Annotated in this window: 49 protein-coding genes and 1 tRNA gene (2 of these 50 only partly in view); 15 read left to right on the forward strand and 35 right to left on the reverse strand. The window is 65.4% G+C overall.

The features are described 5' to 3' along the window. Both ACVWWJ_RS06580 and ACVWWJ_RS06585 read left to right on the forward strand, forming a co-directional pair. Window positions 1-142 carry the final stretch of an NAD kinase gene (locus tag ACVWWJ_RS06580; protein ID WP_159896697.1) on the forward strand. The gene continues 617 nt to the left of window position 1, outside the view, so 142 of the gene's 759 nt are visible here — the last part of the coding sequence; its start codon lies beyond the left edge, outside the window; the stop codon is at window positions 140-142. 60 nt (window positions 143-202) lie between these two features. Then, window positions 203-1,141, forward strand: coding sequence for a 5'-nucleotidase (locus ACVWWJ_RS06585; RefSeq protein ID WP_159896989.1), 939 nt, complete (start codon window positions 203-205; stop codon window positions 1,139-1,141). Between the two features lie 100 nt (window positions 1,142-1,241). On the opposite strand, the gene ACVWWJ_RS06590 is transcribed toward ACVWWJ_RS06585, so the two are convergent. Then, a complete protein-coding gene (locus tag ACVWWJ_RS06590; protein WP_159896991.1) occupies window positions 1,242-2,117 on the reverse strand; it encodes a DMT family transporter in 876 nt (291 codons plus the stop codon). A gap of 107 nt (window positions 2,118-2,224) precedes the next feature. Between ACVWWJ_RS06590 and ACVWWJ_RS06595 the strand changes: the two genes are divergently transcribed. The 5 genes from ACVWWJ_RS06595 (at window position 2,225) to ACVWWJ_RS06615 (ending at window position 9,282) form a co-directional block, all read left to right on the forward strand. Next, window positions 2,225-4,348 (forward strand): TonB-dependent receptor, encoded by a 2,124-nt coding sequence (locus ACVWWJ_RS06595; protein WP_456967158.1) that lies wholly within the window; start codon window positions 2,225-2,227, stop codon window positions 4,346-4,348. After that, window positions 4,345-5,172 (forward strand): molybdate ABC transporter substrate-binding protein, encoded by an 828-nt coding sequence (gene modA / locus ACVWWJ_RS06600; RefSeq protein WP_159896995.1) that lies wholly within the window; start codon window positions 4,345-4,347, stop codon window positions 5,170-5,172. Before ACVWWJ_RS06595 ends, modA begins: the two co-directional genes overlap by 4 nt. Window positions 5,173-5,252: 80 nt before the next feature. Continuing rightward, window positions 5,253-6,422 (forward strand): acyl-CoA dehydrogenase family protein, encoded by a 1,170-nt coding sequence (locus ACVWWJ_RS06605; protein ID WP_456967159.1) that lies wholly within the window; start codon window positions 5,253-5,255, stop codon window positions 6,420-6,422. A 10-nt stretch (window positions 6,423-6,432) separates the two neighbouring features. After that, entirely contained in the window at window positions 6,433-6,960 is a 528-nt protein-coding gene (locus ACVWWJ_RS06610) for a cupin domain-containing protein (RefSeq protein ID WP_456967160.1), read from the forward strand. A 51-nt stretch (window positions 6,961-7,011) separates the two neighbouring features. Next, window positions 7,012-9,282: a thiamine pyrophosphate-dependent enzyme gene (locus tag ACVWWJ_RS06615; protein WP_456967161.1), complete on the forward strand. Its 2,271-nt coding sequence runs from the start codon at window positions 7,012-7,014 to the stop codon at window positions 9,280-9,282. A gap of 122 nt (window positions 9,283-9,404) precedes the next feature. Here the strand turns inward: ACVWWJ_RS06615 and ACVWWJ_RS06620 are convergent, their stop codons facing one another. From ACVWWJ_RS06620 to amaB, 6 genes are all read right to left on the reverse strand, one after another. Continuing rightward, a complete protein-coding gene (locus tag ACVWWJ_RS06620) occupies window positions 9,405-11,135 on the reverse strand; it encodes a sensor domain-containing diguanylate cyclase (RefSeq protein WP_456967162.1) in 1,731 nt (576 codons plus the stop codon). Between the two features lie 127 nt (window positions 11,136-11,262). After that, the gene (ppk1, locus tag ACVWWJ_RS06625; protein WP_159893113.1) at window positions 11,263-13,428 is read right to left on the reverse strand and encodes a polyphosphate kinase 1; all 2,166 of its coding nucleotides are present in this window, start codon (window positions 13,426-13,428) and stop codon (window positions 11,263-11,265) included. A gap of 228 nt (window positions 13,429-13,656) precedes the next feature. After that, entirely contained in the window at window positions 13,657-14,676 is a 1,020-nt protein-coding gene (gene murB / locus ACVWWJ_RS06630; protein ID WP_456969672.1) for a UDP-N-acetylmuramate dehydrogenase, read from the reverse strand. Window positions 14,677-14,696: 20 nt separating this feature from the next. Beyond that, the gene (locus ACVWWJ_RS06635) at window positions 14,697-15,725 is read right to left on the reverse strand and encodes a quinone-dependent dihydroorotate dehydrogenase (protein WP_456967163.1); all 1,029 of its coding nucleotides are present in this window, start codon (window positions 15,723-15,725) and stop codon (window positions 14,697-14,699) included. 11 nt (window positions 15,726-15,736) lie between these two features. Beyond that, the gene (locus ACVWWJ_RS06640) at window positions 15,737-16,504 is read right to left on the reverse strand and encodes a class I SAM-dependent methyltransferase (protein ID WP_456967164.1); all 768 of its coding nucleotides are present in this window, start codon (window positions 16,502-16,504) and stop codon (window positions 15,737-15,739) included. 15 nt (window positions 16,505-16,519) lie between these two features. After that, window positions 16,520-18,055, reverse strand: coding sequence for an L-piperidine-6-carboxylate dehydrogenase (gene amaB, locus ACVWWJ_RS06645; protein ID WP_456967166.1), 1,536 nt, complete (start codon window positions 18,053-18,055; stop codon window positions 16,520-16,522). Between the two features lie 488 nt (window positions 18,056-18,543). On the opposite strand from amaB, the gene ACVWWJ_RS06650 reads away from it, so the two are divergent. From ACVWWJ_RS06650 to ACVWWJ_RS06660, 3 genes are all read left to right on the forward strand, one after another. Next, window positions 18,544-18,975, forward strand: coding sequence for a GFA family protein (locus ACVWWJ_RS06650; RefSeq protein ID WP_456967167.1), 432 nt, complete (start codon window positions 18,544-18,546; stop codon window positions 18,973-18,975). A 59-nt stretch (window positions 18,976-19,034) separates the two neighbouring features. Continuing rightward, window positions 19,035-19,111, forward strand: a tRNA-Arg gene (locus tag ACVWWJ_RS06655). Window positions 19,112-19,205: 94 nt separating this feature from the next. Next, window positions 19,206-20,582, forward strand: a complete 1,377-nt coding sequence (locus ACVWWJ_RS06660; RefSeq protein ID WP_456967168.1) for an FAD-containing oxidoreductase — start codon at window positions 19,206-19,208, stop codon at window positions 20,580-20,582. Between the two features lie 70 nt (window positions 20,583-20,652). Here ACVWWJ_RS06660 and ACVWWJ_RS06665 read toward each other — a convergent pair whose 3' ends face one another. The 6 genes from ACVWWJ_RS06665 to ACVWWJ_RS06690 all read right to left on the reverse strand — a co-directional run bounded on the left by ACVWWJ_RS06665 (window position 20,653) and on the right by ACVWWJ_RS06690 (window position 28,642). Beyond that, on the reverse strand, window positions 20,653-22,083 hold the full coding sequence (locus ACVWWJ_RS06665; RefSeq protein WP_456967169.1) for an esterase/lipase family protein: 1,431 nt from the start codon (window positions 22,081-22,083) through the stop codon (window positions 20,653-20,655). 61 nt (window positions 22,084-22,144) lie between these two features. Continuing rightward, window positions 22,145-23,575, reverse strand: a complete 1,431-nt coding sequence (locus ACVWWJ_RS06670; protein ID WP_456967170.1) for an aldehyde dehydrogenase family protein — start codon at window positions 23,573-23,575, stop codon at window positions 22,145-22,147. Window positions 23,576-23,657: 82 nt separating this feature from the next. Continuing rightward, the gene (gene xseA, locus ACVWWJ_RS06675) at window positions 23,658-25,004 is read right to left on the reverse strand and encodes an exodeoxyribonuclease VII large subunit (RefSeq protein ID WP_456967171.1); all 1,347 of its coding nucleotides are present in this window, start codon (window positions 25,002-25,004) and stop codon (window positions 23,658-23,660) included. A gap of 74 nt (window positions 25,005-25,078) precedes the next feature. Next, on the reverse strand, window positions 25,079-26,686 hold the full coding sequence (locus ACVWWJ_RS06680) for a carboxyl transferase domain-containing protein (protein WP_159893095.1): 1,608 nt from the start codon (window positions 26,684-26,686) through the stop codon (window positions 25,079-25,081). Between the two features lie 225 nt (window positions 26,687-26,911). Then, a complete protein-coding gene (locus tag ACVWWJ_RS06685) occupies window positions 26,912-27,301 on the reverse strand; it encodes a hypothetical protein (protein ID WP_159893093.1) in 390 nt (129 codons plus the stop codon). 165 nt (window positions 27,302-27,466) lie between these two features. Further along, window positions 27,467-28,642, reverse strand: coding sequence for an acetyl-CoA C-acyltransferase (locus tag ACVWWJ_RS06690; RefSeq protein ID WP_159893091.1), 1,176 nt, complete (start codon window positions 28,640-28,642; stop codon window positions 27,467-27,469). Window positions 28,643-28,853: 211 nt separating this feature from the next. On the opposite strand from ACVWWJ_RS06690, the gene ACVWWJ_RS06695 reads away from it, so the two are divergent. Continuing rightward, entirely contained in the window at window positions 28,854-31,664 is a 2,811-nt protein-coding gene (locus ACVWWJ_RS06695; protein ID WP_456967172.1) for a S8 family serine peptidase, read from the forward strand. Window positions 31,665-31,733: 69 nt separating this feature from the next. Here the strand turns inward: ACVWWJ_RS06695 and ACVWWJ_RS06700 are convergent, their stop codons facing one another. The 20 genes from ACVWWJ_RS06700 to ACVWWJ_RS06795 all read right to left on the reverse strand — a co-directional run bounded on the left by ACVWWJ_RS06700 (window position 31,734) and on the right by ACVWWJ_RS06795 (window position 50,741). After that, window positions 31,734-32,891 (reverse strand): isovaleryl-CoA dehydrogenase, encoded by a 1,158-nt coding sequence (locus ACVWWJ_RS06700; RefSeq protein WP_046966292.1) that lies wholly within the window; start codon window positions 32,889-32,891, stop codon window positions 31,734-31,736. Between the two features lie 82 nt (window positions 32,892-32,973). Further along, window positions 32,974-35,085, reverse strand: a complete 2,112-nt coding sequence (gene yccS / locus ACVWWJ_RS06705) for a YccS family putative transporter (RefSeq protein WP_456967173.1) — start codon at window positions 35,083-35,085, stop codon at window positions 32,974-32,976. Window positions 35,086-35,123: 38 nt separating this feature from the next. Then, window positions 35,124-35,852, reverse strand: a complete 729-nt coding sequence (fabG, locus tag ACVWWJ_RS06710) for a 3-oxoacyl-ACP reductase FabG (RefSeq protein ID WP_159893083.1) — start codon at window positions 35,850-35,852, stop codon at window positions 35,124-35,126. Then, complete coding sequence (locus ACVWWJ_RS06715; RefSeq protein WP_456967174.1) at window positions 35,849-36,322, reverse strand: ApeP family dehydratase; 474 nt, start codon at window positions 36,320-36,322, stop codon at window positions 35,849-35,851. Before ACVWWJ_RS06715 ends, fabG begins: the two co-directional genes overlap by 4 nt. Continuing rightward, complete coding sequence (locus ACVWWJ_RS06720) at window positions 36,319-37,497, reverse strand: beta-ketoacyl-ACP synthase (RefSeq protein WP_456967175.1); 1,179 nt, start codon at window positions 37,495-37,497, stop codon at window positions 36,319-36,321. The genes ACVWWJ_RS06715 and ACVWWJ_RS06720 overlap by 4 nt, the downstream gene beginning before the upstream one ends. Before the next feature lie 4 nt (window positions 37,498-37,501). Further along, window positions 37,502-38,215: a class I SAM-dependent methyltransferase gene (locus ACVWWJ_RS06725; RefSeq protein ID WP_456967176.1), complete on the reverse strand. Its 714-nt coding sequence runs from the start codon at window positions 38,213-38,215 to the stop codon at window positions 37,502-37,504. Between the two features lie 21 nt (window positions 38,216-38,236). Further along, on the reverse strand, window positions 38,237-38,677 hold the full coding sequence (locus tag ACVWWJ_RS06730) for an acyl-CoA thioesterase (RefSeq protein WP_456967177.1): 441 nt from the start codon (window positions 38,675-38,677) through the stop codon (window positions 38,237-38,239). Continuing rightward, on the reverse strand, window positions 38,667-39,623 hold the full coding sequence (locus ACVWWJ_RS06735; RefSeq protein WP_456967178.1) for an LpxL/LpxP family acyltransferase: 957 nt from the start codon (window positions 39,621-39,623) through the stop codon (window positions 38,667-38,669). Before ACVWWJ_RS06735 ends, ACVWWJ_RS06730 begins: the two co-directional genes overlap by 11 nt. Then, a complete protein-coding gene (locus tag ACVWWJ_RS06740; RefSeq protein ID WP_456967179.1) occupies window positions 39,616-40,788 on the reverse strand; it encodes an ApeI family dehydratase in 1,173 nt (390 codons plus the stop codon). Before ACVWWJ_RS06740 ends, ACVWWJ_RS06735 begins: the two co-directional genes overlap by 8 nt. Then, window positions 40,776-41,045 carry a phosphopantetheine-binding protein gene (locus tag ACVWWJ_RS06745; RefSeq protein WP_159893073.1) on the reverse strand — a complete coding sequence of 90 codons (270 nt, stop codon included), beginning with the start codon at window positions 41,043-41,045 and terminating at the stop codon, window positions 40,776-40,778. The genes ACVWWJ_RS06740 and ACVWWJ_RS06745 overlap by 13 nt, the downstream gene beginning before the upstream one ends. Then, window positions 41,042-41,830 (reverse strand): lysophospholipid acyltransferase family protein, encoded by a 789-nt coding sequence (locus ACVWWJ_RS06750; RefSeq protein WP_159893119.1) that lies wholly within the window; start codon window positions 41,828-41,830, stop codon window positions 41,042-41,044. Before ACVWWJ_RS06750 ends, ACVWWJ_RS06745 begins: the two co-directional genes overlap by 4 nt. Beyond that, entirely contained in the window at window positions 41,806-42,540 is a 735-nt protein-coding gene (locus tag ACVWWJ_RS06755) for a beta-ketoacyl synthase chain length factor (protein ID WP_456967180.1), read from the reverse strand. Before ACVWWJ_RS06755 ends, ACVWWJ_RS06750 begins: the two co-directional genes overlap by 25 nt. After that, entirely contained in the window at window positions 42,537-43,763 is a 1,227-nt protein-coding gene (locus ACVWWJ_RS06760; RefSeq protein ID WP_456967181.1) for a beta-ketoacyl-[acyl-carrier-protein] synthase family protein, read from the reverse strand. The genes ACVWWJ_RS06755 and ACVWWJ_RS06760 overlap by 4 nt, the downstream gene beginning before the upstream one ends. Continuing rightward, complete coding sequence (locus ACVWWJ_RS06765) at window positions 43,763-44,989, reverse strand: beta-ketoacyl-ACP synthase (RefSeq protein ID WP_159893117.1); 1,227 nt, start codon at window positions 44,987-44,989, stop codon at window positions 43,763-43,765. Before ACVWWJ_RS06765 ends, ACVWWJ_RS06760 begins: the two co-directional genes overlap by 1 nt. Window positions 44,990-45,021: 32 nt before the next feature. Further along, on the reverse strand, window positions 45,022-47,376 hold the full coding sequence (locus ACVWWJ_RS06770) for an MMPL family transporter (RefSeq protein ID WP_456967182.1): 2,355 nt from the start codon (window positions 47,374-47,376) through the stop codon (window positions 45,022-45,024). Continuing rightward, on the reverse strand, window positions 47,373-47,981 hold the full coding sequence (locus tag ACVWWJ_RS06775) for a LolA family protein (protein ID WP_456967183.1): 609 nt from the start codon (window positions 47,979-47,981) through the stop codon (window positions 47,373-47,375). The genes ACVWWJ_RS06770 and ACVWWJ_RS06775 overlap by 4 nt, the downstream gene beginning before the upstream one ends. Beyond that, window positions 47,981-48,766, reverse strand: coding sequence for a glycosyltransferase family 2 protein (locus ACVWWJ_RS06780; RefSeq protein ID WP_159893063.1), 786 nt, complete (start codon window positions 48,764-48,766; stop codon window positions 47,981-47,983). Before ACVWWJ_RS06780 ends, ACVWWJ_RS06775 begins: the two co-directional genes overlap by 1 nt. Before the next feature lie 8 nt (window positions 48,767-48,774). Continuing rightward, window positions 48,775-49,044, reverse strand: coding sequence for an acyl carrier protein (locus ACVWWJ_RS06785; RefSeq protein WP_063572332.1), 270 nt, complete (start codon window positions 49,042-49,044; stop codon window positions 48,775-48,777). A 280-nt stretch (window positions 49,045-49,324) separates the two neighbouring features. Beyond that, window positions 49,325-50,197: a class I SAM-dependent methyltransferase gene (locus tag ACVWWJ_RS06790; protein ID WP_456967184.1), complete on the reverse strand. Its 873-nt coding sequence runs from the start codon at window positions 50,195-50,197 to the stop codon at window positions 49,325-49,327. Between the two features lie 328 nt (window positions 50,198-50,525). Beyond that, window positions 50,526-50,741: a cold-shock protein gene (locus ACVWWJ_RS06795; RefSeq protein WP_159893059.1), complete on the reverse strand. Its 216-nt coding sequence runs from the start codon at window positions 50,739-50,741 to the stop codon at window positions 50,526-50,528. Between the two features lie 424 nt (window positions 50,742-51,165). On the opposite strand from ACVWWJ_RS06795, the gene ACVWWJ_RS06800 reads away from it, so the two are divergent. Then, window positions 51,166-51,297, forward strand: a complete 132-nt coding sequence (locus ACVWWJ_RS06800) for a hypothetical protein (protein ID WP_456967185.1) — start codon at window positions 51,166-51,168, stop codon at window positions 51,295-51,297. A 747-nt stretch (window positions 51,298-52,044) separates the two neighbouring features. Here ACVWWJ_RS06800 and ACVWWJ_RS06805 read toward each other — a convergent pair. Both ACVWWJ_RS06805 and ACVWWJ_RS06810 read right to left on the reverse strand, forming a co-directional pair. Next, window positions 52,045-53,148 (reverse strand): Glu/Leu/Phe/Val dehydrogenase dimerization domain-containing protein, encoded by a 1,104-nt coding sequence (locus ACVWWJ_RS06805; protein WP_159897151.1) that lies wholly within the window; start codon window positions 53,146-53,148, stop codon window positions 52,045-52,047. 192 nt (window positions 53,149-53,340) lie between these two features. Next, a complete protein-coding gene (locus ACVWWJ_RS06810; protein WP_456967187.1) occupies window positions 53,341-53,685 on the reverse strand; it encodes a YXWGXW repeat-containing protein in 345 nt (114 codons plus the stop codon). Window positions 53,686-53,828: 143 nt separating this feature from the next. Between ACVWWJ_RS06810 and ACVWWJ_RS06815 the strand changes: the two genes are divergently transcribed. The 3 genes from ACVWWJ_RS06815 to ACVWWJ_RS06825 form a co-directional block, all read left to right on the forward strand. Beyond that, the gene (locus tag ACVWWJ_RS06815; RefSeq protein WP_456967188.1) at window positions 53,829-54,707 is read left to right on the forward strand and encodes an alpha/beta hydrolase; all 879 of its coding nucleotides are present in this window, start codon (window positions 53,829-53,831) and stop codon (window positions 54,705-54,707) included. Window positions 54,708-54,741: 34 nt separating this feature from the next. Then, window positions 54,742-55,233 carry a DUF2199 domain-containing protein gene (locus ACVWWJ_RS06820; protein ID WP_159895282.1) on the forward strand — a complete coding sequence of 164 codons (492 nt, stop codon included), beginning with the start codon at window positions 54,742-54,744 and terminating at the stop codon, window positions 55,231-55,233. Window positions 55,234-55,338: 105 nt separating this feature from the next. Further along, window positions 55,339-57,190: the 5' portion of a methylmalonyl-CoA mutase family protein gene (locus ACVWWJ_RS06825; protein WP_159895280.1), read on the forward strand. The gene runs 1,601 nt beyond the window's last position; only the first 1,852 of its 3,453 coding nucleotides appear in the window; its start codon is at window positions 55,339-55,341; its stop codon lies off the right edge, out of view.

The raw sequence follows: 57,190 nt of genomic DNA on the forward strand, positions 1-57,190 counted from the left end.
CAGCGCGACAGCCGACTTCCACGAAGTCCGTGACGTACGCAAGGTCGAGGTCAAACAGTCGCGCCGCAACGCCGTTCGCCTCCTCTTCGACCCCGAACACAACCTGCAGCAGCGCATCCTCGACGAGCAGTTCGCCCTGTAAAAAAAGAAAAGCGGCTGCGTGCATTAGGATGGTGTCCAGACCGCATCACGGACATCCCCGATGAACGCCCCCGACGAAGACACCCAGACTGCCCACTCCGACGCTTCCGTGCACGACAACCGTCTGGTCGTGGCCATCTCGTCGCGGGCACTGTTCAACATGGAAGACGGCCACGAACTGTTCGAGCGTGACGGCCTGGACGCGTATCGCACGTACCAGATCGAGCGCGAGAACGAGCTCCTGACCCCAGGCGTCGCCTTCCCCCTGGTGCAGAAGCTACTCGGCCTCAACACGCTGTCGGGCGACGTGCCGCCGGTGGAGGTGATCCTGCTGTCGCGCAATTCGGGCGATACGGGTCTGCGTATCTTCAATGCCATCCAGCACTACAAGCTCAACATCTCGCGTGCGGCGTTCACCAGCGGTGCGCCGACGTCCGATTACATCGCGCCGTTCCGGGCGGACTTGTTTCTTTCTGCCAATGCGGAAGACGTGGGTCGCGCGTTGAGGGCGGGCGTCGCTGCCGCCACCATCTTGCCCTCCACGGCGCCGCAGCGCTCCAGCGAGCAATTGCGAATCGCCTTCGACGGCGACGCGGTGATCTTCGGTGACGAGGGTGAGCGCGTGTCGAAAGAGCAGGGACTCGACGCTTTCCATCGCAGTGAGTCCGAACTGTGGGCGGAGCCTCTGTCGGGTGGGCCGTTCCGCGGATTCCTGTCGGCGTTGCATCGTCTGCAGGCGGCGTTCCCGGCAGAGACCTCGCCGATCCGTACGGCGCTGGTCACGGCTCGCTCTGCTCCGGCTCACAAGCGCGTCATTCTTACGCTTCGCCGCTGGGGCGTCCGCATCGACGAAGCGCTGTTCCTCGGCGGCCGTGACAAGGGGCCTTTCCTCGATGCCTTCGGCGCCGACATCTTCTTCGATGATTCCCCGGCGAATGTGGAGTCTGCGAGGCGGCATGTGGCAACGGGCCATGTGCCGCACGGGGTTTCCAACAACTAGCCGGCTGCCGCCGGATCGCCGATGAATCGGCTCCCACAACTGCCGCTTTCTGTGGGAGCCGATTCATCGGCGAAATCCCGTTCGCCTGGACCCGCCCGCTTCAGACAATATTCGTCCACCTCCACCAATCAGTCTTCTTCTCCTCGCGCACGAAGGTGAACAAGCCAGCGCCCAGAATGAGCACGATGCCAATCAGCATCGGCCAGTCCAGATGGTCGTGGAAGATCAGGTAGCCGAACAGGATCGCCCATAGCATCTGGCTGTACTGCGTAGGCGCCACGCGAGCGGCAGGTGCGTTCTGGGTCGCAAGCATGAGTAGTACTGCTCCAGCGGCAGCCAGCAGGCCGTAGCCAAGCACCAGGAACCACTGGTGCGCGTTTGGCCAGACAAAATGCGGCAGCATCATGATGAATCCGGCGAGCATCGGCCCCACGACGCCAGCGCCGTACAGCGTGATGCGCTTTTCCGTGGCCCCCGCCATGCGTAGCGCGATGATCGAAAGGGCGCCCGTGATGCCGCAGATGATGGCGGCGACATGGCCCGTGCCGAGATGACGAAAGCCGGGCCGTAGCACCACGAGCACACCGAGAAAGCCGACGAGCACGGCCGACCAGCGCCGCCAGCCCACATGCTCGCGCAGGAATACCACCGAGAGGATAGTGACGAAGATCGGCAGAAGGAAAATCAGCGAGAACGCCTCCGCCATGGGCAGGGCCGTGAAGGCCATCACGGCCGTGATATTGCCGATCGCGCCGGCCATGGCGCGCAGCAGCCACAGGCCTGGCAACTTCGACATCACGATCTCGCTCCAGCGGTCGCCGGGCTTTTTCAGGAACGGGAAGGCGGCCATGGCCAGGACGGCGCCGAAAAAGACTGCCTCGTAGGGTGGCAGGGATCCTTCGAGGGATTTTACGAAGGCGTCGCTCCACGCGTAGGCGGCGTAGCAGGCAAAACCGAGAAGGACGCCTTTGAACATGCGGGGATCCAGGGGGCGAGGGCAGCCCCATTATGCAAACGTTTGCATATCGCTGCCCAACGAGCACGTTATATAGTTCACTATATTCCGCTTTCAGGGGGCTTCACATGCGTTTTCCACCACGCCGCCTGTGGGTGCTTGCACCGCTTGGACTGCTCGGCCTTCCGGCTGCATCCGTTCTCGCCCAGGACGCCACGCAGAAAACGGACCTCGAGGGCTATACCGTCGAGGCCGGTCAGGCGTCCTATCGGACCGACAAAGTCGGCATGGGCCCGCTGGGCGACCGCTCGCCCCTCGATACGCCCTATTCGGTGCAGGCCGTGAATAACGACCTTGCCCGGAACCAGCAACTGCAGAGCGTGCGCGAAGCCTTTCGCTTCCTGCCGACGGTGCAGGGCGAGAACATCCGGCCACAGAGCCGTGGCCTCCAGGCTGGCGTGGTGCAGAACACCCGGATCGACGGCTTGAATATCGCCGCCACGACGGATTACCCGATCGAGCAGTTCGAGCAGATCGAGGTGCTGAACGGCCTCGCCGGCGCGCTCTACGGACCGGCCAGCCCGGCGGGGACCTTCAACTACATCTTCAAGCGACCCACCGATGCGCCTCTGCGCGAGTTCGACGTGCGCTACAACTCGCGCGGGTCGGCCCTGGCTCATGCTGATTTGGGCGGCCGTTTCGGCATGGACGACCGTTTCGGTTACCGGGTGAACGTACTGGACCAGAACGGTCCGGGCTACGTGGATGGCAGCCGACTCGCCCGCCGCCTCGGCAGCGTGGGTTTCGACGCGCGACTGGGCGAAAACACCGTGCTCGAGAACGACGCGAGCTACTACCACTACACGTCGACCGGCTTCCCGGGGACGTTTTCACTCGGTAAGGGTGTCGTCCTGCCCTCCGCGCCGGATCCGACGCGCAAGGGATACGGACAGACCTGGGGCGGTGACGACAACATCACCCGCATGGTCAGTTCGCGATTGCGCACCGCGTTCAACGACAACTGGACGTTCCGCGCCGGTGTGTTGAAGGAGAGTAACGACCGTCGCTCGACGGTGCCGACCAATACCCTGACCGACAACGCCGGCGACTACACGACGACCGCGGCAACAACGACGTACAGCTACGACATGATTGTCAGCAATATGCTGGCCCTTAACGGTCGTTTCGACACGGGCCCGCTCACTCACGACCTCGTCGTCGCGAACAACGGTTTCTACTGGAGTCGCTACACACCGCTCACGACAGGTCCGGTGACGGTCGGGCGCGCGAGTCTCGCCGACCCGGTTTCCTTCGCGAAGCCGCCGTTGCCGGACTTCTCGCAGCGCTACAAGTCGATGAACACGAAGCAGCAATCGGTGACGCTCGGTGACACCGTCGGCTTCGACGAGCAATGGTCGGCGCTCGTGGCTGCCAGCGACAGCTGGTTGTACGTTCGCAATTACAACCGGCAGGGCGCGACGACGAGTTCATACGACGCCCATGGCATCAGCCCCACCGGCAGCGTCATGTTCAAGCCGGTGCCCACGCAGATGGCGTACGTCACGTATGCGGACAGCCTGCAGCAAGGCGATATCGCGCCTGCCGGCACGGCTAACGTGAACCAGAGCCTGTCGCCGTATCGCAGCCGGCAATGGGAAGCGGGTTACAAGGCGCGTGTGGGCGTCATCGATCTCGGCGCGGCGCTCTACCGCATCGAACGCCCTTACGCTTACGTCGGCGCCGACAACGTGTTTGCGCAGCAGGGCAGGCAGGTGAACCGTGGTATCGAACTCACGGCGAACGGCGATATCGGGCGCGACGTGACCGTCTTCACGGGTGTCTCGTTGCTGGACCCACGGCTGTATCGCACGGGCTCGACGACTACCAGCGACAAGCAGATCCTCGGCCTGGCGCGCGTGGTCTACAACTCGCTTATCGAATATCGGATGCCGTGGGTGTCCGGCCTCACGCTGACCCTCAACGTGAATCACGCCGGCCGGCGCGCCGGCGATTATGCCAACAGCTACTTCGTCAAGGGATATACCGTGGCCGACATCGGTGGACGCTTCCAGACGCGCATTCATACCTACCCCGTGACGTTCCGTCTCGCGCTGGATAACGCGACCGACCGGCGTTACTGGGCCAACGTCACGCCCGCAGGGCAGAACGGCTACAACGCCGCCGGCAGCGCGACGGCGACGCTGGGCGCGCCACGGACCGTGCGCGCTTCGGTGCAGGTGGACCTGCTATGAAGACGACGGCATGGATCCTGGTTGGCGCGCTGGCGGTGTTCCCTGCGATCGCGACCAGCGCGACCGCGGCGACAACGATCACGGTCTACGCGGCGGGCAGTCTGACGGGGGCCCTCGCGGACATCGCAAAGCAGTACACCGCGGCGACGGGTGAGCCCGTGCGCATCGTCAACGGTCCCGCTGGCCTCCTGCGCGAGCGCATCGAGAAGGGCGAGCCGGCTGATGTCTACATCTCCGCCAACATGGCTCACCCCGAAAAGCTCGCGGCCGAAGGCAAGGCGACGTCGCCGGTGGTATTCGCCCGTAATGCGCTTTGCGTCCAGACGTTGCCGGATGCCGGGATCACCAGCGCGAACCTGCTCGATCGCCTGCTGGCGCCGGGTATGCGCATCGGCACGTCGACCCCGGGAGCAGATCCCGGTGGCGACTACGCATGGAAGTTCTTCGCCCGTGCGGAGACCGTGCACCCCGGCGCGCGCGCCAACCTCGAAGCCAAGGCGAAGAAGCTGGTCGGCGGTCCGGTCGCGCCGACGATCCCGGGCAACGTCGGTGCGGCGAAGTATTTCCTCCAGCACCACGATGTCGACGTCTTTTTCGGCTACTGCAGCTCGCACGATGCCACGCCCGATCCCGACCTGGCCAGGGTCGAGGTTCCCGCCAACCTGTCATTACCCGTCGATTACGGGATGAGCGTGGTCCTGCGCGGCGGGGATCCCGCACAGCGGGCGGCGGCGTACCGGTTCGCGCTGTACGCCATGTCGCCCGGCGCGCAGGAACGCCTCCCGGTCTATGGGTTCCGCGCCGTGGCAGCCCCCGAACACTGAATGTTGCGGCCCGGCATGACCGGGGAGGGGGGCGGGGCTACAATCGAAGGCTTCCCCGTAGCCGACTTACGAGTACCCGCATGGCTCAGCGTCTCGACCCCCTCGATCTGTACGACGTCCGTTCGCTGCTCACCGACGAAGAGCGCATGGTCCAGGACACGGTCGGCCGTTTCGTCGACGAAAAGGTCCTGCCGATGATCGGCGACGCCTTCGACCAGGCGCGTTTCCCGGCTGAACTGGTGCCCGAGATCGCCGCGCTGGGCCTGCTGGGCGCCACGCTGCCCGAAGAATACGGTTGCGCCGGCATGAACGCGGTCAGCTACGGCCTGATCTGCCAGGAGCTGGAGCGCGGCGATTCCGGCCTGCGCAGCTTCGCCTCCGTGCAGAGTTCGCTGTGCATGTACCCGATCTACGCCTACGGCTCGGAAGAGCAGAAGCGCGAATACCTGCCGCGCATGGCCGCCGGTGAAGTCATCGGCTGCTTCGGCCTGACCGAACCCCACGGTGGATCCGATCCGGCCAACATGAAGACGGTGGCGCGCAAGGATGGCGGTGACTGGGTCATCAATGGTGCCAAGATGTGGATCACCAACGGCAACCTCGCGCACATCGCGATCGTCTGGGCGCAGACGGACGACGGTATCCAGGGCTTTGTCGTGCCGACCGATACCAAGGGCTTCGCCGCACAGGTCGTCCACAAGAAGATGAGTTTGCGTGCCTCCGTCACGTCGGGCTTGTTCTTCGACGAAGTCCGCGTGCCGGATAGCGCCCGCCTGCCGAACGTGAAGGGTCTCAAGGGTCCGCTCGGTTGCCTCAACCAGGCCCGCTACGGCATCACCTGGGGCCCGATCGGTGCGGCGCAGGCCTGCCTGAAGGAAGTGCTCGACTATTCGGAGCAGCGCATCCTGTTCGGGCGTCCGCTGGCGGCGAACCAGGCCGTGCAGATTCGTCTGGCCGACATGGCTCGCCGTATCACCACGGCTCAGTTGCTCTCGCTCCAGCTCGGTCGCCTGAAGGATGCCGGCCGCCTGCAGCCAACCCAGGTCTCGCTGGCCAAGTGGAACAACGTGCGCATGGCGCTGGACATCGCGCGCGACTGCCGCGACATCCTCGGCGGCGCAGGCATTACCACCGAACACTCGGCGATCCGCCACGCGCTGAACCTGGAATCGGTTATCACGTACGAAGGTACCGAGACCGTGCATCAGCTGGTGGTCGGGCGCGAACTGACGGGTATCAACGCGTTCTGAGGAGCGTCGTATGTCACCGATCCTGCGAGGCGAGCCGTTTTTGGAATGGTTCTCCGATGACGGCAGATTTCCGAATCATCCGGACTTTCCCGTCCTCCACTACGTTGCCGTCATAACTGACGGTGACGTGGATGCTCTTCTGGTCGAGGCCATCTTCGACGCCTGTGAATGGGTCCCGCTGTGGACAGGTAGCGTTTTCGCATACCACCACTACCATTCCAACGCCCACGAGGCACTCGGCGTAGCAGCGGGCTCCGCGAAACTAATGCTTGGCGGGCCTGGCGGCAGCGAAGTTCAAGTATTTCAAGGAGATGTCCTCGTATTGCCCGCCGGCACCGCTCATTGCTGTCTCGAGGCGAGTGACGATTTTCTTGTCGTGGGCGCCTACCCACCGGGCCAGGAAAATTACGACATTCTTCGGGGTGAACCGGATGAGCGGCCGGCTGCATTGGAGCGCATCGCCGGGCTGCCCACACCCATCACCGATCCGATCGGTGGTGACGACGGCCATCTTCCGGCGATCTGGGTCAGGCTGTAGCAGGCCGATCCTTGACCCACGAATGCTTTTTCTTTCTCTTTGAGTCTCCCCATGTCTGTCCCGCATCCCATCCCCGCCCGCCACAAGGGCTTCAATCGCGCTGAAATCGTCGACCAGAACTTCGTCGAGTTCGTCCAGTTCTGGGACGGCGACGTAGCCCCGGCACCGCGCGACGACGAGCCTGTCCTGCCGGGTAGCGCGCTCGATGCGCGCGGCTTCCGCGAACTCCTCGAATCGCAGCTGATCAGCCGCCATCTCGACCTGATGGCGCGCGTGCTGCGCGTGCAGAACAAGGTGTTCTACACGATCGGTTCGTCGGGGCATGAAGGCAACGCGATGGTGGCACGGCTGACGCGCCACACCGATCCGGCGTTCCTGCATTACCGCAGCGGCGGCTTCATGGCCGAGCGTTTCCGCAAGCTGCCAGGCATGGATCCGATCATGGATTCCGCGCTGTCCTTTGCCGCGAGCAAGGATGACCCCGCCTCAGGCGGTCGCCACAAGGTGTGGGGCAGCAAGCCGTTGTGGGTGCTTCCGCAGACCTCGACGATCGCCTCGCACCTGCCCAAGGCGCTCGGCACGGCCGTGGCGATCGAGCAGGCGCGTCGCATCGCGCATAAGCTTCCGATTCCGGACGACTCGATCGCCATCTGTTCCTTCGGTGACGCGTCGTCCAACCACGCCACGGCGCAGACCGCGTTCAACGCCGCAGCATGGACGGCCTACCAGAAGCTTCCCGCACCCGTGCTCTTCGTCTGCGAAGACAACGGCATCGGTATCTCGGTGAAGACACCGGGCGGCTGGGTGGCGAACAACTTCCGTCACCGTCCCGACCTCGATTACTTCTATGCGGACGGCCTGGATCTCGCCGGCGGCTACGCCGATGTGCAGAAGGCTGTGGAGCATTGCCGCCGCACGCGCCGTCCTACCTTCCTGCATCTGGGGACGACGCGCGTCATGGGTCACGCGGGTACCGATTTCGAGATCGAATGGCGTTCGATCGAAGAGCTGGTGTCGCTGGAAGCGACGGACCCGCTGTTGCGCAGCGCGGCCATCGCGCTGTCGTCGGGCCTGTACGACCGCGACAGCTTGCTCAACCTCTACAACGACACCCGCAATCGCTGCTTCGCGGCCGCGGAAGAGGCGGATCGTCGCCCACGCATCAGCACACTTGAAGAGGTGATGGCGCCGTTGGCGCCCTATACGCCAGCGGCCGTTCGCGCGGAAGCCGAGCGTCCGGCGAATGCGGCCGAGCGTGAGCGCGTCTTCGGTGGCGTCGACAAGTTGCCGGAGAAGCAAGCGCCGCGACACCTCGCCATCCAGATCGGCCAGGCACTGCACGACCTCATGGCGAAGTATCCGGAGAGCCTGCTGTTCGGCGAAGACGTCGCGCAGAAGGGTGGCGTCTATACGGTGACGAAGGGTCTGCACAAGGCCTTCCGCAACGCGCGCGTCTTCAACACGCTGCTCGATGAAACGATGATCCTCGGGCTCGCCCAGGGTTACGCGAACATGGGCATGCTGCCGCTTCCCGAGATCCAGTATCTCGCGTACTTCCATAACGCCTGCGATCAGATTCGCGGCGAAGCGGCCTCGTTGCAGTTCTTCTCGAACGACCAGTACCGCAACCCGATGCTCATGCGCGTGGCCTCACTCGGTTACCAGCGTGGTTTCGGCGGTCATTTTCACAACGACAATTCGATCGCGGCGCTGCGCGACATACCGGGCCTTGTCGTCGGCTGTCCGAGCCGCGGCGACGACGCGGCGACCATGCTGCGTACGTTGTCGGCGCTGGCCAAGGTGGACGGACGGGTCACAGCGTTCTTCGAGCCGATCGCGCTCTACATGACCAAGGACCTGTACGAGCCGGGCGACGGCCAGTGGCAGTTCGCCTATCCGGCTGAGGGCGAAGCGATGCCGCTGGGCGAGGGTCGCGTCTATAACGACGCCGCGGACGACCTGGTCATCTTCACCTTCGGCAACGGCGTGCCGATGAGCCTGCGTGCGGCGAAGCGTATCGAAGCGGCACATGGTTGGAAGGTGCGCGTTGTCGACCTGCGCTGGCTGGTACCGCTCAACGATGGGTTTATCGCGGCGCAGGCAGCCAACGCGAAGCGCGTCGTCATCGTCGACGAAGGTCGCAAGAGCGCGGGTGTGGGCGAGGGCGTGATCACGGCGATCGTCGAAGGCGGCCTGGGGCACCTGCCGCTGCGCCGCGTGGTCGGCGCGGATACCTTTACCCCACTGGCCAGCGCGGCTTTCCTCGTCCTGCCGGGCGATGACGACATCGTCGCCGCCGCCGCGGAGCTAGCACTCCTGTAGGAGCCGATTCATCGGCGATAAGCCTATGTGGGAGCCGCTTCAGCGGCGAAAAGCCAACGAAGCGGCGACGCCGCGCCCCCCATCGCCGATAAACCAACTCCCACAGTGAAGGGCGCCGCAGGCTACCGGGTCTTGGCCTCGGTCCTCCGGACCAGGGTCGGCCCAGCGGGGCCCGAGCAGATCACCTGGTTGCGCCCATTCAACTTGGCGGCGTACATCGCCGCGTCGGCGCGCTCGGTCAGCGACTGCACGGTGTCCGCTGGCGAGCGCATGGCGACGCCGATGGAGACCGTGAGCAGGTCATCGGTCTGTGCCTGGCCCGTATGGACGTCCAGGCGATGGACGCGCCTGCACAGGCGCGTGGCGACCTGCACGGCATTTTCCTTGTCCACGCCCTGTAGCAAGGCAATGAACTCCTCGCCACCGAAGCGACCGAGCAGGTCGGTCGGGCGCAATTCGTCGCGCAGGGCGGCAGCGACAGCGACCAGCGCGCGATCGCCCGTGGCATGGCCGTAGCAGTCGTTGAGCGACTTGAAATGGTCAAGGTCGAGGAACAGCAGGGCGATCGGACGTGACATGCCCTGCTCGAGGGCCTGCAGGGCCGCGTCCGTCCACGCCCGGCGATTGAGTACGCCGGTGAGCGGATCGCTGTCGGCCAGTTGGCGCGCCTTGTCGCGATCATGGCGAATGGTGAGCGCGCGGTCGGACAGGCCGATCGACAGCACCACGGCTTCGAACGCACCCACGGCGATCGCGGCGTCGGGCAGCCACGGCGCGCCGGACAACATGCCCTGCTGTTGCGCGCCGCAGAGCGCGGTGAGGACGAGCAAGGGAGTCCAGCCCACCAGGAAGAACCACGCATGGCGTGAGCCGCGTAGGGCGGCCGTCGTACCGACCACCAGCAGAAGCAACGCGCCGAGCAGGAGCAACGGCTGCAACAGCAATTGCGAGGTGTCGACCAGGACGCCGATGCCCGTCGCGCGCAGTACCGTCAATACCGGCATGCCGATGGCGAAGGCGAGCACCGGGATACGCAGCAGCGGAACGTAATCGTCCACCTTGGCGAAGCGCAGCATGAACAACGCGGCGAACGAAACCGAGAGGCCTGTCGCAGCCGCGCCGAGGCTGTCGGCTAACCCGGCCAGTGACTGTATCTCCAGGGGATGGAAAACATAGCCGGATTTCAGGCCCTGGATCAGCGCATAACAGAGCAGGTAAGCCACGTACCAGCCGAACGTCATGTCGCGCAGGATCAGGGCAAAACACAGCGCCATGAGCGCCATGGTCATCATGACGGCGAAGCAGGCCGTGGCGAACACCACCCACCCACCGTCTTCGCGCAGATAATCGCGCCACGGCTCAATGGTCATGGTGACCGCGCCAGGTGGCATGGAGCCAGGCTCGAACTTGAGCAGGAGTGGTCGGGAGGCCGGCACCGAAGCAGGTATTTCGAAGATCAGGCGGCCATGGCCGTGTAGCGCGGGCCCGAAATCCTCGAGCGCCGTGGTCGCTATTGGGCCATGTTCGTCGTACAGCGTCACTGCGCCCAGGCCGGGTGTGCGGATGCTCAGCACCCGGTTGCCCGTTGTCCACGGGGGCAGGGTACGCAACAGGACCCAGGTCCCCGAAGGCGAATTCGGGAACACCTGCATGCGCGAAGGATCGAACGCGGGAAGCGGACGGCTTTCGGACTCGCGGAGCACCTCGGCAGGCGTATCCGTCGGCTGTGCCTCGCGCCAGTTGCCTGCAAGGGTGTCGGCCGAGGCTGCGCCGGCGATGAGCAGGCAACAGACTACCGTCGCCCGAATCAGGCGAAGAAGTGTTCCGTTGTGCCCCCTGTCCGAAAAGCGCATGCCCAATCCCAAGACATATACACGGCGCGTCGCTATGGACGCGTGTCCCACCATGCACGCATTGTGCCGCTGGACGGCCGAGTCTGTCGCCCCGACCGTTCGGGTCAGGTGAAGGCCGCGGTCGGAGTCAGTCCGGGGTAGGCGCCACCACGCCGCCAAACCGCTCGAGCAGCTGCATCTGGGCGTCCCGCACCGGCTGGCCGGCGGCGGGCTGCGTCAGCACATAGGTGCCGTCGGGCTGCTGCAGCCACGAGGAGTGGTTGTCGGCCAGGTAGGTATCCAGTTCCCGGCGGACCCGCTGCTTCAGTTTCTTCCCTTCGATGGGGAAGCAGGTTTCCACGCGGCGTTCGAGATTGCGCTCCATCAGGTCGGCGCTGGCAAGGAAGAGATCGGGCTCACCGTCGTTGTGGAACCAGTACACGCGGCTGTGTTCCAGGAACCGTCCGACCACGGAACGCACCCGGATGTTCTGCGACACCCCGGGGACGCCCGAGCGAAGGCAGCACATGCCGCGCACGATAAGCTCGACCTTCACCCCGGCCTGGCTGGCCCGGTAAAGGGCACGGATCACCTTCGCGTCGGTGATCGCGTTGATCTTGCAGATGATCTCGGCCTTCTTGCCGGCCGCCGCGTTGGCCGCTTCGCGCGCGATCAGGTCGAGAAGTCCCTTTTTCAGGGTGAATGGCGCATAGAGCATGCGCTTCATCTTCAGCGCCTTGCCCATGCCGGTCAGTAGGCGGAACAGACGATGCACGTCATCACAGAGGGCTTCGTCCGAGGTCAGCAGGCTGTAGTCGGTATAGAGGCGCGCGTTGCCCGAGTGGTAATTGCCCGTGCCCAGGTGTGCGTAGCTGACCAGCTTGCCGTTCTCGCGGCGCTGCACCAGCATGAGCTTGGCGTGCGTCTTCACGCCTACTACGCCATAGGTGATCACCGCGCCGGCCTGCTGCAGGCGCGAGGCAAGGCTGAGATTGGATTCTTCGTCGAAGCGGGCGCGCAGCTCGACTACCGCGGTGACTTCCTTACCCGAACGCGCGGCTTCCACCAGCGCGTCGACGATTTCCGAGTTGGCGCCGCTCCTGTAGAGCGTCTGCTTGATCGTCAGTACCTGGGGGTCCTTCGCCGCCTGGCGAAGGAAGTCCACCACTGGGGAGAACGATTCGAACGGGTGGTAGAGGAGGACGTCCTGCTTGCTGATGACGGAGAACATGTCCTCGGCATTCGCCAGAACCTTGGGCAGGGCAGGCACGAAGGTTGGGAACTGCAGTCGCGCGTACTGCGGCTGCAGCGTCATCTCGAAGAGGCGGGCCAGGTTCACCGGGCCGTTCACTTCGTACAACGCCGCGGGTTCCAGCGCGTACTGCTTCATCAGGTAATCGACGAGCGGCTTGGGGCAGTTGTCCGCGACTTCCAGGCGCACGGCGTCGCCGTAGCGACGCGAAAACAGTTCGCCGCGCAGCGTGCGCGCGAGGTCTTCGACGTCTTCCGGGTCGATGGTCAGGTCGGCATTGCGGGTCAGCCGGAACTGATACGAACCGATCACGCTCATGCCGGGGAAGAGGTCGTCGGCGTGCGCGTGGATGATCGACGACAGCAGCACGTAGTTGTCGCCGCCCTCGCAGATCTCGTCCGGCATGCGGATGAGTCGCGGCAGGATGCGCGGCGCAGGGACGATGGCCAGGCCGGAGTCGCGGCCGAAGGCATCGGTGCCTTCGAGCTGGACGATGAAGTTCAGGCTTTTGTTGACCAGTCGTGGAAACGGATGCGTGGGGTCCAGGCCGATGGGCGTGATCAGCGGCGCGACTTCGTGGCGGAAATAGCGGCGGACCCATAGCTTCTGCTTGTGCGTCCACTGGTTGCGCCGGACGATGCGGATACCCTCGTCGGCCAGCGCGGGAAGAATCTTCTCGTTGAGGATGGCGTACTGGCGTTCGATCTGCCGGTGCGCGATCTCGGCGATTTCAGCCAGCGCGCGGCGTGGCGGGATGCCGTCGGCGCCGATCATTTCGTGATCGAAGGCGATCTGCTGTTTCAGCCCGGCGACGCGGATCTCGAAGAACTCGTCCATGTTGGACGAGAAGATCAGCAGGAACTTCAACCGTTCGATGAGCGGCTTGGACTCGTCCAGTGCCTGGTCCAGCACGCGGATATTGAACTGCAACTGCGACAGCTCGCGATGGATGTAGAGGCTGCTATCGCTGAGATCGATGGCAGGCACCTCGGGCGGCGGAGCCTGCGGGGGCTTCGCTGCGGGCGCCTTCGGCAGGGCGGTCGACTCGTTGGTTGGCGTCATCGTATCCAGGGCGTCGTCCTCATCGCGGATCGCGACGCCTCATGGTACGCCGCCCGGTGAGCATATGACGGCGGTTTGACACCACCATGACATCATCCGGCACCGTGGCTACCCGAGGCTGTGACCACCCGGGACCGTGGGCCGTTGCGGGAGCCGATTCATCGGCGATCCCGCGGGAGCGGGCCAGGTCGAGGCGAGCACCCATCGCCGCTGAAGCGGCTCCCACAGTTAGACGAACAGTGGCTCGGGTTCGAGGGTGACGCCGAACTTTGCCTCGACGCCTGCGATCACCTTCTTCGCGAAGGCCCAGAGCTCCGGGCCGGTGGCCTTGCCGTGGTTGACCAGTACGAGGGCGTGACGGTTCGAGATGCCAGCGTCGCCGTCGCGCTCGCCCTTGAAGCCCGCCGCCTCGATCAGCCAGCCGGCGGAGATCTTCGAGGTGCCACCGGTATGTGGCCACACGGGCAGACCAGGATGGGCAAGTGCCAGGGCGTCGGCTTTCGGCGCGCTGATGATCGGGTTCTTGAAGAAGCTCCCCGCATTGCCGATCACCGCCGGGTCGGGCAGCTTGCGTGAGCGGAGGCGAACCACGGCTTCGGCAACGTGGTACGGCGTGGCGCGCTCCACACCCATCTTCGCGACTTCTTCGCGGATGCCCGCGTACTCGAGTGACAGCGGGCGCTCGCGTGGCAACGCGAAGGTCACGGCAACGACGATCCAGCGCCCCGACTGTTGCTTGAAGGTCGAGTCGCGATACGAGAAGGCACATGCCGCCTTGTCGAGGACGACGAACTCGCCCTTGTGCGTGTCCCAGGCCTCGACGGTATCGATGAACTCGGCCACCTCGACGCCATACGCACCGATGTTCTGGATCGGCGACGCGCCGACCGTGCCGGGAATGAGGATCAGGTTCTCGAGTCCGGCATAGCCCTGGCCCAGCGACCAGCGCACGAAATCGTCCCAACGCTCGCCGGCGGCGACGCGGATCAGCACGCGATCGTCGCGCTGGAACGTCTCCACGCCGCTCGTCGCCATGGCCAATACGGTGCCGTCGAAGTCACTGCCGATGAGCATGTTGCTGCCCTCGCCGAGCACCAGCACCTTGCCGCCCCGGACGGCCGGATAAGCGAGGATTTCCGGAAGCTTCGTCGGGTCGCGCACTTCGGCCAGCAGCTTCGCCCGCGCATTCACCCGCAACGTGTTGCGACCGCCGAGCGGCGCATCGCTGGTCAGCGTGAAGCCGCCCATGTCGATCGGCGCGTTGTTGATCATGCGATGACTCCGCGCCTGCGGATCTCGGTGACAGCCTCGGCGATGAGTTTCGGGCCGCGATACACCAGGCCCGAATACACCTGCACCAGCGAGGCGCCGGCCTCGATTTTCTCCACCGCACTGTCGCCGTCGAGAATGCCGCCGACACCGATGATCGGCAGCTTGCCGCCGAGACGCGTGGCCATGCCGCGCAGTACGGCCGTGGACTTCTCGAACAATGGGCGTCCGGAAAGTCCGCCGGTTTCATGCGCGTTCGGATCGCCCGCCACCGTGTCGCGGTCGATCGTCGTATTGGTGCAGATCACGCCGTCGATGCCCGAGGCGACCAGCACCTCGGCGATGGCGTCGAGTTCGGTATCGGTGAGATCGGGGGCGATCTTCAGCAACATCGGCTTGCGCTTGCCATGCTGCCCGGCAAGTCGCTCCTGTGCTTCGCGCAACGTGCCGATGAAGCGGCGCAGCGTTTCTTCTTCCTGCAGGTCGCGCAGGCCCTGCGTGTTCGGCGAGGAGATATTCACCGTCACATACGTGGCCAGCGGATAGGCGCGCTCAAGGCACAGCAGATAATCGTCGATGGCACGCTCGTTGGGCGTGTCCTTGTTCTTGCCGATGTTGATACCGAGCACGCCGCGGAAGCTGGCTTTCTCCACGTTTCGCACCAGCGCATCGATGCCGCCGTTGTTGAAACCGAGGCGATTGATCACGGCCTCATGGTTTGGCAGGCGGAACATGCGCGGTTTGTCGTTGCCAGGTTGCGGCCGTGGCGTCACCGTGCCGATTTCAACGAAGCCGAAGCCCAGCGCCGCGAGGCCGTCGAGGTGCTCGCCGTTCTTGTCGAGCCCGGCGGCGAGGCCGACGGGATTCGGGAAATCGATGCCGAACACGCGAATGGGCAAGGGCGCGGGCGGGGTCGCGATGTACCGGGACAAACCACTCCGCTGGGCCACGTCGGACGCATACAGCGTAAGGCCGTGCGCCGTCTCGGCGTCGAGGGCGAACAAGAGGGGGCGGAGCATCTCGTACATTGGCGGGTTCGTCAGGGCGTGGGATGGCCCGCGAACACGCGGGTATCGTAATCGTAGGCAACCGTGCCGTCGTCCTGCGTCGCGTCGAACAGCGAACGTAGTGCGAACAGCAGCGGTTCGTGATTGGGGTGACCGGCCTTGGGCATGTAGGAAGACGACATGGTCCGGCCGAGCAGGCCATCGTAGTCGAGCTTCTGCTCGTGCGGGAACGATGCCATGCCGCGGTAGCCATGGCCGTACCAGTGCGCCATCGCGTCGTCGTCGGCGTAACGCTCGGCGACGCTGACGTAATCGATGCCGTATTCGTGAAGCAAACGCTCGTAGCCTTCGAGGAACGGCGTCCCCTTCAGGCGGCGCGTGTTCCAGAACACCACGGCCAGGCCGCGGGGGCTCAGTATCCGCGCGAACTCGCGCTTCACCTTGTCCAGGTCGAACCAGTGGAAGGCCTGGGCGACCGTAACCAGATCCGCGCTGCCATCGGCCAGGCCGGTGGCTTCGGCCGTACCGTCGACGGCATGGAAACGGCCTTCGCCGCCCAGCCACTGTACGGCCGCCGCGCGCATCGCGGCGTTGGGCTCGACAGCGGTCACGCGATGACCGCTGTCGAGGAACAGTTTGCTCGAAATGCCGGTGCCGGCGCCGATATCGGCGACGGTCCAGTCCGGCGCGACGCCAAGGCTACGCAGCCAGCCGACCAGCGCTTGCGGGTAGTCCGGCCGGTAGCGGACATAGTCCTCGACGCGGTCGGAAAAACGATCCGTGGAGCGCAAATCGGTCATGGCCTTACCCGTTCGTCAGAAATCGAACTTGATGCCCTGGGCCAGCGGCAGCGCGTCCGAGTAGTTGATGGTGTTGGTCTGGCGGCGCATGTAGACCTTCCAGGCGTCCGAGCCGGACTCGCGACCGCCGCCGGTTTCCTTCTCGCCGCCGAACGCGCCACCGATTTCCGCACCCGAGGTGCCGATGTTCACGTTGGCGATGCCGCAATCCGAACCGGCCGCCGACAGATACTGCTCGGCTGCCTTGAGATCCTGCGTGAAGATGGCCGACGAAAGACCCTGCGGTACGGCGTTCTGTTCGGCGATCGCTTCGTCCAGCGTGTCGAACGGCATCACGTAGAGGATCGGCGCGAAGGTCTCGGTCTGGACGACGGCGTCGGTGTTCTTCAGGCCGGTGATGATCGTCGGCAGGACAAAGTTGCCCTTGCGGTCGTCCAGGGCCTTGCCGCCCGTGCGCACGGTGCCGCCGGCAGCCTTGGCCTGATCGATGGCGGCGAGGAAGGCGGTCACGGCTTCCGGGCTGTTCAGCGGGCCCATCAGCGTGGTCGACAGTGTCGGATCGCCGATCTTCTTTTCTACCTGGCCATAGGCCTTGACCAGCGTGTCGACCACGGCGTCATGGATGGAGGAGTGCACGAGTACGCGGCGCGTGCTGGTGCAGCGCTGGCCGGCCGTACCGACGGCACCGAAAACGATGGCCGGGATGGCCAGCTTCAGGTCGGCGGACTTGTCGAGGATGATGGCGTTGTTGCCGCCCAGTTCCAGCAGGCTGCGACCCATGCGGCGCGAGACGCGCTCGCCAACCATGCGGCCGACCTTGGTCGAGCCGGTGAAGCTGATCAGCGGGATGCGCTTGTCGTCGACGAAGGTCTGCGCCAGCTCGGTGCCGGCATCGTTGAAGAGGAAGAACAGGTCCGGGAAACCGGCGTCCTTCAGGGCTTCGTTGCAGATCTTCATGGTGGCGATGGCCGAGAGGGGGGTCTTCGGCGACGGCTTCCACAGGCAGATATCGCCGCAGATGGCGGCGAGGAAGGCATTCCAGGCCCACACGGCGACGGGGAAGTTGAAGGCGCTGACGATGCCGACCAGGCCGACCGGATGCCACTGCTCGTACATGCGGTGGCCCGGGCGCTCCGAATGCATGGTGTAGCCATAGAGCATGCGGCTCTGGCCCACCGCGAAGTCGGCGATATCGATCATTTCCTGAACTTCACCGTCGCCTTCCGGCTTGATCTTGCCCATTTCCAGGGCAACCAGCGAACCGAGGGCGTCCTTGTGCTTGCGGAGGGCCTCACCACACAGGCGCACGGCTTCGCCGCGGCGCGGCGCGGGCGTGGTACGCCACACCGCATAGGCTTCCTGCGCACGCTGCACGATCGTCTCGTAATCGGCGCCGCTGGTGGCCTGCACCGTGGCGATCACTTCGCCGGTGGCCGGGTTCACCGGCGAGAGCGTGCCGGCGCCCGTGCTGCTGGCCCACTCGCCGCGGCCGAGGTAGGTACCGGATTCGTTGGCGGTGAGGCCGAGCGCTGTGAGGATCTTGCCGGACATGAAGCTCTCCCTTGAAGACGGGTAAAACCGGGATTCTAGCAAACGCACCCTTCACACCCCGTTGTGCGGCGCGGGACGGATGTCTGCGTGGCGTCGCGATCGGCGGAACTTACGACGACTGTGCGGTCACTGGCGCAAGTCTATGCTGAATCTGTGTTTTTCTCACAAGGCTGGTAGCGCTCATGTCCCGGATCTATGAGATTCCCTATCACCCTGATGATGGACAGTCCTGGCCCGTATGCGTCGACGGCCAAGTGCTTTCCCGCTTCGCCAGCCGATTTGAGGCCCTTCGCTCGGCTGTGAACCAGGCCGCTGCCGAAGGCGGGGACGCCAGTATCGGCGTCGAAGGGGCCGACGGTCTTTGGCGCCCTTTTGGGAGCGATGCCAAGCGACCTGCGCGCGTTCCGCCCATGCCAGGGCGCCGGTTGCGGGCCGTTCGCTGATTTGCGCTTTATCATGTCCCGGTCGTCTCCACAGCCGGTGTGCCCATGATTCCAGACATCACCGAGGCGCGCGGCGCCTGCCACTGCGGCGCCGTACGTTTCACCGTGAAGCTCTCCGACGGTCTGCGTACGGCGCGACGCTGTAACTGCTCGTATTGCCGCATGCGCGGCGCGGTGGCGGTGTCTGCCGAACTCGACGGGATTGTGATCGAGCAGGGTAAGGAAGCCTTGAGCGTGTACCAGTTCAACACAGGTACCGCGAAGCACTATTTCTGCTCAACCTGCGGCATCTATACGTTTCACCAGCGTCGTTCCAACAACGCGCAGTACGGCGTGAACGTCGCCTGCCTGGAAGGCGTGAGCCCGTTCGACTTCGACGAAGTGGTGGTGCTGGACGGAACGAACCACCCTGCCGATACGGGGCGCAGGGCAAGTGAGCAGGTGGGCATTCTGCGTTACGTGCGGACGGATTCGTGACCCTGCTTTCGGAGCGAGGGTTTCTGTCCCATGCCCGCCTCCGGTATCCTCACGCCCTTGGCCCCGTAGCTCAGCTGGATAGAGCGTCCCCCTCCTAAGGGGAAGGTCGCCCGTTCGAATCGGGCCGGGGTCACCACAGGCAAGGCGGCAACTGCCCGAACGTCGCAATTTGCAAGGCGTTCGCTGTCCTCTCGGGTACGATCCATGGATCGCTCACCCGGGAGAACCCCATGACCCGCACCTTCGACGCCATCATCGTGGGAGCCGGACAGGCCGGGCCGGCGCTGGCCGGTCGCTTGACCGGGCTGGGCAAGACGGTCGCGATCATCGAGCGCCATCTGGTCGGGGGTACCTGCGTCAATACCGGCTGCAAGCCGACCAAGACCCTCGTGGCCAGCGCCTGCGCTGCACGGTTCGCCCAGCGCGGAGCCGATTTCGGGGTCAACGTGGGCCCGATCAGCATTGATATGCCGGTCGTGGCGGCGCGCGCGCAGAAGGTGATCCTCGATTCGCGCAAGGGTAACGAGGACTGGCTGGGCTCGATGCCCGGGCTTACGCTTATTCGTGGTCATGCACGTTTCACCGGACCCCGGCAGATCGAAGTGAACGGTGAGACCCTGGAAGCACCGCAGGTTTTCCTCAACGTGGGCGGGCGAGCGAATGTGCCGGACTTTCCTGGCATCGACGAGGTCGACTACCTGACCAATAGCACGATCATTCCGCTGCAGGCCGTGCCCGGGCATCTCGTGGTCGTGGGCGGTAGCTATATCGGGCTGGAGTTCGCCCAGATGTACCGGCGCTTTGGTGCCGAGGTGACCGTGGTGGAGATGGGCCCGCGACTGGTGGGTCACGAAGACGAAGACATCTCGGCCGAAATCCGCGCCTTCCTCGAGGCCGAAGGCATTACCGTCCGCACCGATGCCTGTTGCATCACGCTCGGCAAGCACGATCGTGGCGTGAAGGTTGGCGTGGATTGCACCGAGGGCGCTCCGGAAGTCGTCGGCACCCACGTGCTGCTCGCTGTCGGCCGGCGTCCGAACACGGATGACCTGGGGCTCGACAAGGCCGGCGTCGACACGGACGAGAAGGGCTATATCAAGGTCGACGATCACCTCAAGACCAGCGCCGAAGGTGTCTGGGCCATGGGTGACTGCAATGGCAAGGGCGCCTTTACGCACACGGCCTGGAACGATTACGAAATCGTGGCGGCGAACCTCCTCGACGGCGATAAGCGCAAGGTCAGCGATCGCATCCTCGGGTATGCGCTCTATGTCGATCCACCGTTAGGGCGTGTCGGCATGAGCGAGACGCAGGCGCGCAAGTCGGGGCGGCCGTTGTTGGTATCCAAGCGCCCCATGACGCGTGTCGGGCGTGCGGTGGAAAAGGCTGAAACCTGGGGCTTCATGAAAATCGTGGCGGACGCGGAGACAAAGAAGATTCTCGGCGCAGCAATTCTCGGCACAGGCGGCGACGAAGCGATCCACGGCATTCTCGACATGATGAATGCCGATGCATCGATCGGAACGCTGCAGTGGGCCGTGCCGATTCATCCGACCGTGTCGGAACTGATTCCCACCGTGGTCGGTGACCTGAAGCCCGCGGAATGACCGCTCGTTGTGGGAGCCGATTTATCGGCGATGGGTGCTTGCAGCAACCTGGCCCGCTGCATGGGTTCGCTCAAGCGATATCGGTGCCGGGAACGGGTTTGTGGAAATCCTCGGCAACAAGATTCTGCGTCAGGCGAAACACGCCTTCAGCGACGCGCCGGGAAAGGACCACATCGACGATGGTGGTTTCGTGCGGGCCGAGTGCATCGAGAAAGTCATCGGTGCGCGCGGTGCTCGCCAGCAGGTGACGGATCAGCCCGGTGAGGTCGACGGGTTCGATGCGGACGCCGTACGGCCGATGCGGTAGCAGTGGATCGCGCAATGTCTTGTGCGGGTCGCGTGGATCGACGATAGCCGACTCACCGGCAAGCACGGCGCGATTGAGGAACATGGCAACCGTGGCCGGGCTGCGCGAGTTGGCTTGCCGATCGAGCATGAAGCCCTGGGGCAGGTGATCGGCGGAGGCCTCCGGGCCAGCGGTCAACTGGAACTGTGCGTTGACCAGCGGCTCACCGCGATCGTCGACGAGCCGAAAGATCAGCAGGCTCCGCGGATCGTGAATGTGCACGCGAGGCGTGAAAAGCGCCGGCTCGAGTTCCACGCGGTTGCCATCGCGCGCGGCATTCTCGCTGGCGAATGCGTTGCAAAGGGCCGTGTACTCAGCTGCCGAGGTCACGCCAAGGCAGCGCATGATCGCATCGAGGGTAAGCGGTGACGGGGGCTTCGACGCCATGATCCCTTGCTTGCTGCCTGAGTGGGGAAGGCCGGCCAGCATCTTGAAAGCCGTCCGTGGCGCGCGTGTCAGTGTCATCGACAGCGTTGCCGATGCGCCGGACTGCGCGAGCACGCAATGCGTGGCATTGAGGTTGGCGGCCGCCAGGCGCACGACGCCGTCCGAACCATCTTCGCCCGTATAGGAGTTGACCACGTCATAGAGGCTGCGGTCGGGACGGTCGCCGATCAGTGAGAACAGATAGGTGCCGCCTTGCGCGGCATCCTTGCCGTGGATCACGTCGAGGTTCTGCGCCAGTGACTCGGGACTGCCGAGCTCCAGCCAGTTGAGGATGCGTTGGCCGGGCTCGACGCCGTCGAACCACGCCTTCAGGCGACCCACGGCGCTCTTGCCCAGTTTGGCCAGTGCGGAGCCGAAGTGAGCCGGCGCGAGCATGATCGCGCGGGAAAGCCGGATCGGCGCGTACAGCGTCGGGTGTTCACGCTGTGCCCTGAGCCAGGCCATCACGACGGGGCCGCCGGTGGAATGGGTGATGCAATCGAATTGACCGTCGGGCAAGGCCAGGCCCCGGAGCGCATGGTCGAAGGCGCGAACGATATCGTCCATGCCGACACTGTCGTCGAAGGTGATGTATTCGGAAAGGTGGATATCGAGTACCCGGAGAGGCGCACCCGCCTGGGCGGCGCGGTCGCGCAGGGCTGCCGGGAGGTCACCGTAAGTCGACGTGCTGGTAACGCTCCAGCCGTGCACGAACACCAGGGTGGACATACATCGTTACCTTTCGCGAGGGCCGGGCCGAGCATAGCCCGGCCCGGCGGGACGCGGCGTGTCACACGTCGCGGATCACCATCAGCCTGATGTCGCTCATGTCCTCGATCGCATAGCGCACGCCTTCGCGACCGATGCCCGACGATTTGGCGCCGCCGTAGGGCATGTTGTCCACGCGAAAGCTGGGCACGTCATTGACGATGACACCGCCTTGTTCAAGCTCGTCCCACGCGCGCATGGCGCGGCGCAGGTCGTTGGTAAACACCCCTGCCTGCAGCCCGAAGTCGGAATCGTTCACGGTGGCGATGGCTTCGTCGAAACTTCCCACACGCTGAAGCAGGGCCACAGGTCCGAAGGCTTCCATGCGTTGTAGCTTCGCATCGTGCGGTACCTTTTCGAGCACCGTGGCTTCGAGCATGGCTCCCTTGCGACCTCCGCCGCACAGGATCTTCGCGCCGCCTTTCTTCGCCTCGTGTATCCACGATTCGAGACGCTCCGCGGCCGCCTCGTCGATCATCGGGCCGAGGAAGGTATCTTTCTTCTTCGGATCACCGGCCTTCAGTGCTTTCACCTTCGCCACGAGCTTGCGTCGCAGCGCATCGTAGATGTCGTCGTGCGCGAGGATGCGCTGCACGCTGATGCAACTCTGGCCGGACTGGTAGAACGCACCGAAGACCAGACGCTCGACCACCGCGTCGAGCCGGTCGCCCTGGTCGCCGTCGACAATGCACGCCGCGTTCCCGCCAAGCTCCAGGGTGACCTTCTTGTGCCCGGCCTTTGCCTTGAGGTCCCAACCGATCAGACCGCCCGTGAACGACAACAGCTGGAAGCGCGGGTCGGTGACGAGCGGTTCGGCATGTTTGCCGTCCAGGGGGAGGATGGAGAATGCTCCCTTTGGCAAATCTGTTTCGGCGAGTATTTCGCCCATGATCAATGCGCCCAGAGGGGTTTTTTCCGAAGGCTTCAGCACGAACGGGCAGCCTGCGGCGATCGCCGGGGCAACCTTGTGCGCGACGAGATTCAACGGGAAGTTGAAGGGCGTGATGAAGGAGACGGGGCCCAGCGGTACGCGGCGCGTATAGCCGTGATAGCCCGCACTGCGCGCGGAGATCTCCAGGTTGATGGTTTCGCCGTTGATCCGCACCGATTCCTCGGCGGCGATCTTGAAGGTTTCGATGAGCCGGGTTACTTCGCCGACAGAATCGTTGATCGGTTTGCCTGCCTCGACGCAGAGCGCGTAAGCCAGTTCGTCCTGGCGTTCGCGGAAACGTGCGACGCAATGTTCGAGCACGGCCTGGCGTTCGTAGGGCCGGAACTGCTTCATCGGCAGCGTCGCGTCATGCGCGGCGGCGATGGCTGCTTCCAGTGCGGCGTCATCGGGCAGGGCGACGCGAGTGGCGACCTTGCCGGTGTACTTGTCGAAGACCTCGAAGGTCTTTCGTGACTTCTTCGGTTTGTTCGCGACGTAGTACGGGTAGCTCGACTCGAGCATGGTCTGGTCTCGTGGCGGCGATGATGCGAATGATCACGTCTGGTGCGTTCAGCGCCCGTGTAGGAGCGGCGTCAGAGGCGGGTCAGTCTTCCCGGCGGACCTTGAGTTCGCCGTCGCCCAGCATGATGCGCAGGCGGTCGCCCACGGCGACATTGCCGGCATGCCTGACGACGGCATCGCGCTGGTCGAAGACGATGGCGTAGCCGCGCTCAAGCGTGGCCAGGGGGCTCACTGCGTGGAGGGTCCGCGCCTGCTCGGTGAGTCGCAGGCGATCGCGCTCCAGCCGGCGCGACATCGCCGTGGCCATGCGCTGGCGCAACTGGGCGATGCGCAGGTTCGAGGGCGCGAGGCGACCCTTCGGATGCTGCGCGGTAAGGCGCGCCTGCAGGCGGTCGAGGCGGGCGCGGCGCAGGGCGTTGGCCTGGCTCACGGACACCAGCAGGCGTCGTCGCAGTCCTTCCAGCCGCTGTGCATCACGTGCAAGACGCGCTTGCGGACGCTGCGCGTTGAGGCGCGCCTGCCAGTGATCGGCGCGCTGCGCTGCAGCCTGAAGGCGACGCGTCATGAGCGTCGCCATACGCTGGCGAAGCCGGTCGAGCTGGCGCGCGAGATCGGCGCCATCGGGTACCAGCAGTTCGGCGGCGGCCGACGGTGTGGCGGCACGGAGGTCCGCAACGAAGTCCGCGATGGTGAAATCGACTTCGTGGCCCACGGCCGAGACGACCGGCACCGCGCTGGCGTGGATCGCCCGTGCCACGGCTTCGTCATTGAAGGCCCAGAGGTCTTCGAGCGAGCCGCCACCGCGGGTCACGAGCAGTACGTCGTAGCGTCCGCTGGCGGAGGCACGCCGAAGCATGGCGGCGATCGCGGGTGGTGCTTCGCGGCCCTGCACAGGCACAGGCAGCACGTCGACCTCGGCGAGGCCGAGGCGGCGGCCGAGCACGCTCAGTACATCGCGAATCGCGGCACCGGAAGGCGAGGTAATCACACCGATCCGGCGCGGAAAGGCGGGGAGTTCGCGCTTGCGCTCCTGGTCGAACAAACCTTCCGCGCCCAGGCGTGCCTTGAGCTGCTCGAATTCGCGCTGCAGGGCACCTTCGCCTGCCGGTTCCATGTGGTCGGCAACCAGCTGGAACTCGCCGCGCGCTTCATAGAGGCCGACCTTGGCGCGCATGAGCACATGCATGCCGTCGGTGGGACGGAAGCGCAGGCGAGACGCGGCCATGCGGAACATCGCGCAGCGAACCTGCGCGCTGGCGTCTTTCAGCGTGAAGTAGACATGCCCGGATGCGGGGCGCGACACGTTGGAAAGCTCGCCCTCGATCCACACGCCCATGGGCAGGGCGTCCTCCAGCAGATCGCGCACCAGCCGGTTCAGGCCGGATGGCGTGAAGATCTCGGGGGTCGGGCGGTTGTCGAAGTCGGACATGGACCGGAGAGGTTATCACGCTGCCCCGTAGTGTCGACAGGGCAGGGACTTACCGGCGCTTTCTCGACGAAGCCTTACATCCGGAAGACGCCGAAGCGGCCCTGTTCGATCGGCGCATTCATGGACGCGGAAATCGCCAGCCCGAGCACGCGCCTCGTGTCCGCCGGATCGATGATGCCGTCGTCCCAGAGGCGCGCGCTGGCGTAGTAAGGGTGGCCCTGGCGCTCGTACTGGTCGCGGACCGGCGCCTTGAAGGCTTCCTCGTCCTCGGCGCTCCATGTGCCTCCGCCGGCTTCGATGCCGTCCCGACGCACCGTGGCCAGCACGGAGGCGGCCTGTTCGCCGCCCATCACGCTGATGCGCGCGTTGGGCCACATCCACAGGAAGCGTGCGCCGTAGGCGCGGCCGCACATTGCATAGTTGCCTGCGCCGAAACTGCCGCCGATGACGACTGTGAATTTCGGCACGTGCGAGCAGGCCACCGCGGTGACCATCTTCGCGCCATCCTTCGCGATGCCTGCATTCTCGTATTTGCGGCCGACCATGAAGCCGGTGATGTTCTGCAGGAACACCAGTGGCACGTTGCGCTGGTTGCAGAGTTCGATGAAGTGCGCTCCTTTCTGGGCGGACTCACCGAACAGGATGCCGTTGTTCGCCACGATGCCCACGGGGTAGCCGTGGATATGCGCGAAGCCGGTCACCAGCGTCTTCCCGTAGCGTGCCTTGAACTCGTGGAACTCGGAATCGTCGACGATGCGGGCGATCACTTCGCGGATATCGAAGGGGCGACGCGTGTCCTCGGGGATCACCCCGTAAAGCTCCTCGGCTGAAAAGCGCGGCTCCAGCGGCGCGCGTACCGCGAGCGGCATCTTCTTCGTCCGGTTGAGCGAACCGACGATGTCGCGGGCGATCGCCAGCGCATGCGTATCGTTCTCGGCAAAATGATCGGCCACGCCGGAGATGGACGTGTGGACGTCAGCGCCGCCGAGTGCTTCGGCGTCAACCACTTCACCGGTCGCCGCCTTCACCAGCGGAGGACCACCAAGGAAGATCGTGCCTTGTTCGCGGACGATGATGGTCTCGTCGCTCATCGCCGGCACGTAGGCGCCGCCAGCGGTGCATGAACCCATCACCACGGCGATCTGCGCAATGCCTTGCGCGCTCATGCGCGCCTGGTTGTAGAAAATCCGGCCGAAATGTTCGCGATCGGGGAATACCTCATCCTGCAACGGCAGGAACGCACCGCCCGAATCCACCAGGTAGACGCAGGGCAGGCGATTCTCCATCGCGACTTCCTGCGCACGCAGGTGCTTCTTCACCGTCATCGGGAAGTACGTGCCGCCTTTCACTGTCGCGTCGTTGGCAAGTACGACCACTTCCTGGCCCATCACGCGGCCGATGCCCGCAATGACACCAGCGGATGGTGCAGCGTCGTCATACATGCCATGCGCGGCGAGAGGGGCAATTTCGAGGAAGGGCGAGCCGGGATCGAGCAGCGCGCGGATGCGTTCGCGCGGCAGCAGTTTGCCGCGGGCGACGTGTTTCTCGCGGGCCTTGGCTCCGCCACCCTCAGCCGTACGCCTCAGTGTTTCGCGCAGTTCGTCGGTGAGTGCCCGCAGCTTCAGGCTGGCGGCCTGGAAGTCGGCGGAGCGGGGATCGATCTGCGATTCGAGAATGGGCATGGGGGCGTTCGCGCGGGGACGAAACGACCATGATAGCGGGGCGGAGCCATCCGCAAACGCTGCGCCGCGCCAAATCGATCCGTGTGGGAGGCGATTCATCGGCGAAGGGTTGTTCGCGGTGAACTGGCCTGCTGCCGCGGGATCGCAGATGAATCGGCTCCCACAAGTGGGGCAAAAAAAGGCCACCCGGAGGTGGCCCTTTCTTTAAGCGATAAACCCGAAGGCTTACTTCTTGGTGGAGCTGTCGTCCTTCGCATCCTTTGCGTTGGACGCAGCGTCCTTGGCCTGGTCAGCCGACTTGTCGGCCTGATCGGCTGCGTTGGATGCGGCATCCTTCGCGGCTTCCGGCGTGCCGCCGGCAGTCGAAGCGGAGGCAGCGGACTGAGCCTGGCCGGCAGCGTCCTTGGCCTGGTCGGCGGACTGCTGAGCCTGGTCGGCGGCCTGCGTGGTCGCGGCGTTCTGCGACTGATCGGCGGCCTGCTGTGCCTTGTCTGCCTGCTGCTGTGCATCTGCAGCCGACTTCTGGGCGTCCTGCGCGGAATCCGTCGCGCCGTTGCTGCATGCTGCCAAAAGCGCGACGAGCGCAGAGGCGAGAAGGGTACGCGTCAAATTCATTGTGTTTCTCCTTAGCCGTGGAATGCCGTGAGGCGGGCGTATTAATAGCCTAGTTGTTATCACTTAGCTACATATCGAAAGGGCGTGCTTCAGGGCTCGTTAAAACCCATGGACAACGCGTGATGGTTAGTAAAAAAACGCCCACCCGGTTTGTCGACGTCAGGTTCACACCAGTTCGATGGCGATCGCCGTAGCCTCGCCGCCGCCAATACAAAGCGCTGCGACACCCCTTTTTGCCCCACGGGCTGTCAACGCATTGAGAAGAGTCACCACGATGCGGGCGCCGCTTGCGCCAATCGGATGGCCCAGGGCGCAGGCGCCGCCGTTGACGTTGATCTTCTCGTGCGGCACGCCAAGCTCGCGCATGACCGCCATCGGCACGACAGCGAATGCCTCGTTGATTTCGAACAGATCCACGTCTGCCGCTTTCCAGCCCGCCTTTTCAAGGACCTTCGTGATGGCACCCACCGGGGCGGTGGTGAACCATTCGGGCTCCTGGGAATGCGTGGCGTGCGCGACGATACGCGCCAGTGCGGTAATTCCACGTGCCTTGGCGTCATCCGCATCCAGCAGCACGAGTGCGGCGGCACCGTCGGAGATGCTGGACGAACTGGCTGCCGTAATCGTGCCGTTTTCCTTGCGAAACGCAGCGCGAAGGGTCGGGATCTTCGCGGTATCGGAGCGACCCGGTTGTTCGTCTTCGGCAAAGTCCTGCGGTCCCTTGCGGCCCTGCACGGTCACCGGGACGATTTCGTTGGCGAAGGCATTCGCTTTCTGTGCGGCCTGCGCGCGCTCCACCGACGCGATCGCGTAAGCGTCCTGCTCTTCGCGGGTGAAGGTGTACTTGTCGGCGCACTTCTCGCCGAACACGCCCATCGACTGGCCGTCGTACGGATTAGTCAGGCCGTCCCACGCCATGTGGTCGACCAACTGGCCGTCGCCGTAGCGGATGCCGGTACGCGCGTTGACCATGTGCGGGGCATTGGTCATCGACTCCATGCCGCCGGCCACGACGACGCGTGCCGAGCCCACCTTGATCAGGTCATGGGCAAGCATCAGGGCCTTCATGCCCGAGCCGCACACCTTGTTGATCGTGGTGCAGCCGGCCGAGACCGGGAGGCCCGCTTCGAGCGACGCCTGGCGCGCGGGCGCTTGGCCGAGATTGGCGGGCAGGACGCAGCCCATGATCACTTCGCTCACGTCGGTGGGAGCGATACCGGACTGCTCGAGGGCGGCGCGGATGGCAATGGCACCGAGTTTCGGCGTGGGGACACCGGTGAACTGGCCAAGGAAGGAACCGATGGCGGTGCGCTTGGCGCCCGCGATGACGATCTCAGACATGGGAACTCCGTGGGACTCGCATGGCCGCCCCGGGGGGCGGAAAACCGGTCGAGTATCGCAGTGGCGGCCGGGGTGGGGCAATCTGCGCCGCGGCAAGCACTGTGCGCTGCGGCACGCCAGATGGCCCGGGGCTGTGCCAAGATTCGACCCAGGTGCGCTGCCCGGGGGATGCCGGCCGCGCGACATTGATGTCGAACCGAGGGGTTAAAACGTGATTCAGAGGAATCTTCCGCGTCAGCGAGAGCTGGCGCTTGCCGTGTGCATGAGCCTCGGCCTGGCTGCCTGTGGCGGCGGCGGTGGCTCCAGGAGCAGCGGGACCGGGACGGGCGTCGTCGTCGCGCCGCCGCCGCCCCCCACTGCACCTACGACGCCTACCCAACCTGATCCGCCGATCGACGCGCAGCTGAGGCTGACCGGCGCCGACGTGGCCCAGGCGGCCGGTTTCACTGGCAAGGGTGTGACGATCGGGATCATCGACAGCGGGGTGACGGCCGCGCACCCGGCGCTGGCGGGAAGGGTCATCGACAAGCTGAACTACGTCGACCCCAGCACCAATAATCTCAGCGTTGACGACGTGGTCGGACACGGCACCGCCGTGGCCCAGATTGCCGCAGGGCGCGCTTTCGGCAAATTCGCCGGCGGTGTCGCCCCGGACGCGACGATCGTCTCGGCGCGAATCATCAACGACAAGGAGCCCACCGACGACGGTTCCGGTCAGGGCAACCAGGTGACCAGCGCCGATCCGCTGGGTTCGATCAACGCGGCGGTCGTCGCGGACGGCGCGAAGGTGCTGAACAACTCCTGGGGCGGTGTCTATTGGGACGCCTCGGACACGACGGCGACGAAGAGTTTCCACGACGCGTATGCGCCCATCACCGCGGGTCACCTGGTCGTCTTCGCGGCCGGCAACAGCAGCGATGCCAACCCGTCCACGGTCGCTGCGCTGCCGTCGCGCGCACCGGATCTCGAGGCGGGCTGGCTCACGGTGGTCGCGCTGGACAGCAACAACCCGACCCAGATCGCGTCGTACTCGAACCGATGCGGCGTAGCAAAGAATTACTGCCTCGCGGCGCCCGGGGCTGTCATCACCGCCTCGGCCACCTCGACGACGACCAACGTTTCCTATCAGGTGTGGACGGGCACTTCCCTGGCCGCGCCGCAAGTGTCCGGTGCCGCCGCCGTGGTGATGCAGGCGTTCCCGACGCTCGGCACCAACGCGGTCCGCCAGATCATCCTGGGTACGGCGGACGATCTCGGCGACCCCGGTCCGGACGCCATTTACGGTTACGGGCGCCTCGATGTCGGCCGCGCAATCCGCGGACCGGCGACGTTCGACTGGGGTAACTTCGACGCCGTCACCGCCGCGGGGCACGATACCGCCTTCCTCAACGACATCAAGGGTGCCGGCGGACTCAATGTATCGGGCGGCGGCAAGCTTACGTTGTCCGGTACGAATACCTACGCGGGCGCCACGAACATCAGCGGGGGAGCCACGCTGGAATCCATGCTCGCGGTGCCAGGCGCCGTGGGTATCGGCGCAAACACGAACCTCATCGCACATGGCGATATCGGCGGCCGGGTCAACAACGCGGGCCAGCTGACGACGCTGGATACCTCGACCCACATCACCGGCGACTTCACGCAGACAGCCACCGGCCGCCTCTCGCAGAAGTTGGGTGCGCCCCTGATCGTCAGCGGAAACGCCACCCTGGGCGGTGACTTCTACGTCGCCGGCGCGATCTCCGGTTACACGGTCACGTCGCACCAGCAAGTGCTCACCGCCAACGCGATTTCCGGCGTGTTCGCCACCAAGACCAACGGCGCTGGCGTGTTCCTCACTTCGTCTCTGCAGTATCTGCCGAAGGAAGTCTGGGTCGACACGACGCAGCTGAGCGTCACCCAGGTGGCGGCAACAAGCATGTCGCAATCGGTCGCTGCGGTGAACTCGGCGCAACGGCTGGACGGTGCATTCGCGCAGATCAACGCAAGCCTCTCGAGCGTCTCTCCGACAGCCGCCGCACTGGACGAGCACACGCTGATTGCTGCAGGCAGCATCCAGCAATCGTCGACGCAGCAGGTGGCGCAGGCGTCGCTGGAATCACTCTCCGGCCAGCTGTACGCAGCCAGCACGGCGGTCACGCTGGCTGGCATCGAAGCGGGCAACGATGCCCTGATCAATCACCTCGACGCGCAGGGGCCCAACGGTGCCTGGACGCAGTCGTTAGGCTCGCAGGGTGGTCTCAGCCGCGCGGGCTTCGGTAACGTCGGATTCAATGTCGGCGGCAACCTGGTGGGCAACGACATCAAGCTGGGTAACAACGGCTTCGCTGGCGTCGCCGTGAGTCAGATGCGCAGCACCGGGCAGCTCTCGGGCAGCATGGATCGCCAGACCAATCGCGCGACGGAAGGCATGCTCTATGCCGGTTCGCGCGGCGCCAACTGGTACGGCGTCGGTCGTTTCGGCTTCGGCAGCTTCCGCGGCGATACGCAAAGGCTGCTCCGCCTTGGCGACCAGGCTGCGTTCGCCGGTACCGACAACAACGGTCACTACAACGTTGCCTATGGCGAGTTCGGCTACCGCACGAACGTGGGTGCGTTCACGCTCACGCCGTATGCGAATGCGGAGTTCGCCAGCATTCGTCGCGCGGGTTTCCAGGAGGCGGGCGGTGACGGGTTTGGTCTCGCAGCCGATGGCCAGACGACGTCGCGCTGGCAGGCAGGCTTCGGACTGCGTGCAGGAAGCACGTGGCTTACCTCGTACGGCAAGCTTCGGTTCGATGCCAAGTTGGGCTGGCAGAACGCCTTCGCCACCAAGGGCGAAGTGTTCTCGGCCCGCTACAACGGCATCGCGCAGTGGGCGCCGGTGGATGGCATCGGCCTGTCGCGTCGGGCGGGTACGGCGGGCTTCACGATGGCCATGGACCTGAGTGAGCGCACCCAGGTTGGTTTCGATGTGGACCAGCGATTCGCCGATCGCGACCATTCGCGTTCGGCGACGGCGAGCTTCCGGATGGCCTGGTAACCAGGACAAAAAAAGGCCGCTTCCACCTTCGTGTGGAAGCGGCCCATGTCGCAAGACGAACTGTGCCTGTTAAGACTTGCCGTGGAACAGTTCGCGTCCGATGAGCATGCGACGAATTTCGTTGGTGCCTGCACCGATCTCGTAGAGCTTTGCATCGCGGAGCAGACGCCCCGCGGGGAACTCGTTGATGTAGCCGTTACCGCCGAGCGACTGGATCGCTTCCAGCGCGACCTTCACTGCATTGGTCGACGCATTCAGCAGGCAGGCTGCCGGATCGATGCGCGACTTCACGCCGTTGTCGAACTGCTGGGCAACCATATACGCGAAGCCGCGTGAAGATTGCAGTGCGGTGTACATGTCGGCCACCTTGGCCTGCATCATGCCGAACGTGCCGATTGGCGCGTTGAACTGCTTACGCTCGCGCACGTAGGGAAGGACGAGGTCCACGGCGGCCTGCATGATGCCGATGGGACCGCCCGAGAGCACGAGGCGCTCGGTATCCAGGCCACCCATGAGCACGCGCACGCCTTCGTTCACCTCACCGACGATGTTCTCGGCGGGAATCTCGCAGTTGTCGAACACCAGCTCGCAGGTGTTCGAGCCGCGCATGCCGAGCTTGTCGAGCTTCTGCGCGGTAGAAAAACCCTTCATGCCTTTTTCGATGATGAAGGCGGTCATGCAGCGGCTGCCGGCCGGGCGCGGCGCCGTGCGCATGTAGACCAGCAGCACGTCGGCATCGGGGCCGTTGGTGATCCACATCTTCGTGCCGTTGGCCACCCAGACGTCGCCGACGAGTTCGGCGCGGCAGCTCATCGAGCCGACCACGTCGGAGCCGGCACCGGGCTCGCTCATCGCCAGCGCGCCCACCCACTCACCGCTGGTGAGCTTGGGAAGGTACTTCCGCCGCTGCTCGTCGTTGCCGTTGTGGTAGATGTTCTGCACGCACAGGTTGGAGTGCGCGCCATACGACAGGCCGACCGAGGCCGAGGCACGGGAGATCTCTTCCATCGCGATCATATGAGCGAGGAAGCCGAGGCCGGAGCCGCCGAATTCTTCCGGCACGGTCACGCCGAGCAGGCCCATTTCGCCGAACTTCAGCCAGAGGTCTTCCGGAAATACATTTTCGCGGTCGATGCGATCGGCACGCGGGGCAATTTCCTTCTCGGCGAAGGCGTGGACGCTTTCGCGCAGGAGGTCGAGGTCTTCACCGAGGGAAAACGGGCGCATGCGTGGAACTCCGGGGGGATACGGGGAGAAAGCTTCCCATCGTAACGCGCCGGCGCCCCCAATCCACGGCGCGACGCAGCAATCAGGCCCGTGACAGGGCCGCGATACGGTCGTGGACGCGAACCAGGAGCAGGTACTGACGGTCTACGAGGCGCACGGCCTCGGATGCCTCCGCGATGACGGGCGAAAGGCCGCGGAGCAGGGCCGCCGTGCCGAGCGCAGGGGCCGGTGAACCGGCGCGAACGTGTTCGGCCAGCGCGTCGAGGCCGTGGGCGATCGCCCGGGCGGCGTCTTCAACGGCAGTGGCGTCGGCGGCGGCCAGCACCTGCCGGTGCGCCCCCAGCGTGGACAGGTGCGCCAGGCCCGCTTGCATGGTAGTGAGAAGGCGCAGGGCGCACTCACCGTGTTCCTGGGGGTGCCCTGGCTCGGCGAGCAGTTCGGTCACATTCCCGGCCACGGCCGCCTGGGCGGCGTGGGCATCGCGCCGGGCGATGCGATAGGGCAGGTCATCGGCCTTGCCGGTACGGTATTGCGCAGCGATGTGCTGCAGATAGCGCGCGTAAGCCAGGAGGGCATCTGCCACCACGTCGTCGAGGCGGCGGACACGCCAGTCGGGCAGGACGAAGCGGATGGCCAGGGCGGCGACGATGGCGCCCAGCAGGGTATCGAGAAGGCGGGGGCCGATGGCGTCGTAGCCCGCTCCGACGCGGTCGAAGCACAGCAGGACGAACAGGGTGATGACGGCGGTAGCCAGCGCGTAGCGGTGGAAGCGAAAAGCAAAGAAGCCGGCGCCGGTGGCCACGAGGACGGGCAGGCGCCAGTCGCCGCCGGGCAACAGCCGGAGCATCGCCCAGCCGGCTAACAGGCCTGCGGTCGTGCCAAGCACCCGTTGGACGAGGCGCCGACGCGTGCCGCCGTAGCTGGGCTGGCAGACGAAGAGGGTGGTGAGCAGGATCCAGTACCCGTGCGATGGATGCAGGGCCAGCATCAGCAGGTAACCGCCGCACATGCCGGCGGCGAGCCGCACGGCATGCCGGAAGTGCATCGAGCGGCGATTGAGCCTGAGCCGGATGCGGGCAAAGGCGTCGCCCAGCGAAGACGGTTCGCTTCCTTGCAGCGACGGGTCCATGTGCTCCGGCAGCGTGCCTTCGTCCTCGATCGCCGCCTGCAGGCGTTCCATGTTGGTCATCAAGGCCGATAGCGCGTCATCGATGGCTTCGTCAGGCGGATCGTTACGGCGGCGGTACGCCATGGCCTCGCGCAGGTCGTCGAGCGCGGCGCGCGGCAAGGCGATGGAGGTCAGCGGGGCGATCCGTCGGATGGCGTCGGCGCGATCTCGACACGCGATCGCCTGCAGGCGGAGCAGGTGGCCGAACCGGAACATAAGGTCGCTGTGATACAGCGCGTCGGCGAGCTCGTCGTACGGGTAATGTGAGGAGCTGATGCGCTCGTGGATGTCCTGGGCGACGAAGAACATTGCCAGTCGTGCGGCGTGACGTCCGCGTGGCTGGCGCCGACCCATGCGGTCGAGCAGCGCGGTGCGCGCCCCAGTGAGCGCCTCGACGGTTCGCAGGTGGCGTTTCGATAGCTCGATTTCCAGCGCATCGCGATCCAGCCCATGCACCGGTTCGAACAGGGCAGCCTTGGTTTCGATCAGCGCGGCCAGGGACTCGAACAGACGGGCGAGGGCGTGTCGCACGGCACGTTGCGGGGCAAGCGCGCTCCAGATCAACGACAGCAGTCCGTACCACGCGGCGCCGGCGAGGACAGCCAGCGTCCCTTCGTCGCCTGTGCCGGCGGTCGCGGCGTCCGAGGCGATCATGGTGTAGACCGAGAGGATGAGTGTTGCTGTGGCGATCGTTGCATAACGACCGCTGGCGGCGCCGAGCATGACCAGGATGAAGGTGCCGAGCGCCAGCGCTATCGCGAAGAGCGCCGGCGTGCCGATCAGCGCTTTCACGCCGGCGGCGGCACCGGCGAAGCAGATCAGCGTGACCACGAGCCCGCGGAGGCGGCCGCGCCATGCATCGTCGGTTTCTGCCAGGGCACAGGCGATCGCGCCGAGCAGGGCGGGGACAATGGCGCTGGCCGGGCCGATGAGGGTGCACCAGGCCGTGATGCCGGCCAGCGCGAGGAAGGTGCGCAGGACGTCGGCGAAGCGGTCGGATTCGGCCAGGTGGCGTAGGGAGGGCATGGGCGTACTTTAGCGGCGATGGGTGTTCGGCAAAGCCCTCAGCAAAGCCCGCCATTGACCGCCAGCACCTGCCGCGTGATGTACGCCGCCTCGGGACTGATCAGGAACCGCACCGCCGCAGCCACTTCTTCCGGCGTGCCGGTCCGTTCCATCGGGATGACCTTCAGGATCTGCTCCACCGGCACCTCCGGATCCAGCATGTCCGTATCGATCAGGCCGGGGGCCACGCAATTCACAGTGATCCTGCGCTTCGCCAACTCGACGGAAAGTGCTTTCGCCGCACCGATCACGCCGGCCTTCGAAGCGCTGTAGTTCACCTGGCCGCGGTTACCGATCATCCCGGACACCGAGGTGATACAGACGATGCGCCCCGGCTTGCGGCGGCGGATCATCGGCATGACGAGGGGGTGCAGGACGTTGTAGAAGCCATCGAGGTTCGTGCGCAGCACCTGGTCCCAGTCCTCGGAGGTAAGGCCGGGAAAAGCGCCATCGCGCGTGAGGCCGGCGTTGCAGACCACGCCGTAATAGGCGCCGTGTTCGCCGATGTCTGCCTCGAGCGCGGCCGCCGAAGCCGCACGGTCGGAAATGTCGAACTGCACGATGCGCGCGTTGCGGCCCTTGCCCAGGATCTCGGCCTGCACGGCCTCGGCTTCTTCCCGGCGTGAACGGCAATGGACGACGATGTCGTAGCCGGCGTCGGCGAGGTTCAACGCAATGGCGCGACCGATGCCGCGGCTTGAGCCGGTAATGAGGACGGTGTCGTTCATGGCGCGGTTCCCTTGGAATCGAGTGCGTTACGTGGATCGAGGAAAGGCGTCGGATCCGGCGGGCTGAACACGGTCAGGCGCGCCTCGGCTTGGATGCCCGTCGTGTCGACGCGGCAGGTGAACGACGCCATGCCGTCGTCGTCATGGAAGGTCCGGAGCGCCTCGATGATGAGTTTCGAGCCTGGCGGAAAGGCGTCTGCATCCACCCGGTAGCTGCGCGTGCCTAGCAGGAAGCCGGGCCGGATCGCGCCCGCGGCGGCAAGCACCTGGCAACCGTTCCATGCCGCGACGGCCTGTGCCATCAGCTCGATGCCGGCCCAGCCGGGAAGTCCGCCGGCCTCGATGAAGGGATCGCCACGCCGGATGACACGCTCGCAGACAATACGGTCGGCGTCCCACTCCACCACGCGGTCGAGAAGGATCATGCGTCCGGCGTGGGGCAGTAATTGTTCGACGGGCCAGATCGTCATGGGGCGTTCGCCAGGATCAGGCTCGCATTGTTGCCGCCGAACGCGAACGAGTTGCTCATGAGGTAGCGACGCCCCGGCGGCAGGCGGCTGTCGCCATCGGTAAATGCAAGCGGTGGTAAAGCCGGATCGGGCTCGCCATCGCAAGCATGCGGCGGGAGGCGTCGCTCGGGGTCGGTGAGGGTGAGCCAGCAGAACGCCGCCTCGAGGGCACCCGCAGCGCCCAGCGTGTGCCCGGTGAGTGCCTTGGTCGAGGAGCAGGGCACGGGCCTGCCGAACGTCGCGGCCACGGCGCGGCTCTCCATGGCGTCATTGTGTTCGGTGGCGGTGCCATGCAGGTTCACGTAATCGATCATGCCTGCATCCAGGCCGGTAGACGACAGCGCCCTGGCCATGGCGGCGCTGGCACCGCGACCTTCCGGCTCCGGTGAAGACATGTGATACGCGTCCGAGCTCGCGCCACCGCCCAGGAAAACGACGGGCGCCTGCTCGCTCGTCATCAGGAACACGGCGGCCGCTTCACCGATCGTGATGCCGTCCCGGTCGCGGGAGAACGGCTGGCAACGCCCTTCTGCGGTGGCTTCGAGCGCGTGGAAGCCATTCGTGGCAAGACGGCACAGCGTATCGGCGCCGCCACAGATGACGGCGTCGCAGAGGCCGGCCTTCAGCAGGCGCTGGGCGCTGAGTAGCGCGCGAGCGCCCGACGTACAGGCGGTCGAGATGCCATAGGCGGGGCCGGCACTGCCCAACCATTCGGCGAGGAAGGCGGCGGGAGCACCAAGCTCCTGATCGGTATATCGATAATCCGCCGGCCAGCTGCCGGTGCGGCCACGTGCGGCGATGCTGCGCGTCGCCTCTTCGATGCCCGTCGTGCTGGTGCCGATCACGATACCCACGCGCCCGGCACCGAAGCGAGCGATCGCTGCACGCAGGTCGGCCTCGATCTCCTGCGCCGCGAGCATCAGCAGGCGGTTATTACGCGTGTCTCGATGTTGAAGGTCCGCCGGCAATGGCGGCAGTGTCGCGCTCGCGTCACCCACCGTCAGAGTCCTTCCGGGCACCCAGCCTTTCCGATCATGCACGCCATGCGCAGCGGCGGCGAACATCGCATCCGCGACGGCGCGCTTGCCCGCGCCCAACGAGCAAACGACACCCAATGAATTCAGGTATGTCGCCATGGCGTCAGCCCGGCTTCCGGGCAGCAATGTTGACCAGTGTTTCGTCGCGCTTGCCCACCGGCGGCGCCGCCTTGATACCCCATCGCTCGAGCAGGCCGAAATCCTTCGCGCGGCTCCACCAGAGGTAAGGCAGGGACACCTGGGCATCGGTAAAGTGAAAGCCGCGAGCGCGCAGCATGGCGATGTATTCGTCGGCGCTCTTCTGTACGTGCATCGGATGACGGAAGAACCAGCGGATCACCCAGCTGTCGATATATGCCTTCGTGGATTCGGCGAACAGCAACAGACCACCCGGCTTGAGGACACGCCAGAACTCGTCGAGTGCGCGGTCCTGCTCGACCAGGTGGTGGAAGGTCTGGTGGCAGAAGACGGTATCGACGCTGGCATCGGGAAGGTCGATCCGCGCGCAGTCGCTGGTGAACAGCGCTACGTCGATGCCTTCGCGCGCCGCTTCGGCACGCGACAGCTCGATGCTGTGCGGGTCCGCATCCAGACCGAGCATGCGTGCAGGCGCGAAGACATCGCGCAGGTAACGGAACGAACGACCCTGCCCACAACCGACATCGAGCAGCGTGCCACCCTTTGGAAGCGGCTCGCCGGCCAGTCGCTTGAGATCGTTGATGGCCACGCGCAGGACGTGGTGCTGCCAGGTGTGGGTGCGCAGGAAGACGAAACCGATCCGGGTTTCCTCGACATAAGTGGCGCTGGCGTACTTCATCGGTGGGGCGTCCATGGCAATTCAGAGTGACGGCTGGCGCGCGAGATGGCGCTCGATGTCGTCGGTGAAAACGGAAGGTGACACCAGCTGCATCTCACCATCGGCGAGGCGGACCGCGACCTGGATAGTGCTGGCGCGGGTCAGTCGCTCGCCGGTGGCAGCGTCACTGAGGGTGTAGTGGATCTTCAGGCGGTTCTGCCACTCGACCAGTTCGGCCCGCACCACCAGCTTCTGGCCGAAGCGCGCGGCCCGCGCATAACGCAGTTGCAGATCGATGATGGGCCAGGCATAGCCGGTGTCCTTCATGCGCACGTAACCGTGGCCAAGCGCGTCGAGCAGCGCGCAACGAGCGACCTCGAGGTATTTCACGTAGTGACCATGCCAGACCACTTCCATCGAATCGACGTCGAAGAAGGGGACGGTCATGTCAGTGTCGACGGCAAACACACCGTTAGCGCGCATCCTGGGCTCCGTTCGTACCGTGCCAGTACGCGTGAAAGTTGAACCATTGCAGCGGCGCCGCAAGGCAATGCCGCGCCAGCCACTCGGCGTAACGGCCGACGGCGCCGACGATCGTGGCATCGCGGGTCGACCGCTCCCACGTGGAAGCATCGTCGAAGTGCCGCAGGTGGATGGTGTAACGGCCTGCGCGCTTGATGCAGCAGACGACGTTGACCGGACAACGCAGCATGGCCGCCATCAGCCATGGGCCCTGCGGAAACGCGGCGGGTGCGCCGAGGAACTCGGCGTTCACGCTGCGTCCGCCGTGCTCGGGTACGCGATCACCCGCAATGGCGACCCACTCGCCACGTTCCAGACGCTGCGACAGGTCCATCATGGTTCCCGTATCCAGGTCGCCCACATGGAGCAACCGAAGGCGGCGGTCGCCTGATTCGCCGAGCAGGCGATTGAAGTGCGCTGCATGCGGCATGTGCATCAGTACATTCAGCGGGACGCCTTCACCGATCTCCGCCATGGCACGGCATACGTCGAGATTGCCCAGGTGCGTGCACACCAGGAGCTGGCCCCGGGCACCCGAAAGCAGGGCATCGCGCACGCCATCGGGATCGTCCATGTCCACCGAGGACAGGCGCAGCTTGCCGCGCCACACATCGAAGCGATCGAGCATGCATTCGCCGAAAGCGAGGTACTGGGCTAGAACCGCCCGTTTGCGCGGGAACAGGTCGGCACGGCCGCTCCATGTCGCCAGTCGCTGCTGGTAGTCCGCCACGGTGCGCCGCGTGGCGCGACCCGTGACGAAGAAGTACAGGACGATCAGGTAGATCACCGGCGCGACCGGTCGGCGTCCCAGAAGGCGCACCGCTATGGAGGTCAGCTTCAGCCCGAGGAAGCTCCCGCGTTCTTTCCGGGCCGACCAGTGCGCGGCCGGGTTTGTGGAGTCAGGCATGCGCGCCTTCCAGGCGCAGATGCGCCGATGAGTAGTGCGCGTCGCCCGTGCGATAGGCGAAATGCAGCCGCCCGCGTAACGCATCGTGGCGTAGCGTGAGTTCGACACGATCGCCCGGGCGCAGCAGCCGCTGGAACTTCAGGGCATCCATGCCGCGGCAGATGGTGGAGGTGCCAAGGCGCGGCGCGGCCAGCTCGAGCGCCCAGCCGATCTGGATCACCCCCGGCAACACCGGCGCGTCGGGAAAGTGTTCGGCAAAGCAGGCCAGGTCGAGCGGCAGCTCCAGCTCGATCACGTGAGTGTCGCCGTCGAGGCGCTCGCCGAGCACGCGTGCTGCGGTTGGCAGCGGGGCCTGCAGCAGGGCATCGACCCGGGCCGCTTCCGGCAACACGTCGACAACGCGCCACACCATGGGCGTCGACAAGGCATCGTCACCGGCAGCGTGCTGGCCGAGTTCGTTGGTCAGGCCGGCACGGCCGTGTCGCAACAGCGCCGTGCGCCCGGCCGTGGTGAGCTCCACGACCATGCCCGGGCCGAGCTTGCCGGCGTATCCGCCCGCCGCGCCGGCGACCCACGGGTGGGAAAGCAATCGCTGGGCCGCGCCATCCATCGGCGCCTTGTTGATCCGCCGCCGCAGACGCTGCCTCAGCATCCATTCGCCGAGAAAAAGGACGCCCATCACCGAGTAGGCAAGGATCCCGTTGTAGAAGGTCCACCAGGACAGCGGCCCCCATTTGGCCAGTAACCCCGAGACGGTTCCATTGACGAAGAAGAAGGCCACCCACACCCAGGTGACCTTGCGCGTGTAGCGCACAGCCACCGGCGGCAGGTCCGGCTCGGTCACCCGGGCGATGCGCTCGATCATGGGCGGCCCGAACTTCAGGCTGAGGCCGAACGCTGCCAGCAGCAGTGCGCAGATCAGGCTCGGGTACCAGCGCAGCAGGTCGTCTTCGCCGCCGAAGGCGAGCACCGCGCAATAGACCAGCGTGACGCCGAGCATCCACCGCCCGCCGGGCTGGCGCCACAGGGCCGGCGCACGCACCAGCCAGAGGCTACCGAGGATCAGGCCGAAAATCGGCGTGGAGACGTGGTCCATGCCGAAGTAGACGATGAAGGGATAGAGCACGCCGACCAGCAGCAGTGCCATGTCGCTCAATTTACGCATGGGGCCCGGTTCGCTTCGACGTAATGGGCAAGGCTGAGCACCGTTTCGAAGTGACGTCGCGCATCGCGCGAATCCGAGGCGATTTTCAGGCCGTAGCGATTTTGCAGCGCGAGCGCGAGTTCCAGCGCGTCGACCGAGTCCAGGCCCAGGCCCTGGCCAAAGAGGGGCTGGTCCACGGCGATATCGTCCACCTTGAGGTGGTCGAGGGCGAGCGTTTCGATGATGAGACCGGCGATGTCCCGTTCTAGGTCATTCATGCCTTGAGTTCCCTGGCGTAGAGTTGATGGAGATGTTCGTTGAGGCGACGCGAAGCTATCGGCGGAGGTGCGTGTTCGCTGAAGGCCGCCACGGCAATATCCTCGCCGACGCGGATATGGACGCGTACCCGGCGCGCCGGCACGCTGTACCACGGCTCTGCCTTGGTCAGCGTGGTGGGCACCACCGTGATGAACACCGGGGTGACGATACGCGCGCCGCGCACCGCGATGGCCGCGGCGCCACGATGGAAGACGGGATCCTGGCCGGGCGTGGTGCGTGTGCCTTCCGGGAAGATGATCAGCGTCTGGCCATCGCGGAGGACGTCGGCGGCCCGTTCGAGCATCTCGCCGCTGCCGTCGTTGCTGATGTAGCCGGCCGCAGTGACGGGCCCGCGCATGCACGGGTTTTTCCAGAGGCTGTGCTTGACCACGCAGTTCGCCTCGGGCACGTGGCCGAGCAGGTACACCACGTCGATCAGCGACGGATGGTTGGCGACGATCATCTGGCCGGGCTGGCCCAGGCGCGACACGCCGTCGAACTGGAAGTCGACCGTGCGGGTGCGGTACATGAACTGCGAGTGCAGCCAGAAGGCGCGCCCCACCGTTCGACGCGCACGCCGCCGACGCACGGCTTCAGGCGCCGGCCATGCCAGCACCACAGGCAGCACGGCGACGCGCAGTACGATGCCGCCGATGCCGAAGAGGGCAAAACTCAGGGCGGTGCCGATAAAGCGCCAGGCCCAGAAGTCGCCCCGGCGTGTCACGGTATCGGCTGCCAGGTCCATCGTCGTGTCTTCCACGGGTGGTCGAGGGTCGCGCCATCGTGCAGCGCGCGAACGAAATGCAGGGCGTGCGGGCCGTCGACAGACGATGAGGCCTCCGTATTACCACGAAGCGACAGTCGCCAGCGCGGGCCGGGAGCTGGGCCATCGGCGCGCGCCACGCGCAGCGCGAGGGCGTAGGAGAACGGCACGTCATCGATCCAGCCGTCATAGGCCGCCGCGGGACGCTCTTCGGCGATGACGACGATCACGGCAGCGGCTCCGTCGCCGAGCAGGGCGGCGGCTTCGACGATGGCGTGCTCGAAGGTGTCCGCCTCGCCGGCGATCGCTACCGATTCGCCACGCTGGTCGCGCAGGATCGACCATTGTCCCGCAATGGCGTTGTGCACTGACAAGCCGAACTGGGTTGGTGACAGCGGTGCTTCGCGGCCGACCTCGTCGAGCATGGCGAAGGTGCGCGTTGTCTCGCCATGTCGCGAGGCATAGACGAATGGTAGTTGTTCGTCGTTCCCACACATCGGCCACGCGGTGTGCATGACGATGCGTGCAAGCCGACTGAGCCGCCGCCGCTGCATCGGCGCCACGAAGTCGCAGGTCGGCTGCTCGCCGGCGTCGTCGAGAGAGCGTGGCACTGCCGACCAGTCGGCCCAGTCGGATGGCTCTTCGACGCCGGGAGCCCAGGCGCGCCAGCGCTCGATGGCCAGTTCGATCATGCGGACTCCCCGGCATGGCGGCGGAACACCAGGGCGGCGCAGCTTCCGCCGAAACCGAACGTGTTCGACATGACCGAATCGACCGGTGTCGCGAGCTCACCATCGACCAGCGGTGCATCGGCAAAGGCGGCGTCGCGGTTCAGCGGGGCGGCCCCGCCCAGCAGCACGCCGTTCTCCATCATGGCGATCGACGCGATGGCATCGATGGCGCCCGCCGCCGCCGGCGCATGACCGATCAGCCCCTTGATCGACGACATAGGGGGGACAGCCTGCCCGTGCTCGCCGAACACCTGGCATAACGCCACCCATTCGGCGATGTCGCCCAGCACCGTGGCGCAGGCGTGCGTGTTGACATAGTCGGGCAGCATGCCGGCGTCATCGATGGCCTGGCGCATCGCCTCGGCCATCCCGTCGGCCGCCGGACTGACCATGCCATCCGGGTCCGATGCCGCACCGTAACCCACCACGTCGGCGAGGATGCGCGCGCCGCGGGCACGGGCACTCTCGAGTGATTCCAGTACTAGCACGCCCGCACCGCCGCCGAGGACGATACCGTCGCGATCCGCGTCGTACGGGCAGGTGACGCGCTCGCCCGCTACGCTCGTCGTCGACAGCGCGTTCATGACGTCGAAGCACATCGCGGCTTTGTCGTGCAGTTCTTCGGCGCCGCCGCAGATGACGATTTCCTGCCTGCCGAGCTGGATCAGTTCCATCGCCTGGCCGATAGCATGCGTCGCACTGGTGCACGCGGAGCTGATGGTGAAAGCACGGCCGCCGAAACCGAACGCATGGGTGAGTGTTGCCGCGACGGCGCTACCCATGCTGCGTGGCACGATGAACGGCGACAGGCGCGATATGCCGCGCGCGTGAAACATGTCCAGGCCCGCTTCGTACTCGGACAGCGCGGCAGAGGCGCCCATGAGGATGCCGACATCGCGCTCGCGGATACGCGTCTCGTCGAGTCCGGCCTCCTTCAACGCCTCGCGTGTGGCATGCCACGCATATTCCGCCGCCTGGGGAAGGTAGCGGCGCAGTTTACGCTGCGGCGGCTCGAGCGCGTCGGTATCCGCGGGCGCCGCCACGCGGCAGCGCATGCCCAGCGCCGCAAACTCGGGCATGTCGCGAAAGCCGGCACGGCCGGCCCGCAAGCCATCGAACAGCGCACGGCGGTCGGGCCCGAGGCACGACACGGCTCCCATGCCGGTGACGACGACCCGACGCATCAGTCGTGGGCTCTGAAGATCAGTGACGTGTTGATGCCGCCGAACGCGAAGTTGTTGTTCATCACGTAGCGGGTGCGGATCTCGCGGCCTTCGCCGGTGAGGTAATCCAGCGGCGCGCATTCGGGATCGGGGTTATCGAGGTTGATCGTCGGGGCGAACCAGCCGCCACGCATCATCTCGATAGCCCACCAGGCCTCCAGCGCGCCGCAGGCGCCCAGCGTATGCCCCACATAGCTCTTCATCGAACTGATGGGCACGCCGGTGCCGAGCACGTCCGCCGTGGCGTGGCTCTCGGCGACATCGCCGCGATCGGTCGCGGTGCCGTGGGCGCTCACATAGCCGATGGACGTGGCTGGCAGCCCGGCGTCGGCGAGCGCCATGCGCATGGCGGCAGCCATGGTTTCACGCGTCGGCTGGGTGATGTGCTGGCCATCGGAATTGGTGCCGAAGCCGACGATTTCCGCGTGGATGCGCGCGCCGCGGGCGACCGCGTGCTCGTATTCCTCGAGGATCAGGGTCGTTGCGCCTTCACCGACCACGAGGCCATCGCGCTTTGCATCGAACGGGCGCGGCGTGACTCCGGGCGTATCGTTACGCGTACTCGTGGCGAAAAGGGTGTCGAAAACGGCGGCGCCGGGACCCGACAGTTCTTCCGCTCCGCCGCAGACCATCAGCACCTGCTTGCCCTGCTGGATCGCCTCGAAGCCGTAGCCGATGGCCTGGCTTCCGGACGTGCAGGCGCTGGAGGTGGTGATGATGCGGCCCTTCAGGCCGAAGAAAACGCCGACGTTCACCGCCGTGGTGTGCGCCATCATCTGGATGTAGCTGGTCGCCGTGACGCCCTGCATGGAGCCGGTCTCGAGCATGCGCCCGATGGTCTTCGCCGGTTCGATGCTGCCGCCCGACGAACCGTAGGCCACGCCCATACGGCCATCGGTGATGTCCGTGTTACCCAGAAGGCCGGCATCGGCCAGTGCCCGCTCGCTCGCGGCCACGGCCAGTTGCGCGACGCGACCCATCGAACGTACGTGCTTGCGTGACCACGTCGACGGCATGCTGAAGTGATCGACCGGACAGCCAAGTCGGCCGTTCAGCGCGTCGAAATAGTCCCATTCGTGCATGCGGCGCACGGCGTTGCGGAACTGGCGCAGGCGCTGTTCGATGGCGGCCCAGTCGTCGCCAAGCGGCGTGATGCCGCCCATGCCGGTGACCACGACGCGCTTCATGGCGCGCCCGCCGGCGAGGTTTTCTGCATGGTTCATGCGATTCGATTCTTCGGTGCGGGGACGCTCACCGGCGCGAGCAGCGCGGTGAAGCCGATCCCGAGGAGCAGGGTGAGACCAAAATGACTCAGGGCCGGCATCGTGCTGAGCGCGAGCAGGCCGAAGGAAAGCAGGGCGGTGACCGCCGAGAGAAGCACGCCGGCGTACGCCGCGCCCGGGATATGGGCTGCGTGCGGTTCGCCTTCGCGAAGGAACACGGCATAGTTGGCACCGACGCCGAGCACCAGCATCAAGGCCATGACATGGAACAACGTCAGTGGCTCGCCGAGATAACCCAGCGCGGCCACGCTCAGCACGATACCCGCCGCTGGCGGCAGCAGGACACGCCACGCGGTGCGGTGGCCGTAACGCCACAAGAAAGCCAGCCCGACCAGGGTGAGTGCGCCACCGAGCCAGACGTCCGCATAACCGCGATAGCGGCCGAACAGAGCCGTGATACTCGCCGGCTTGTCCACCAGCGAGACGCCCGGCAGGCCGTCGGAGGCGGTGCGCAGGAGGCTCGCGTCGTCCTGTCCCTGCGGCACCACGATGCTGCCGACACCGTGAGGCCCGCCACTCATCCAGAGGTAGCGGAACGGCGTGTACGCGGGCATCGCCATCCAGTCGTCGATCGTAAAGGCGCGGCCGGGATACGCGGAAACGAAGCTCGCACCGCCCTCCGCGCGGAAGCCGGCCTGCGCCAGCCATGCGCTCATGCGCTCGCGCGGCGTGAACAGCGGATCGAGCGCGGCGATGTTCTGTTGCTGACGCTTCGCGGACGGCAGCATAGCGGTGATGCCCGTCCAGCCGACGAGCTTGCCGTCCGTCACCCAGGTCTGCAGGCGATCGGTCAGTGCTTCCTCGCGCTGGAGCACTTCCTCGGCGTCGGCGCCCTCTACCAGCCAGAACTGGCTACCGCCGCCGAAGCCGGCGACGTCGCGTATTGTCGCCGTCTGCGCTTCCAGTGTTTTCGGCGGCGAGATGAGCAGATGGATGTCGTCGTCGTGGCCGAGGCGGAGCCAGCCCGGAATCGCGACGAGGCAAAGCACCGCTACACCGAGCAGCGCACGGCGCCCCGACGCGATGCGCTGCCAGCCGAGCGCGAGACGGACGAGTGCGGGAGAGAGGGGTGCGCGTGCCGGCTTCTGGGCGAGCGCCGGCAGTAGCCAGAACACGCTGGCGCAGGCGATGGACATGCCCGCTATCGCGAAAACTGCCATCTGACGAAGCGCGGGGAAGGGCACGACGGCAAGCAGCGTGTAGCCGAGCAGGGATGTCGCCAGTGCAAGCAGCAGCGCAGGACGCACCTGGCGTACACCACGCTCTGCATTCCACTGCGTGCCCGCATTCGCACGGGCACACAGGTACTGAATCGAGTAATCCACGGCCTCGCCCAGCAGCGCTGCACCGAACACCAGCGTAAGCAGGTGCAGTTGCCCGAACACCAGCACGGTGGTGGCGATAGCGCCGATCACGCCGAGTGCGGTCGAGAGGAAGGCGATCAACAACGGGCGCAACGAGCGGAACACCAGCAGCAACAACAGAGCGATGCCGACGGTGGAGGCAATGCCGACCACGTGCGTGTCGTGCTCTGCCGCCGCGCGTGCCGACGCCGCGTAGAAAATCGCACCGGTGCGCAGCAGCGCCGTACCGGGATGCTTTGTCACCACGCTGGCTTCGGCACGTTCGAGCGTCGACAACGCCTTGCGCTGGACGACGTCGTCGTACGAGGAGCCTTTCAACGTGGCGATGACCAGCACGTAGCTCCCGTCGTCGCGACGGGCGGTGAGCAGATCGTCCTCGGGCACCAGGGCCGAACGATTCCACGGCTGGCGATCGAGCCAGTGCTGCATCCAGCCGAAGGGGTCGTCGGTGAGCTTCGCGCCGACGTTGGCGCCGAAGGGCTGGTTGAGGCGACGCTTCAGTGCGTCCACCGGGTCGAAGCCCGGCGTGGTCAACACAGCGCGATCTTCCGCCGTGAGGAGGTGGAAGCGGAACGGCAGGAAGGGCGTGACCAGCTGGTCGAGATCGAACGGCGGCAGTTCGGCGATCACCGAAGCGAATACCGGGTCCTTGTTCAGCTCGGTGCCGAGATCGCGCGCGGCATCCTTGGCGGCGTCATCGTCCTTGTTGTGGACGAGCAACACCATCCGATCGCCACTGGCGCGCGCCAGTCGCTCGACAGCTTCCTCAGCGAGCGGATGGCGCTCTGTCGCGGGGAGCAGGGTGAGCACGTCGGTTTGCAGCGGGGAGGTTCCCCGGCCGAACAGTAGCCATGCGCAAAGAAGGCAGACGACCAGCGACGCGAATGCGAACAGGCCAGCGCGTCGCGAGGTCGACAACGACTTCATGGGATGCCGAGCACCCTGGTTTCCAGCGGCGTCAGTGCGCCGGCGTCGCGGGTATTGGCGAACGTGATCACCGTGCGCTCGCCGCTGGCAAGATCCACTTCGATGGACTGCAGGAAGTCGTCGCCCTTGAGCGTAATGCCGGCAAGCACCTTCGCTACTCGCGCCTGACGCGGCACGAAGTGCAGGGTCCAGTGTCCGACCGTGCCTTCCGCCGTGATAGTGAACTGGCGCTTGGCGTCGTCGGACTTGCCGGCGAGTAACGATTGCAGCATCCCCGAGACCTGGCTGACGCCACGATTACCGTCGCGGACGCGCTCCAGCTTGCCCTGCGCGTTCAGGCGTGAGGTATCGCCCGAGGTAAAGACCAGCGTGTCGTCGAACGGGTCGCGCGTGTGCCAGACCATGCCGTGACCGATAACGAACAGCAGGTCGCCATGGCTGAGTTGGGGCTCGGCCAACGCGGGATTCTCACGGCTCTGGGTGAATTCGGCACGGACCTGCGGGTGCTTTGCGAGGTGACCGAGAATGTCGTCGGTGAGGGTGGGCGATTGGGCATGCGCGGTGAACGCGCAGAGCAGGGCAAAGAGGGCGATCAGGCGACGCATCAATGAGTCCCGTGATTGAACTTGCGAAAGAGGAGACGAGGCGCACGCGGCAGCATGCCCAACAACAAGCGTGTATGCATCGCGGTGATCCTCGCGTTATCGCGCCACATGCGGAAATGCGACAGCCCGTTCTCCGGATAGATCACGCGCGTCGGCAGGTTTCGCACGGGGACGCCGCGCCAGAACAGGCGCACGGCGATTTCGGTGTCGAAATCCATGCGGGTCGGCAAGGGCTTGCGCTGGATCTCTGCATGCGTGGCCTCCAGCGGATAGAGCCGGTAACCGCACATGGAATCCTGAATGTCGAACGACAGCGTCTCGGCCCAGACGCAGGCATGCGTCAGGTAGCGGCCGTAGAGGCGGGCGCGTGGGACAGAGTCGTCGTAGATCGGGCGTCCGCAGACCATCGCGTCCGGCGCGGCTTTCGCCTCGGCCAGGAAACGCGGTACATCGGCGGTGTCGTGCTGGCCATCGGCGTCGATCTGCAGCACGTGGCTGTAGCCGGCGTCATGGGCGGCGAGAAAGCCGGCACTGAGGGCGGCCCCCTTGCCGCCGTTGGCGGGCAGGCGGATCAGCGTCAGGTCGTCACGGCCCGCGACGAGTTCGTCCAGGATGGTCCGCGTCTCGGCGTTCGAGCCGTCATCCACGATAAGGACGGGCAGCCCATGCCCGGCGAGCGCGTTGGCGGTCGCCGAAATGGTCCTGCCATGGTTGTAGATCGGAACGACCGCGCAGGGCGCGAACGATCGCGCCGCGGTGTCGCGCGTTCCGGGCCTGCCCGCCACCGGTCCGCTCAGCGGGCAACAAGGGTCTGCACGGTGGCGACGACGTCGCCCACGGTGCGTACGCTCTTGAAGTCCTCGGGCTTGATCCGGGTGCCGGTCATGTCCTGCACCTGGATCGCCAGGTCGATGGCGTCGATGCTGTCCAGTTCGAGGTCCGTGAAAAGGTTGGCCTCGGGAGTGACCTTGGCGGGGTCGATCTCGAAGGTCTCGTGCAGGACGGACCGCAGACGCGCGAGCACGTCGTCGAAGGTGAAGGTTTCGGCTGGGATCGCGCTCATAAGCTCGGTAAGTCCATTTCATCCCCGGACGGTCACGGTCGCCCAGGGCACAAGGGCAGCCACGCCGTCGTCGAGGCGACGAAAGTCGTGATCGGAAAGTTCTGGTTTGTTGCCGCCGCGGACGGCGTCCCCCTTGACCCAAAAGCTCCGTGTAGGCAAAGCCTTACAAGACAGCCCGGGGTGACGAAAGTGTAGCAGATCGTCGCAGGAGCGCGACCCTGGAGGAGGGCTGTCGCTCCCACAAAGGGCGGGCGTGTGGGCTGACGGGCAAACCGTGCCCTCAGATCGCCCGGAAGTGAAGCAGATACATGTCGGGCGAAGCCGCCACCCCGTCCGTCCGGTCCGCGAAATAGCGCGCCGTCAACTGCGCCGGAGATACGCATTCCACCAGCTCCATCCCGACATCACGGCACGCCTCGATAAAATCACCCGGATGAAACCGGGTAATCATCTCCTCCCCGCGCCGGGCCACCATGCGTTCGACCTTCCGAAATCCCGGCAACTCGGCTTTGGACATGAACCGGGGATCGATCCGGATGTCGACGACGAGTTCGGAAGCGGCGGGGAAGTCCCTGGGTATGGCTTCGACCAGCCGGAAAAGGGCGTCCCGCGGCAGGTAATAGGACAGGCCGAGCATCGAGACGAACGCCCTCCCTATGGGTGCAAAGCCGTGGCGGACAAGAACATCGGAAAGCGATTCACCCGAAAGGTCGGCCGGAATGAAATGGACATTGGTCGGTGGCCGGACGCCAAGGCCGTCCAGCCGACGCTGTTTGCACTGCTGGGTGTCCGGGTGGTCGACTTCCCAGACATGACGTGGGCGCGCGGACTTTTGCTGCCTGAGCCCGAACGAGTCGAATCCTGCGCCGAGGATGATGTAGTCCGTATCGTGATTGGCGATAGCACGGTCCAGCGCGTCTTCGACGAACCGCGCGCGACCCACGATCGTGGCCTGAGTGGAGCGAACCGTCCGGTAAAGGCCGTCGAACACGAGCCTGCTTATCCACCGGGCCCGGCATATGAACCGCCACGCAGGACTGGTCAACGAGATCGCCCAGGGGTCATCGAAGACCTTCGGCTGGTCGTAAAGGGTGTGCTTTGCGCGCACCGCAGCGACGATCTCCGCGGTCTTGCTTGCCCGGCCTCTTTTCATGGCGACATCCTGGTTGTCTTTGCGTTACCGAATCATTTCGGCTCGATCGGGCGCACATGAGTCGCGTACATCGGTCCATCCACACCTTCGCCCAGATCGAAGGACACCCGGTCGCCCGCTTTGAGCGTGGATCTCAAAGCGGGCGGGGAAGGTGTTTCTCGCGCGTCAGCCCTGGCTTCGGCGTCGAAGCAGGCGCGTGGCCATCTCAGGCTGACCCTCGCGTCGTTAGCTGACCTTAGGGATTTCTCACGTCGTTTCATGATTCACATCCTCCAACGTTCCTGTGACCGATGGAAAGTGGAGCGCACCCATGCGTGCGCTGCCATGTTCAGAGAGCCTGCACGTCCTCGGCCTGTGGGCCCTTCTCACCCAGGGTGACTTTGAATGAAACGCGTTGACCCTCGGCGAGCGACTTGAAGCCATTCCCCTGGATCGACTTGAAGTGAACGAATACGTCGGGCCCTCCTTCGCGGGAGATGAACCCGAAACCCTTTGCATCGTTGAACCACTTCACTGTTCCCGTAACCCGATCTGCTTCCGACATGACGCCTTCCTCGATGTGATCTTTGCGGCAATCGCGCATCCATGGCCTTCGAGCCGCCGGACGTATCGCCGACTTCATCGTACGCCCGGCGTCACGGTGCGGTACGCAATGCACATAGGCCAGGGGTCGTAGGCGCCAGGACGGAATCGCTCGTCGAATCAAGGTAGTGGATGTCTCCTGGCCCGTAGCGAGTAGCGATTGCCCATTGCAACATGGTGAACCTGCCAAGGGGGCGCTAGTTGTCTGGTCGGTCTGGCGGACAACCGTCCGGACGGCCATACACCGTCCGCGGACACCAAGCGCTTTCCGCTACTTCCTTGAGAAACCGCACAGGAAAGCGCCCCGCGAGAGATGCGGGCCGTTGGCACACTCGATGCAACCGTAATCACGACCCCGATTCATTCATCGTCCAAGGAGAACGACCATGAAATTCGAAACCGCCCTGCTGAAGACCTTCTTCGTCGTCGCCGCCCTGACCTGCCTGTTGACCTTCGGCGCCATGGTGACGACCGCCGCCCCGATCGCCACGCCGTCACTCGTCGCTGCTGCACGGTGAGGCCCGGAGACAAAAAGGTTCTTCGCGGATTACGGGGGCTTGAGCGCTCGGCCGTCAGGCCGGGCATTCTTCGCACATCGCACATCGCACATCGCACATCGCACATCCCACATGGCTCGCCTGCGGCCATGTGGGAGCCGCTTCAGCGGCGATGGCCCGTTGGCCGCACACTGGGGCGTCTCGCGGGAGACCTTGATGCCCACCCTCGCTGCTCAGACAGTCGTCCGCGTTTCGTACCGGAAGGCCGCTAACGCGGCTCATGTACTTATTTGGCCTACGGCCGCTCCACTTGTCCGGAACTCGCATCGAGGGTGGACACCAAGGTCTCTCACGACGATACGGTTAGCGGGAAGGAGAGCCAACAGCCGAAGCGGCGTTGCTTCGTCGGCTCGACCCTCACGAACCTCAGGGTCCGGGAGAGTCTTCGGTGCCCACCCTCGAGGCGAGTTCCCGCCAAGTGGAGCGGCCGTAGGCCAGATGGATACATGGGCCGCGCAGCGGCCTTTCCGGTACGAAACGCGAAGGGGTGTCTGAGCAGCGAGGGTGGGCACCGAAGGCTCTGCGCACTACCCTCCAACCCCGAAGGCTCTGCGCCGCTACGTCTGGGCCCGCCGCGGCGCGAGCTGGCAGCACGCAATCGCAGAGCGACGGAAGCGACGCCTTCAGCGTCCCTGGTATTCCGCGAAGAACCAAAAAAAGCCGCCGGATCACTCCGGCGGCTTTTTCATTGCCTATGACGCGTAGCGATTACTGCCCGCGCATACGACCCTGGAAGCGGGGAGCGCCGTTGCCCATGTGGGGCAGGCGGATCTTGCCGATCGCGCTGATGCGCTCTTCGGCCATGCGGTCCGCGGCCTTGTAGGTCGGGATGTTGTCGCGGGCGGAGATTTCGAAGATGCGACCGACGTTGTAGTAGATCGTGCGCATCATGCGCATGGCACGCTCACGGTTGTAGCCGTCGATTTCCAGCGAGACGTTCATCACGCCGCCGGCATTGACCGCGTAGTCCGGTGCGTAGATCACGCCGCGGCGGGCGAGTTCGTCGCCGATCGCGTCGGTGGCCAGCTGGTTGTTGGCGGCGCCGCAGATGATCTTCGCCTTGATGCGATCGATGGTCTGCTCGTTGACCGTGCCACCCAGGGCGCAGGGGCTGTAGACGTCGGCGTCGACGTCATAGATTTCATCGAGACCCACGGCTTCGCAGCCGAGTTCGTCGACGCAACGCTGCACGGCATCCTTGTTGATGTCGGTAACGAACACCTTGGCGCCCTGCTCGCGGAGCAGCTTGATGAACTCGCTGCCGACGTGGCCGCAGCCCTGCACAGCGTAGCTGTACTTGCCCACGTCTTCGTTGCCGTGCTTGGTCTGCAGCGCGGCCATCAGCCCCTGCAACGTACCGAACGCGGTGAACGGGGAGGGGTCGCCCGAGCCGCCGTGGACCTGGTGCACGCCGGTGACGTACTCGGTTTCACGGTAGACGTATTCCATGTCGTTGACGTCGATGCCGACGTCTTCAGCGGTGATGTAGCGGCCGTTGAGCGAGTTGACGAAGCGGCCGAAGGCGCGGAACAGCGCTTCGGACTTGTCCTTGGAGGGATCGCCGATGATCACGGCCTTGCCGCCGCCGAGGTTCAGGCCGGCAACCGCGTTCTTGTAGGTCATGCCGCGCGACAGGCGGAGCACGTCGTTGACCGCGTCCTGCTCGGTTTTGTACGGCCACATGCGCAGGCCGCCCAGCGACGGACCGAGGACCGTGTTGTGGATCGCGATGATGGCCTTCAGGCCGGCGTCCTTGTTATGGCAGAAGACGACTTCTTCGTGGCCCGTGTTGGCGATGGTTTCGAAAATCATCGAACGCAAACTCCAGTTACAAGCGGCAGCAGCACCGCGCTTCTAGGTGAAGACCCGTGATGGGGATCACGAGTCGATAATGACCGTCCAAAAAAATCGCCCCGGCCGGATGGCGGGGGCGAGATGTCGTGTCAGCTGCCTAGTTTAAACCGTTGTTCGCGTCCGTGTAGGTGCGGCGCAGCAACGCGGGGTTTAGCGGTGCCAGTGCGGGTCGCGGACCCAGGTCTCACGCTGGATGCGATAGCCACGGCCGTACGGGCGCCACACCGGCGGGCGATAGACGTAGCCTGGACGATAGGCGTTCCAGCGGCCGCCGACCCAGACGTAACGGCCGCCGTACCAGTTCCAGTAGCCGGGCGCCCAGGCATAGCCGGCGCGCGGGGGAGGAACCCGTTCGAAGCGCGGCGGGGGCGGGCGGGTACCGACGGTAACCACTTCGACAACTTCCCGCGCGGCGGCGGGTGGGGTGTAGCTCGCTGCACCCGCAGCCAGGCCAAGGGCTGCCAGGGCAACGAGTTTGCGGGTCAGGGTCGTCATATGGGCTCTCTCCTCCGGGACGTCCGCGAATGCGGATTCGTGCGCCAGAACGCGGTTTCCTTGCGACGGGTTGACCGGGCCTGTGTCGTAGTATTCAGCTTCGTGAAAGCTTACCCCTCCCTTATCCATCGGTCCCCCCGCCCATGAAGCCACCCCGCCGTTTCGGCGCGCGCACTGTCGCGACCCTGCTTGGCATCCGCTTCGCCTACCGCTTCGGTAGCCGCCTGGCGCCGACCCGGACGGTGGCTCACGCTGCCCGGGTCTTCCAGACGCCGCTGCCGAGCAGCCGCGAGCGGGCGAGGCACGCGCTCGCCACGATGTCGGCGCGCAAGGAATACGTGGAGGTGGCCGGCGAGTCGATCGCCACCTATGTCTGGGGCGATCCGTCCACCCAGCCTTATGTATTGCTGGCACACGGCTGGTCGAGCATGGGCCTGCGCTGGGAGAGCTGGGCACCGCTGTTGCTTGCGCGCGGCTGGGCCGCGGTTTCCTTCGACCAGCCGGGACACGGCCAGAGCGGCGGCACGCTGTGCACGCTGCCGGACTTTGCGCGCACCGTGGCAGCCATCGGACGTCACTACGGCGACGCCGAGGGGGTGGTTGCTCATTCGCTGGGCGGCGCCGCCGTGACGCTGGCGCTGGGCGAGGGCTGGAGCGCGAAGCGCGTGGTCCTGATCGCGCCGGCTGCCGATCCGATGGCGGCGACGCGGCGTTTCGCCCGCTTCGTCCGGCTTGCCGAACATCTCCGCGAACCGCTGCACCGTGTGCTGGCGGCCCGTACAGGAGTGACGATCGAGGCGTTGCATGTCGACAGGCACGCACCGCAGCGGACCCAACCGGCCCTGATCATTCACGACGAGGCGGATCGGGACGTGCCGGTGGAGGAGGGCGAACTCTACGCACGCCTCTGGCCGGGCGCGGTCTTGCTGAAGACCCGGCGTCTGGGCCATCGCCGGATCGTCGACGATGAAGGTGTCATGACGACGGCGGTCGCCTTTCTCGGTGGTGCCGAGGTCAGCTGAGCTACCATCGGCGTCTACCTCACGGAGCGGTCCCATGACAGCTACCTGCGCGATCTGTGGAGCGACGCACGAGGAAGACGAGCTGGAACTCAGCTACGGCCGGCCTGATGCCATTTTCGATATGCCCAACGACGAACGCTCGCTCGACGTCTACGAGAGCGACGATGCCTGCGTGATCGACGACGAACGCTTTTTCCTGAGAGCAACGCTGCCGTTGCCCGTGCAGGGGCGCAAGGACGACTATCACATCGGCGTCTGGGTCGAGGTCAGCGAGGAGCAGTTCCACCGCGTCGGCGATCTCTGGGACGATCCGGAACAAGCCGCCGAGCCGCCCATGTCGGCCACGCTGGCCAATGAGATCCGGAGCCACGAAGGAAGCCTGGGCGAGCGCGTCCTCATGCAGCTGACAGGGCCGAACACGCGGCCGCAGGTGTTCATCGTGAACCCCGAACTTCCCCTGGGGCACGAGCAAAGGGCCGGCATCACGACCCATCGCGCGAGCAGCTACTCGGTCGGATTGAGCTGACGTCCCTAGGGCGCGGGTTCGCTGCACTGCACCAGAGCCCGCGCGACCTCCGGCGTTAGAATTGCGGGGTTCCCCACCCCGCAGTCGATCTTCCCCGGAGTTTCCATGAGCTCGCAGCCCAAGCACATCCCCGCCAGCCACACCGACGCGGAGGCGACGCCGTTGCGCTTCGTCACGGCGGCGAGCCTGTTCGACGGGCACGACGCGGCAATCAACATCATGCGCCGCATTATCCAGAGCCAGGGCGCCGAGGTGATCCACCTGGGTCACAACCGCTCGGTCGAGGACGTGGTGCGCGCGGCTCTCCAGGAAGACGCTGACGCTATCGCGCTGTCGTCCTACCAGGGCGGTCACGTGGAGTACTTCAAGTACATGGTCGACATGCTTCGCGAGCGTGGTGCCGGTCATATCCGCGTGTTCGGTGGCGGCGGTGGCACGATCACGCCCGAGGAGATCCGTGAGCTGCAGGCGTACGGTGTGGAGCGCATCTACCACCCGAACGACGGCATGAAGCTCGGCCTCACCGAGATGATCGAAGACGTCATGTCGCGCACGCGCGCCGCAGCCAGCCAGCGCGTGGAAGTGGCTCCGGTCACGGCTTCGGTGGAAGATGAGATCTCGATTGGCGCCATGCTCTCGGCGATCGAGGAAGATCTGCTTCCCGAAGCCGAACTCGCCCGCCTGCGCAAGGAGTGGCAGCTTGCCGGCAACAAGACACCGGTCCTCGGGCTGACCGGCACCGGCGGCGCCGGCAAGTCCAGCGTGGTCGACGAACTGCTCCTGCGTTTTCTGCATGCGTTCCCGCAGATCCGCATTGCCGTGCTGGCCGTGGATCCCACGCGTCGTCGTAGCGGTGGTGCGCTGCTGGGTGACCGCATCCGCATGAATTCGCTGCGCAGTCCGCGCGTGTACATGCGTTCCATGGCCACCCGTCGCCAGCATGCGGCCACGTCCATCGTGCTGCACGACTGCATCGATTTCCTGAAGTCGCAGGCATACGACCTCGTCATCGTCGAAACGGCCGGTATCGGCCAGAGCGATTCCGAGATCGTCGACCTTGTCGATTTCCCGGTCTACGTGATGACCAGCGAATACGGTGCGGCCAGCCAGCTCGAGAAGATCGACATGCTCGACTTCGCCGAGTTGGTCGTGCTCAACAAGTTTGACAAACGCGGCGCTGAAGATGCACTGCGCGACGTGCGCAAGCAGTGGAAGCGCAACCGCACCGCGTTCCAGATGGCCGACGAGAACGTGCCGGTCTACCCCACCATTGCCAGCCAGTTCAACGATCCGGGCGTGACCTGGATGTTCGCCAACCTGTGCCGTCTCATGCGCGGCAAGCTGTCGCTGCCCGAGGCAGCGTGGACACCGGACATCGACACGACGTTGCGCGAACCGCGCGCTACCGTGCTGATTCCGGGCAACCGCGTGCGCTATCTCGCGGAGATCGCCGAGCAGGGCCGGGGCGTCAACACGGGTATCGCGAAGCAGGCCGAGGCGGCAAGCAAGGCCCAGCATTACTTCGAATCGTTGAAGGACATCGGTGACGCCTCGTTGCCGCGCGCGTTCGACCTGTACGACCACGACGCGCTCAGCGTCGAAGGCGACCGTTCGCTTTCCACGCTGCGCCAGCGTTACAACGAGGCCGTGCGTGAACTTACCAGTGAAGCGATTGCCCTGCTGCGTGAGTGGCCGTCGCGTTTCGCATCGGTCACGGACGAGTTCACCGAATACCAGGTGCGCGACAAGGTCATCCGCGTCGAGAACTATCGCACCTCACTCAGCCACCAGAAGATCCCCAAGGTGTCGCCGCCGAAGACGAAGGACTGGGGCGAACTGCTCTCCTTCCTCATGCGCGAGAACCTTCCGGGCTACTACCCGTACACCGGCGGCGTGTTCCCGTATCGCCGCGCCGGTGAGGATCCCACCCGCATGTTCGCGGGTGAGGGCACGCCGG

The sequence above is a fragment of the Luteibacter sp. HA06 genome (assembly GCF_054061215.1).

Bases quoted from the DNA above. Each gene is read 5' to 3' on its own strand.
- modA (WP_159896995.1), top strand. From the start codon at position 4,345: ATGAAGACGACGGCATGGATCCTGGTTGGCGCGCTGGCGGTGTTCCCT.
- ACVWWJ_RS06765 (WP_159893117.1), bottom strand. From the start codon at position 44,989: ATGAAGCGCGTCGTGGTCACCGGCATGGGCGGCATCACGCCGCTTGGC.
- ACVWWJ_RS06800 (WP_456967185.1), top strand. From the start codon at position 51,166: ATGAAATTCGAAACCGCCCTGCTGAAGACCTTCTTCGTCGTCGCCGCC.
- ACVWWJ_RS06740 (WP_456967179.1), bottom strand. From the start codon at position 40,788: ATGCGTAAATTGAGCGACATGGCACTGCTGCTGGTCGGCGTGCTCTAT.
- ACVWWJ_RS06815 (WP_456967188.1), top strand. From the start codon at position 53,829: ATGAAGCCACCCCGCCGTTTCGGCGCGCGCACTGTCGCGACCCTGCTT.
- ACVWWJ_RS06650 (WP_456967167.1), top strand. From the start codon at position 18,544: ATGATTCCAGACATCACCGAGGCGCGCGGCGCCTGCCACTGCGGCGCC.
- ACVWWJ_RS06770 (WP_456967182.1), bottom strand. From the start codon at position 47,376: ATGAAGTCGTTGTCGACCTCGCGACGCGCTGGCCTGTTCGCATTCGCG.
- ACVWWJ_RS06680 (WP_159893095.1), bottom strand. From the start codon at position 26,686: ATGCCCATTCTCGAATCGCAGATCGATCCCCGCTCCGCCGACTTCCAG.
- ppk1 (WP_159893113.1), bottom strand. From the start codon at position 13,428: ATGACGCCAACCAACGAGTCGACCGCCCTGCCGAAGGCGCCCGCAGCG.
- ACVWWJ_RS06715 (WP_456967174.1), bottom strand. From the start codon at position 36,322: ATGACGATCTGGCCCGTCGAACAATTACTGCCCCACGCCGGACGCATG.
- ACVWWJ_RS06775 (WP_456967183.1), bottom strand. From the start codon at position 47,981: ATGCGTCGCCTGATCGCCCTCTTTGCCCTGCTCTGCGCGTTCACCGCG.
- ACVWWJ_RS06725 (WP_456967176.1), bottom strand. From the start codon at position 38,215: ATGAAGTACGCCAGCGCCACTTATGTCGAGGAAACCCGGATCGGTTTC.
- ACVWWJ_RS06640 (WP_456967164.1), bottom strand. From the start codon at position 16,504: ATGACCGATTTGCGCTCCACGGATCGTTTTTCCGACCGCGTCGAGGAC.
- ACVWWJ_RS06805 (WP_159897151.1), bottom strand. From the start codon at position 53,148: ATGATTTTCGAAACCATCGCCAACACGGGCCACGAAGAAGTCGTCTTC.
- ACVWWJ_RS06795 (WP_159893059.1), bottom strand. From the start codon at position 50,741: ATGTCGGAAGCAGATCGGGTTACGGGAACAGTGAAGTGGTTCAACGAT.
- ACVWWJ_RS06810 (WP_456967187.1), bottom strand. From the start codon at position 53,685: ATGACGACCCTGACCCGCAAACTCGTTGCCCTGGCAGCCCTTGGCCTG.
- ACVWWJ_RS06670 (WP_456967170.1), bottom strand. From the start codon at position 23,575: ATGCTCGAGTCGAGCTACCCGTACTACGTCGCGAACAAACCGAAGAAG.
- ACVWWJ_RS06665 (WP_456967169.1), bottom strand. From the start codon at position 22,083: ATGTCCACCCTGGTGTTCGTGCACGGCTGGAGCGTTACCAGCACGTCG.
- amaB (WP_456967166.1), bottom strand. From the start codon at position 18,055: ATGTCCGGCAAGATCCTCACAGCGCTCGGCCTCACCGCCAACGAATCC.
- ACVWWJ_RS06690 (WP_159893091.1), bottom strand. From the start codon at position 28,642: ATGTCTGAGATCGTCATCGCGGGCGCCAAGCGCACCGCCATCGGTTCC.
- ACVWWJ_RS06700 (WP_046966292.1), bottom strand. From the start codon at position 32,891: ATGCGCCCGTTTTCCCTCGGTGAAGACCTCGACCTCCTGCGCGAAAGC.
- ACVWWJ_RS06750 (WP_159893119.1), bottom strand. From the start codon at position 41,830: ATGGACCTGGCAGCCGATACCGTGACACGCCGGGGCGACTTCTGGGCC.
- ACVWWJ_RS06730 (WP_456967177.1), bottom strand. From the start codon at position 38,677: ATGCGCGCTAACGGTGTGTTTGCCGTCGACACTGACATGACCGTCCCC.
- ACVWWJ_RS06585 (WP_159896989.1), top strand. From the start codon at position 203: ATGAACGCCCCCGACGAAGACACCCAGACTGCCCACTCCGACGCTTCC.
- murB (WP_456969672.1), bottom strand. From the start codon at position 14,676: ATGGGCGGCTTCACGCTGACCAGCGATGCGCCGCTCGGCGGTCGCAAC.
- ACVWWJ_RS06635 (WP_456967163.1), bottom strand. From the start codon at position 15,725: ATGTACGAGATGCTCCGCCCCCTCTTGTTCGCCCTCGACGCCGAGACG.
- ACVWWJ_RS06790 (WP_456967184.1), bottom strand. From the start codon at position 50,197: ATGAAAAGAGGCCGGGCAAGCAAGACCGCGGAGATCGTCGCTGCGGTG.
- ACVWWJ_RS06735 (WP_456967178.1), bottom strand. From the start codon at position 39,623: ATGCCTGACTCCACAAACCCGGCCGCGCACTGGTCGGCCCGGAAAGAA.
- ACVWWJ_RS06720 (WP_456967175.1), bottom strand. From the start codon at position 37,497: ATGGCGACATACCTGAATTCATTGGGTGTCGTTTGCTCGTTGGGCGCG.
- fabG (WP_159893083.1), bottom strand. From the start codon at position 35,852: ATGAACGACACCGTCCTCATTACCGGCTCAAGCCGCGGCATCGGTCGC.
- ACVWWJ_RS06615 (WP_456967161.1), top strand. From the start codon at position 7,012: ATGTCTGTCCCGCATCCCATCCCCGCCCGCCACAAGGGCTTCAATCGC.
- ACVWWJ_RS06595 (WP_456967158.1), top strand. From the start codon at position 2,225: ATGCGTTTTCCACCACGCCGCCTGTGGGTGCTTGCACCGCTTGGACTG.
- ACVWWJ_RS06755 (WP_456967180.1), bottom strand. From the start codon at position 42,540: ATGATCGAACTGGCCATCGAGCGCTGGCGCGCCTGGGCTCCCGGCGTC.
- ACVWWJ_RS06605 (WP_456967159.1), top strand. From the start codon at position 5,253: ATGGCTCAGCGTCTCGACCCCCTCGATCTGTACGACGTCCGTTCGCTG.
- yccS (WP_456967173.1), bottom strand. From the start codon at position 35,085: ATGCCCTCCCTACGCCACCTGGCCGAATCCGACCGCTTCGCCGACGTC.
- ACVWWJ_RS06760 (WP_456967181.1), bottom strand. From the start codon at position 43,763: ATGCGTCGGGTCGTCGTCACCGGCATGGGAGCCGTGTCGTGCCTCGGG.
- ACVWWJ_RS06660 (WP_456967168.1), top strand. From the start codon at position 19,206: ATGACCCGCACCTTCGACGCCATCATCGTGGGAGCCGGACAGGCCGGG.
- ACVWWJ_RS06685 (WP_159893093.1), bottom strand. From the start codon at position 27,301: ATGAATTTGACGCGTACCCTTCTCGCCTCTGCGCTCGTCGCGCTTTTG.
- xseA (WP_456967171.1), bottom strand. From the start codon at position 25,004: ATGTCCGACTTCGACAACCGCCCGACCCCCGAGATCTTCACGCCATCC.
- ACVWWJ_RS06785 (WP_063572332.1), bottom strand. From the start codon at position 49,044: ATGAGCGCGATCCCAGCCGAAACCTTCACCTTCGACGACGTGCTCGCG.
- ACVWWJ_RS06745 (WP_159893073.1), bottom strand. From the start codon at position 41,045: ATGAATGACCTAGAACGGGACATCGCCGGTCTCATCATCGAAACGCTC.
- ACVWWJ_RS06820 (WP_159895282.1), top strand. From the start codon at position 54,742: ATGACAGCTACCTGCGCGATCTGTGGAGCGACGCACGAGGAAGACGAG.
- ACVWWJ_RS06610 (WP_456967160.1), top strand. From the start codon at position 6,433: ATGTCACCGATCCTGCGAGGCGAGCCGTTTTTGGAATGGTTCTCCGAT.
- ACVWWJ_RS06620 (WP_456967162.1), bottom strand. From the start codon at position 11,135: ATGCGCTTTTCGGACAGGGGGCACAACGGAACACTTCTTCGCCTGATT.
- ACVWWJ_RS06590 (WP_159896991.1), bottom strand. From the start codon at position 2,117: ATGTTCAAAGGCGTCCTTCTCGGTTTTGCCTGCTACGCCGCCTACGCG.